Consider the following 57,096-nt stretch of genomic DNA (forward strand, 5'->3'; position numbering starts at 1 on the left):
CCCCCCCCCCCCCCCCCCCCCCCCCCCCCCCCCCCCCCCCCCCCCCCCCCCCCCCCCGCTCCTACGAAAGCCGGGCAACCGGCCACTGACAAAGCTCAACCGGCAAATCCGCCTTCGTCCAGAAAGCGTTGCTCCTCCGGCGTGGTCTCCCGCCCCAGCGCGGCATTGCGATGCGGGAAGCGCCCGAAGCGGGCGATGATGTCCTGGTGCAGCAGCGCCCATTGCGCGGGATTCTCGCCGGGCAGCGCGCGATGCAGTTCGACCGAGCGCGCTTGATCGGCCGGATCCTCGCTGTGCTCGAACGGCAGGTAGAAGAACATCCGCAACGATGCCGCGACGATGTGGTCGTAGCCGGCCTCGAGCGCACGGCGCGCGTAGTGCCGCGCCAGTCCGTCGGTGGCATAGGCATGCGCGTTGCCACGGAAACAGTTCCGCGGAAATTGATCGAGCAGGATCATCAGCGCCAGCGCACCGTTGGCACTGTCCATCCAGGATTCGTGTTCACGACGCGCGGCGGCGGCATGGAAGTCGAGAAAGTGCTGGCGGAGGTTGGCGTCGAACGATTCGTTCTTCGAGAACCACCGCTCCGGGCCGGCACGGGTCCAGAACTCCAGTACCGGGTCGAACGGCTTGCGCGGGATGGCAGGCGCCATGCAGGCGACCTCCTTTGGGCACGGCCGCACAGCATGCACCGACGCGGGCAGCACCGCCCGTTGCGCCGCGTCAGACCACGGCCATGACCTGCGGGGCTTGGCAAGCCCGTCCTCGCCCGTTAGCGTCGCCTGGTTGCCTGTCTTCACCGGGGAAAACCTGATGCGCCACCTTCTGCTTGCCGGCCTGGCCGGCGCTTTGCTGTGCGGGCCCGCGACCGCGGCCACGCGCTTCGTCGCCGATCCGTATCCCAGCACCTACAAGCCGATCGCCTCCGGCGCGGTGTTGATCGAGCACGCCACCGTGCTGACCGGCACCGGCCAGCGCCTGGACGATGCCGACATTCTGCTGGCCGACGGCAAGGTACAGGCGGTCGGTCACGCTCTGCCGGCGCCGGCCGGCGCGATCCGCGTCGATGGCACCGGCAAGTGGGTGACGCCGGGCATCATCGACGTGCATTCGCACCTGGGCGTGTACGCCAGCCCCGGCGTGAAGGCGCACAGCGACGGCAACGAGATGACCGCGCCGGTCACGCCCAATGTCTGGGCCGAGCACTCGATCTGGCCGCAGGATCCGGGCTTCCTCACCGCGCTGGCCGGCGGCATCACCTCGCTGCAGGTGCTGCCGGGTTCGGCCAATCTGATCGGCGGGCGCGGGGTGACGCTGAAGAACGTGCCGGCCACCACCTATCAGGCGATGAAATTTCCCGGTGCGCCGTGGGGCCTGAAGATGGCCTGCGGCGAGAACCCCAAGCGCGTCTATGGCGAAAAGGGCGGCCCGGCCACGCGCATGGGCAACGTCGCCGGCTACCGCGCCGCGTTCATCGATGCGGCCGAGTACCTGCGCAAGAACACGCCGAAGAAGCAGCCGGCCAAGCGCCATTGGTGGAGCCGCAGCGGCAGCAACGACAGCAGCGGTGACACCGGCGGCAAGCGCGATCTCAAGCTGGACACGCTGGCCGGCGCGATCGATGGCGACATCCGCGTGCACATCCACTGCTATCGCGCCGACGAGATGGCGACGATGATCGATCTGTCCAAGGAATTCGGCTTCCACATCGCCGCATTCCACCACGCGGTGGAGGCCTACAAGATCGCCGACAAGCTGGCGCAGGAGCAGATCTGCGGCGCGATGTGGGCCGACTGGTGGGGCTTCAAGATGGAGGCCTTCGACGGCATCCAGGAGAACATCGCGCTGGTCGATCGACCGGCCAACAGTTGCGCGATCGTGCATTCGGATTCGGAGGAAGGCATCCAGCGGCTCAACCAGGAAGCGGCCAAGGCGATCGCCAACGCGCGTCGCGCCGGCATCGCGATCGCGCCCGAGCACGCGATCGCGTGGATCACGCTCAATGCCGCCAAGTCGCTGGGCATCGAGAAGCAGACCGGCTCGCTGGAGGCCGGCAAGATGGGCGATGTCGTGGTCTGGAACGGCAGCCCGTTCAGTTCGTATGCGCTGGCCGAGAAGGTCTATGTCGATGGTGCGCAGGTCTACGACCGTCATGACCAGAGGTTGCAGCCGGTGTCGGACTTCATGCTGGGTCAGGGAGGTGTGCTGTGAGCTTCTTTGCCCTCACTCGTAGTGCTTTCGCACGGGTTGCCCTTGTTCGTCGTTCCCGCGAAGGCGAGAACCCAGCGACTCTGCTTTCCTCATCGATGCACGGCAGCGGCCTCCTGCTTGCGAGTAGTACACAAGAGCCACAGCAACGTCGCTGGGTTCCCGCCTTCGCGGGAACGACGATGGCGTTGTTGTCGTTGTTCTGGGCAGGCCACGCTTCCGCCCAGAACGTCCTGATCCGCGACGCCACCGTCCACACCGCCACCGCCCAGGGCACGCTGCAGCACACCGACGTGCTGGTGCAGGGCGGCGTGATCCGCGCGGTCGGCCATGGTTTGAACGCGCCAACCGGCACCACCGTGATCGAGGCCGCAGGCAGGCCGCTGACGCCGGCACTGTTCGGCGGCATCACCGAGATCGGCATCGAGGAAGTGTCCGGTGAAGACGTCACCGTCGACAGCGGCCTCAAGCTGACCGAGCAGCCGATGCGTCCCGAGTTCGACGTCACCCTCGCCTACAACCCGGACTCGGTGCTGGTGCCGGTCGCACGCGTGGAAGGCATCGGCTTCACCGCGCTCGGTGCGACCACCTCCGGCGCTTTCATCGCTGGCCAGGGCGGCGTGGTGCGGCTGGACGGCAGCGCCGATCCGATCGGTCCGCATGCGTTGTTCATCCGTCTCGGCGCGGATGCTTCCGAACTGACCGGCAACTCGCGCGCCGCGCAGTGGATGCTGCTCGACCAGCTGGTCGCCGAAGCACGCGGACGCATACCGGCGGATTCGCCGCACGCGCTGCTGACCCCGGCCGGGCGCGCGACGCTGGCGAAGTTCCTGGCCGGCCAGGGCCGCATCGTGGTCCAGGTCGAACGCGCCGCCGACATCCGCCAGCTGCTGCGCTGGTCGCAGCGCGAGAAGATCCGGATCGCCATCGTCGGCGGTACCGAGGCGTGGAAGCTGGCCCCGCAGCTGGCGCAGGCCAAGGTGCCGGTGCTGCTCAATTCACTGTCCGACCTGCCATCCAACTTCGACCAGATCGGCGCGACCCTGGAAAACGCCGCACGACTGCATGCAGCCGGCGTCGAGGTCAGCTTCAGCCAGGGCGGCGATGGTTCGCACAACGCACGCAAGGTGCGCCAGCTGGCCGGCAATGCCGTGGCCAACGGCCTGCCGTGGGAAGACGGCTTGGCCGGCCTGACCCGCGTGCCGGCAGAAATCTTCGGCGTGTCCGATCGCATCGGCAGCATCGCGGTCGGCAAGCAGGCCGATCTGGTGCTGTGGGAAGGCGACCCGCTGGACGTGGCCCACTACGCCGAGCAGCTCTGGCTGGGCGGCCGCGCGATCCCGATGCGTTCGCGCCAGACCGAGCTGCGTGATCGTTACCTGCAGCAGCAAGGCGCATTGCCTCGGGCGTATTCGCACTGACGACAGGCTCCATCCCATCGCACCGCAAGCTTGAGGAGGTTCCATGCAAATCGTGTACGCCATCCTCTGTCTGATCGGCACTGCCCTGCCGCTCGCACAGTTCATGCCATGGCTGACCGACCATGGCCTGGACGTTCCCCTGTTGGCGCAGCAGGCCATCGCGACGCCGGTTTCGGCGTTCGCCTGGGCGGATGTGCTGGTTTCCGCGATCGCGGTCGTGGTGCTGGTGCAGGCCGAAGGACGGCGCCTGGGCATGCGTCGCCCCTGGATCGCGCTGCTGGGGCTGGGCGTTGGCGTATCGCTGGCGCTGCCGCTGTTCCTGCTGTTGCGGGAACGGCATCTGGCCGCCAACACGCACCGTCGGTGACCGCGTCGGCTCCAGAACCATCGAAGGCGACGCCATGCGGCATCGCCTCCGACGATTCAGCGCCCGACGTCAGTTCGCGTTGACGGTCGCGTTGAAGTACGCCCAACCATTGCCGCGTACCACCTCGAAACCCGCCTCCACCGCGTGCAGGTACAGGTTGTTGCTGTAGTACCCGTCCTGCGAACGGTTGCTCTGCAACCAGTTGAGGAACGGCTTCACGTCCAGATTCAGGCTGCCACTGCTGGCCAGCGTGGACTGCCCGGCGGTGCCGTGCGGGATGAAGGTGTAGACGTAGTAACCCGCACCGCTGTTGTAGCCCTCCCACAGGTCGAAGGTGCGGCCGCCGGCGGTGATCACGTTGGTGCCGGTCTGGGTGCCGATCGGCCACGAGTTGTGGTCGCCCCAGATCATCACCTCCAACTGCGGGGTGCTCTTGTTGGTATCCCAGCGGAAGAAGATGTCGTAGGCGAAATCGCCGCCCAGGTTGCTGCCGCCGTCGCTGTAGCCGAACGTCACCGGAATGCTGCTGGTCGCCGACACCCGTTTCGGAAACAGCGTGTCGCTGGTCGGATTCCAGTCGTAGTGCCAGCCGCGCACGATGGCCGGATAGCCATACAGATTGTTGGTGGAGTAATTGAAGCTCACCGTCATCTCCGGCAGGCTGCCGGTTCCGAACGTGCCCTGCATGATGTTGTTGGGGTCGTTGAAGTTGTTGACCCAGGCGTAGTGGTTGCCGAACACCTTGTACGGCCCGGCCATGGCGCTCGGCGCGATCAGCGCAAGGCCCAGGGCCAACGCCCCGGCGCCCGCAAGGCGGCGCAAAGACGAGGGGGTGGATCGATCGCGAGATACATTGTTCGAAGAAACAGCTTGCATGTGGCCCTCTCCCTTACGGGACATCCTGTCCTGGTCCAGGCAGCTCCTGCCGCCGGCACGCGGCCATGGGACCGCAGCCGTCGGCGACGCTAGCAGCCTGTGCAATGCAGCATTCATCACGATTCGGGACCCGGCTATGCCGGTTCGGAGATAGCGTGGTGCAGTGCTCGTGGCGGACGTGCGCGGGTTGGTATTTGCAGGGTGCGCCGGGGGTGGATAATCCAGGCCTATTCGCGGAGGACGCCATGCAACTGCGTTGGTACTTCGACTTCGTATCGCCCTTCTCCTACCTGCACTGGCAGAAGCTGCAGCGCCTGCCGCAGCTGGCGCAGATCCAGCCGGTGCCGATCGTGTTCGGTGCGGTGCTCAGCGCGATCGGCATCCGTGGCCCGGCCGAGATCCCGGCCAAGCGGGTGTTCACCTATCGCCACGTGCAGTGGCAGGCGCAGCAGGAAGACGTGTTGCTGCGCTTTCCGCCGGCGCACCCGTTCAACCCGCTGGCGGCGCTGCGGCTGTGCATCGCCGCCGGCACCACGCCGCAGGCGATCGATGCGATCTTCGACTGGATCTGGCGCAACGGTCAGGCCGGTGACAGCGCGGCCGCACTGGCGCCAGTGGCCGAGGTGCTGGGCATCGCCGATCCGGAGATGGCCATTGCCGCGCCGGAGGTCAAGGCGGCGCTGCGCGCGAACACCGATGCCGCACTCGCCGCCGGCGTGTTCGGCATACCGACGCTGGCGATCGACGGCGAGCTGTTCTGGGGCAACGACGCGCACCCGCTGATCGAGGCAGTGCTGGCCGATCCGGAGTGCCTGCGACGCGAGCCGATGGCCCACCTGGCCACATTGCCGGAGGGGGTGCGTCGCGGCGGGTGACCTTTCGCAGGTGCGCTCGGTCACGTTTTTGCGATAGCTTTCACACTCTAATTGAGACGCAGCAGCCGGAGGGGGCAACGATGCGTATCGGAATCGTGGTGGATTCTGCTTGTGACCTGCCGCAGGACTTCATCCATCAGAACAACATCGTGGTGCTGCCGATCACCGTGCGGATCGGCGAAGCGGTACTGGCCGACCACCGCGACGAGGAAGCCACGCTGGAGTTCCTGCACGCCCACGTCGCCGAACGCGGCCACGAGGCCGAGACCACGCCGTTCTCGGTCAACCAGATCCGCGACCTGTTCCTGGAGCGGCTGGTCATCGACTACGACCACGTGTTCTGCCTGACCATCTCCAAACTGCGCAGCCAGATCTTCGACAACGCGACCCAGGCCAGTTTCGCGATCCTCAACGACTACAAACCGGTGCGGCAAGCAGCCGGGCACAACTCGCCGTTCGCGCTGCGGGTGATCGACACGCTCAACCTGTTCGCCGGCCAGGGCATCACGGCGGTGGAAGCGGTACGGATGCGCGCCGAAGGTGCCAACGTGGCGCAGATCCGCACGCGCATCGAGCAACTGGCCGAGAACACCTACGGCTACATGATCCCGCGCGACCTGTACTACCTGCGGGCGCGGGCCCGTGCCAAGGGCGATCGCAGCGTCGGGCTGATCAGCGCCGCGCTCGGCAGTGCGTTGGACATCAAACCGGTGTTGCGTGCCTATCGTGGCGTGACCGAGCCGGTGGCCAAGCTGAAGGGGTTCGAGCCGTCAGCACAGAAGATGTTCGAGTTCACTGCGCGCAAGGTGCGCGAGGGCTTGATGACGCCGACGGTGTGCGTCGGCTACGGCGGCGAGTTGGCCGAGCTGCGGGCGCTGCCGGGTTATGGCACGTTGCGGGATGCCTGTGCTGAGGCGGGGGTGGAGATGTTTGAGAGTGTGATGAGTCTTACCGGGATGGTGAATGTGGGGAAGGGGGCGGTGGCGGTGGGGTTTGCGGCTGCGCCGCATGCTTTTTCGGCCTGACGCGGATTCGACGACTCGCTCACGAACCGAACTGCTAGCCTTCCCATCGCCGATTCATTGATCCCAGGGATACCGAACATGCCCGTCAGCTACTCGATCAGCCTGCCCGATCCCGCGCTTGCCCGTGGCAGCGATGCGGTGGTGAGTTTCACCGCGCATGGCGCGGATGCTTTCGCCGAACAGTTGCAGGCGGCATTGGCCAACCCGGCGTGGTTCGAGCGCTGGCGTGCGCTGCAGCCTGACCCGGACGAGGTCGATCCGGGCATGGGCATCACCGATCCCGATGCGCGTGTCACAGGCGAGCAGGCAGACCTGCGCATCAATCTGGTCGCCACCACCATCATCCCGGGCGACATCCTCCGGCATCGCATGCATGTGCTGGCCGGTTCACACTGGGAATTGCGCAACGTGCGTTGAGCTGCATGAGGACTGTGGGAGGGACTTCAGTCCCGACGCTCTGTCGGCAAAACCTGTCGGGACTGAAGTCCCTCCCACAAACGTCCCAGCGACAGCCGCCACTTGAGGTTCACCCCCAGTGTGCCGAGCACGATCAGGCACAGGCCCAGCAGTTGCACGCCGTCGAGGCGGTGGCCGTACAGCGCGTAGTCCAGCAGCAGCGTCACCAGCGGGTAGACGAAGGCGACCACCGCGATCGTTGCCACCGGCAGGTGCCGGTACGAGGAATAGAACAACACATAGACGATGCCGCTGTGGATCACACCCAGGCCGACCAGCCAGAACCAATGGGGGCCGGGATGCAGCGCGGTGCCGCTGGCGAAGCCGACCAGCATCAGCGTGCCGACGCAGCACTGCACGGTGACCACCGCGAACGGTCGCTCGCGTCCGATCCGGCGCGACATCAGCAGCGAGGCGCCGCACAACACGGCCGCCAACAACGTCAGGCCGATGCCGGTCAGGTAACTGGCGTCGGCGTCGTGCAGCAGCCGCAGCGGATTGGCCGAACCGATCACCCCGACGAACGCCAGCGCGGTCCACGCCCAATCGGCCGGGCGCGTGCGTTCGCCCTGCACCAGCGCGGCCAGGATCAGCATCACGAACGGGAAGAAGTGGTAGACCATCGTCGCCACGCCGATCGATGAGCGCGCCATGCCGGCGAACAGCGCCACCCAGTTCAGCACCAGCAGCACGCCGGAGGCGATCGCGCCCAGCAACAACGTGCGATCGCGCCACAGTCCGCGCAGATGGCCGCGCGCCACGCCCCACACCAGCAGGAACAGCGCGCCGAACAGGCAGCGGTAGAACACGGCGGTGATCGGATCCTGACCACTCTCGTGCACGAACACACCGACCGAGCCGATCAACACTTCGCCAAGCAACAGCTGCAGCAGCGCGGTGCGCGAAGCGCCGCGTTCGGGGACATCCATCGGGAAAACTCCTATCGGGGGAGGAAACGCGCGCTCAGATTTCGATATGGCCTTGCAGGTACTGCACGGTGTCGCCGGCGATGTGGACGCGTTCGCCCTCCACCCGGCAACGCAACAGGCCCGAGCGCGTCGAGGCCTGCAACGCGACCAGTTCATTGCGGCCCAGACGCTCGGCCCAGTATGGCGCCAAGGCGGTGTGGATCGAACCGGTCACCGGATCTTCGGTGCCGCCGTTGGCCGGCCAGAAGTAGCGCGACACGAAATCGTGCTGCTCACCGGGTGCGGTCACCGCCACATCCAACGGAGCGAGCGTCTTCAACCGCTCCAGGTCCGGCACCACTTCGCGGACCTGACGTTCCTCGGCGTACACCGCGATCCACGCCTGCTCATTGCGCAGCACCTGCTGCGGCACGATCGACAGGCCGTCCAGCAGTGCCTGCGGCACCGACTCCACCGGCTGCGCACGGCGATTGGGGAAGTTCATCTCGAAGCCCCTCCCGTCCTCGTTGCGCGCCACGTACAGCTCGCCAACGGCAGCCGCGCGCACCACGATCGGGAACGGCGCCAATGCCTGCTGCGCGATGACGTGCGCGCTGGCCAGCGTGGCGTGCCCGCAGAAACTGATTTCGGTCAGCGGCGAGAACCAGCGGATCGCGAACGCGCCATCAGGCTCGCGCAGCAGGAACGCGGTCTCCGACAGGTTGTTCTCGGTGGCGATCGCCTGCATCCGCTCGCGCGGTAGCCATTCCGACAGCACCACCACGGCGGCGGGATTGCCGCCGAAACGTTCGCGGGTAAAGGCGTCAACGATGCTGATCGGGAGTTTCATGGGCGGACGTCACCGGGAAAGGAAGCCGACATGGTGCCGGTGACAGCAGCCTAAACGGTCATGACACGACCGGTACAGAATCAGTTATCGTGAAAATAGACCAATACAGATGCCACCCATATGCTGCTCTACGAAACCCTAGCCGCGCAGTTGCGCGGACAGATCGCCAGCGGCGTGCTGCGTGCCGGCGAACGCCTGCCCTCGATCCGCCGCCTGGCGCAGGCACATGGGGTCAGCGCCGCCACGGCGGTGCAGGCCTGCCTGCATCTGGAACGCGAGGGACTGGCGCTGGCGCGCCCGCGCTCGGGCTACTACGTGCGCACGCAGGCAGCGACACCGCACAGTCCGGCACCGCGTCGGCGCGCACCGCGCGCGGTCAGCAATCCGGCCCTGCACGACCTGCTCGACGTGATGGCGCGACGCGACCTGCTGCCGCTGCACACGGCCGTCCCGGCACCGACGCTGCTACCCGGCAACGCACTGGCCGCCGCGCTGGCCAAGACCTTGCGACGCAACCAGACCCAGGCACTGGACTACGCCCCGCCGCAGGGCCATCCGCCGTTGCGGCGGATGATCGCGCAGCGCTACGCACAGCTGGCGACCGAGGTGAGCCCGGACGAGGTCGTCATCACTGCCGGCACGATGGAGGCGATCTCCCTGGCACTGCGCACCGTTACCGAACCGGGCGACGTGGTGCTGGTGGAGACCCCGACCTACCACGGCATCCTGCAGGCGGTCGCGGCGCTGCGGCTGAAGGTGGTCGAACTACCGCATCGATCCGACGGCGGGCTCGACCTGACCCGGCTCGACGCCGTGCTGGACAGCACGCCGGTGCGTGCAGCGGTATTGGTGCCGAACTTCCACAACCCGCTCGGCAGCGTCGTCAGCGATGCCGACAAGCAGGCCTTGCTGGCCAGTTGCGCGCGCCACGGCACGGTGGTGATCGAGGACGACATCTACGGTGAGCTGGCCTGGTCGGGACAGCGACCACCGCCGCTGCGGCACTTCGACCGGCATGGATTGGTGATCATCTGCGGCTCGTTCTCCAAGACCCTGGCACCGGGCCTGCGCGTCGGCTGGCTGCTGGGCGCCAACTGGACCGACGCGCTGGTGCGCGCCAAGTACTACGCCACGGTCGGCAGCCCCGCCTTGCCGCAGCTGGCGTTGGCCGACTACCTGCAACGCCACGACCAGGAGCGACACCTGCGTCGGCTGCGACATGCCCTGGCCGACAACGCGCGGCGCCTGCGTGCCGCGGTCGAACGCTACTGGCCGGCCGGCACTCGCTGCAGCGACCCGGCCGGCGGCCTGTCGCTGTGGCTGCAACTGCCACCGGGTGGCGACGGCACTGCACTGTTCGAGGCTGCACTGGCCGAAGGCATCGGCATCTCGCCGGGCCATCTGTTCTCCAGCCGAGGCGATTATCGCGACCACCTGCGGCTGAGCTGCGGATTGCCGTGGGATACGACGCTGGACGATGCGCTGCAGCGGCTTGGGGTGTGGGCGGCGGCGCAGGTGCGTTGAGTTTTTCTGCGTGGCTCAGGTCGTGCTTGCGGCCGTGGACACCCCAGGTATTTCCGAGAGTAATTTCCCTTCATCCCGCGAGGGGTGAAAGCAGACATGTCTACGGCGATGCGATCGAAAGTCACTGGGTCCCCGCCTGCGCGGGGACGACGGTAGAGGGGTTATCGCTGCTGTTGTTTTTGCATTGCTTCGCCTTTGTTGTTGCCTTTGCCTTTGCCTTTGCTGTTGCTGTTGCTGTTGCTGTTGCTGTTGCTCGTGATTTTGCTTTTGCAGTTGCCTTGGACTTTGACCTTCCCGGGGCCCCCATCCGCAGCGACGGAGCCAGCGGGTAAAAACCCCGCAGGGGCGACGTGCATGGATGCACGTCGTTTTCTGCCGCGGCATGGATGCCGCGTCAGAAAATCCCGCTGGCGCAGTGCACCCGTAGCGCAGCGAAGGGCGCGAGGACTGGGGCGTGTTTCTTTGGGTTACGTTTCTTTGCACGAGCAAAGAAAGGTGACTCGCTCCGAAGGAGCGAAAGCCTTTGCTGTTGAAGTTGCTATTGCTGTTGCTGTCACCACAACGTCAAACCCAACAAGCAACGTCCATGGATCCCCGCTTGATCAGCCATTACCAGCCATTCGGCTGTTGTGAAGCGTTTCGGCTGCTGAAAAGCGCTTCGCGGGGATGACGGTAGAGAGATGGCAGAGGACGGTAGAGAGATGGAGCGGAAGTCGCTGGGTCCCCGCCTGCGCGGGGACGACGGTAGAAGGATCACGTGGAAGGCACATGACCCCTCCATTGCCTTCATGGGAGCAGCCGCCGCACGCCAGCGACGGTTGATCAATGCAGCGAAGACACAACCCACCCCGCACAACACCCCCCGTGCAACCACCCCCACAAACTCCTAGAATGCCGCCCCATTGGCGCACCACCCACCGGCCCGCCACGTAAGCGTTCACGTCAGTCAACGCGACCCCGTCCACCGGCGTGCCGCCGGTCGCGATACGGGTCGCGTCGGCATGCGCCCGTCTCGACCCTGTCCCGGCCCGGCCGTGGGTGGACCCACGCGAGTCGTCAGATGAATATCGAATCTCCCACGCTTCCCTCCCCCTCCACGCACACCGCCGTGCTGCTACGGCTGTGCATTGCGATCTTCCTCGGCTTCATGACGCTGTCGGTGCCGCTGCCGGTGGTGCCGGTGCATGTGCGCGAGGCGCTTGGTTACGGCGATCTGATCGTCGGCTGCATCGTCGCGGTGCAGTTCGTCGCCACGGTTTTCACCCGCGGCATGGCCGGCCGCCTGAGCGATACCGCCGGGCCGGCACGCGCCACGCGCCAGGGCATGGCGCTGCTGTTCGTTTCCGGCATCGGCTATCTGCTGGCGGCACTGATCCCGACACTGCCGCTGGTCTGGCTGGTGCTGGCGCGATTGACCGCCGGTGTCGGCGAGAGCCTGCTGGTCACCGGCACGCTGGCCTGGGGCATCGGCCATCTCGGCGCGACGCAATCGGGCCGGGTGATGACCTGGGTCGGCACCGCGATCTTCGCCGCACTGGCTGCCGGCTCGCCGATCGGCGTTGCACTGGATACGCAGGGCGGCTTCCTGGCGATCGCGCTGGCGACGCTGGTGTTGCCGGTGCTGGCGTTCGCCGTCGCGGCCGGCATCGGCGCGGTGGCACCGCTCGGCGGCACCCGTCCGCCGCTGCGCCAGGTGCTGGCGCGGATCTGGCCGCCAGCATTGGGATTGGCATTGCAGGGCGTGGGCTTCGCCACCATCGGCGCGTTCGCGGTGCTGTACTTCAACGATCGCCAGTGGCCGGGGGCGGCCTGGCTGCTGAGCGCGTTCGGCATCGGTTTCGTACTGGCGCGGTTGCTGGGCGGACGCTTGCCGGATCGCTTCGGCGGCGCACGCGTGGCCGTGGTATCGATGAGCGTGGAAAGCGTGGGCCTGCTCACGCTCGGCCTGGCCGCGTCGCCCTGGATCGGCATCGCCGGTGCGTTGCTGACCGGACTCGGCTGTTCGCTGGTGTTCCCGTCGCTGGGCGTGGAAGTGGTGCGGCGTGTACCGGCGCAGGTGCGCGCGACCGCGCTGGGCGGCTATGCGGCGTTCCAGGATGTGGCGTATGCAGTGACCGGGCCGTTGGCGGGGTTGGTCGCCACGCACATGGGCTATGCGGCGATCTTCGTGTGTGCATCCGCCACCGCGCTGCTGGGCGTGGGCGTGGCGGCGGTGCTGGCACTGCGGCGTGACACTGCCGCTTGACGCTACGCATCGTCCCGCTACCGCCGTCCCTGCTTCGGCAACGATCATTCTGACGCGAGCGCAGGGTTGCCTGCGCCTGCGTCAAAGCCCCTGCAGTCGCTGCACCGCCCATATCAGCGCGGCAGCCAGCGCCACAATGGCGATGGTCAGGCGTACCCATGGCTCCCAGCGGCTCTTGCGGATCGCCAGCAACGCCGGAAGCACCACGATGACCAACCCGAGCTGGACGCATTCGATGCCGAGATTGAAGCCCAGCGTGGCGGCCACGACCTGCCGGGTCGACAACGACATCTCGCGGATGACGGTGGCGAACGCCATGCCATGCACCAGCCCGAAGCCGCCGGCCACCCACGCTTCGCGGCGCGGATACAGCGGCACGATGGCATGCAGCGCCGAGACCGCCACCGAAAGCGCGATCAGTACTTCGATGCCCTGCCCGGCCGGTGGCAGCCAGTCCAATGAGGTGGCCAGCAGCGACAGGCTGTGGCCGATGGTGAAGGCGGTCACCCGCCACAAGGTGTTGCCCAGCACGGGGCGCACGCTGTCCAGGGGTTTCCAGCGGCGGCCGACGTTCACCAGCGTCACCGTCAGCAACAGCGTGGCGAGGAACGCCAGATGGTCCACACCTTCGAGAATGTGGTGAACGCCCAGCAGCACCAGGCTGAACCAGGATGTCCAGGCATTGCCGTCACCATGGTCGACGGTGATCTTGCTGTGTTCGCCCTGCAGGCTGCCCAGCAGCCGCGACGCGCCGGACACCACGCCGCCTTGCCAGTCCTGCGTCATGGTCACGACCGCGACGTGCGCGATGTCCTCATGAAGGATGACGCCATAGTCCAGGGTAAACGGCGCGCTCGCTTCGCCGGCCGGCGGCGTCAAGGCGACATCGATCTGCCACTCGTTGAACGTCGCTGTCGGTGGCGATGCAGGCCCGGCCTTCACTGCCCAGCGCGTGCCATCGGGTGATGTGGCCACGATGCGCGAATCCACGTAACGGCGCACGGCCTCCGGCTGCAAGGTCGGATATTGGGTGAAGCCGGGGCCGGGATCGGGTACCAGCCCGGCCTGGATGAAAGCGGCGGCAAGGCGGTCGTCCGGCACGGTCAGGTGCAGGTGCCAACCCGGCTGTGCCGCCCGGATATCCACCTGCGTCTGCGGCATGGCGTGTGCCATGGCGCGTTGGCCGAACAGGCCTGCAAACAGCAGCAACAGCACCACAAGCAACGGCCTTCCCGAAGGAAGGCCGTTGCCGTGCGTGCCGGGCTGCAACTCAGAACGTGAAGTTGCCGCCATAGTCATAGGTCTTGTCGCGCCAGACACTGTGGTAGTGGTTGGCGCTGAAGACCACGCCGCTCTGCACCGAGAACTCGATCCACACACGCGGGCCATCGATGCGGACGTAGGAACCCTTGGTCGAAAGATCGGAATACGACGCCCACGAGATGTAGGTGCTGTTCAACGCGGTATCGGTCGTGTAGGCATCGTACTGACCGGTGCCGTTGGCATCGCTGGCATAGGTGGCAATGGCCGCCTCCAGCAAGGTTTTCTGGGCGTCGGTCAGCGACGAACCGGCCAGGCCCGATGCCGTGGACGGGAAGTTGCCGTCATTCTGCGGGCCGACGACCAGATCGCTCACCGCGCTGGACAGCTTGGCCGTGGCCAATTGCGTCGAGTCCAGTCCGGTCAGCAGTGCTTCCAGCGCATCGCGTCGCGTGGCCATCGGCGTGTAGGTCGTGCTGTCGGTCGTGAAGCTCACCGGCTCGACGCCGACGAAGTTCGGGGTCAGGCTGAGCGGCGTGTTCGAAGCATCGATGCTGTAGAAATACGTGTAGTGGTGACCGGTCAGCACCAGGATCCACGCACTGCTGGTCGACGGCGTGCCGAGGAAGGACACGTAGTACAGGTTTTCGCCGTAGTCCGTGGTACCGCCACCATTCTCGGCCAGATACTCATCCGCCAGACGCAGTTGCGCCATCGTGGTCTGGCCCTGGCTGGACAGCGCGGCATTGATCAGCGTTTCGGCAGCCGCCTTCGCGGTAGTCGACATGCTGGCGAGCGACTTGCCATGGCGCGTGACGAAGGTGGTCGGCAGGTTCGACCAGTAATCGGTCGCGTTGGCCGATGTCATCGAATAGACGTAATCCGAAGACGTGACCGTGGCGAGGAAAGCCGTCGCCAGACAGGTGATGTAGACGGCTTGCGCGTCCGAGCTGCTGCAACTGGAGGTACTGGTGGAACTCGAGGAGCTGCTGGAGCTTGAGGAACTGCTGCTGGAACTCGAAGAACTGCTGCTTGAATCATCTGAAGACGAACTTCCGCCACACGCTGAAAGTGCAAAGAGCGCCGACAGGACGAGTGCAAACCGCCCGCATGTCGTCGCTCCGATTCTGGTTCGTATTGCCATGATCGCCTCCTAGGCATGCTGGGATGGATGCCCCCCGCAGTGATACTAGGTAACGCGCTTGGCCGGCATTTGCCGTCGCTTGGCTAACTTCGGTTAATTTGGTTAGCAGTTGGTGAGCTGCGTCCCACCTGCACATCCTGCTCACCCGACTCGACCCCATGGGCACGCGATCAGACTGAATGCAGATCGGGCATGCCCGCTGGATGGGGGCCAGCGGCTACGGATTCATCGCACGCAACGGCATGATCTCCAGAATCCTGCGCTCGCCACCGACACGCCCCAGTTGCACCACCACATCGACCACGCTGCGGATGTAGGCCAGGGTGTCGGCACGCGACAGGCCCAGGCCGGCCTGCATCACCATCAGTGCGAGTTGTTCCAGCGCGCCCTGCGGGGTGTTGGCGTGGACGGTGGTGAACGAGCCGGGGTGGCCGGTGTTGATCGCGCGCAGGAACGTCACCGCTTCGGCACCGCGTACTTCGCCCAGCAACAGCCGGTCCGGACGCAGTCGCAACGCAGCTTGCAGCAGGTCACCGGTGCCAACGCGGGTCTCGCCCTGCTCGCCTTTCACCGCGACCAGACCGAGGTGGTTGGGCTGGCCCAGATGCAGTTCGGGCGTGTCTTCCACCGCCAGGATCCGCTCGTGCGTGGGTACTTCCTTCAGCAGCGCGTTGAGGAAGGTGGTCTTGCCTGACGAGGTGCCGCCGGAGATCAGGATCGTGCGGCGTCGCGTCACCGCCTCGCGCAACGAGGCCAGGGTCGCTTGCGGCTGCCAGTGTTCGTCATCGCGCTGGGAAGGATCGGCGAAGCGGTAGCTGTCCAGCGGCAGGTCCAGATCGAGGTGGCGACGGATCGCCAGCGCCCAGTGCCGACGTGTTGCAGGCGGCCCGACCATCTGCACGCGCGCGCCGTCCGGCAGCGTTGCCGCCAGCAGCGGATGTTCGCGGCTGACCGCCTGATGGCTGATCCGCGCCACCTGCGTCGCCAGCCGCTCCATCATCGCGTCGTCGATCGCCGATACCGCCACGCGTTGCATGCCCGGCACGCCGAGTCGTTCGATCCACACCTCGCCCGGGCGGTTGACCAGGATCTCGGTGACGTCATCGGCCTGCAACCACAGCGCGAACGGCTGCAGGTAGCGCTGCAGGTAGACATCGCGGATCGACGTGGCATTTTCCACGCTCAATACCCCGTGAAATCCAGATCGCGCGCGGTGAACACCTGGATCGGCGTGCCCAGCGGGATGCGGATGGTCGGCGGGATCTTGCCGTCGGTGGACAGCGCCTGCGACGCGGCGCTGCTGGTCGAGTTGCTGATCACCACCGTACTGGTGCTGTCGTCGCTGCCGAGCGCGCTGACCGCACCGCCGACCACCGACAGCAGGATAGAAGCACCGTAGCGCTGCCAGAAGTGTCGATTGACCTCGCCGGGCAGGCCGGTGCTGCCGTCGGCGTCGAGCGCGGGCGAGCCGAGCTGCACCGACACGCCATCCGGGCGGATCACCCGCGACCAGATCACGTAGGCGCGGCTCTGCCCGGTCTCGATGCCGCTGCGGTACTGGCCGACCAGGCGGCTGCCACGCGGGATCAGCACCTGGCTGCCGTCGAAACCGCGCACATCGCGACTGACGATCGCACGCGCGTAACCAGGCAGGTCGGTATCCAGTGCGGTCTCCAACACCGCCGGAATGATCGTGCCCTGCACCACCGTCGAGGCGGGATTCGCCAGCGCCACCGCCTGCTGCAGCGGTGGTGCATCGTCACCGATGCGCACCGCAAACTGCTCGTCGGCGCTGAGCGTGTTGCCCTGCTTGCCCTTGCCGGCCTCCGGCGCGGCGGCGGCGTCGTGCGGTTTCGTGGGCGCCGCGGGTGCTTCGACGCCCGTGGTGTCGATGATCATCGGGCCGCCGCGCGATTGCTTTCCGGCATCTGCCTCCGGCTTCGCCTCGGACGGCGCTGGCGGGCGCGGCGCAGGGGCCGGCGGCTTCACCACCGGAGCCGGCGGCACGATCAGTGCTGGCGGCGCCGGCGCTGGCGCGACCGGGGCCGCCGCCTGCTGGCGCTGGTGCGACAACCACAGCCAGGTGACGACGCCCAGCGCGATCGCCGCGACGATCCCGAGTGCAAAGCCAAGACTGTCGCCCGCGCGTGGCATGCGCGCGACCTGCGGTGCAGCGCGCAGCGAAGCCCGCTGCAGTTCGTCGGCACTCATCTGCTGGCGTGGGTCGCGCCCATCCGATTCATTGCGCATCGTCGCAGCTCCTGCTGAACCAGCGGCGCTTGCAGGTTGCCGCACGCGGCTTCGGCGATTGCGTGTCCAGCTGCGGCGCCTTCCAGTCGTCGTTGAACAACGTCGCCAGGGCTTCGCCCCGGCGCAACAGGAACTTCGGCGCCACCTGATCGGCGACCAGATAGCCGTCCTGCGCGGTGAAGCCCACCAATGTCTCGGTGCCATCGCTGCCGACCGCGAACACCGCGGGCGTGCTCGCCCCGTCACCCCAACTGAACCAGGTGCGCTTGCCGTCGTCGAACACGCGCAGCGGCACGTTCTCGTGGGCACCGCTGAAGCTGTAGGCGCTGTTGCGCGCAGTGGTGGGCGGTACCGATGACGCTGGCGGCGGCGGTGTCTCCACCTTGGCCGTCACCGCCGCGACCCTGGCCGCCGCTTCTTCCTGCGGATAGCGGAAGCGCAGGTCGTAGACCACCCGGCCGTTGCGGCAGGCATCGTTGTCGCGCGCGACCAGTTCGAAGCTGTAGCGGCGCCGGTCGGTCGCCACGGTCATGTTGCTGTGCGCGACCTTGTAGGACGGTTTGACGAACAGCAGGTTGGCGCGCTTGTTGGGCACCACCAGCCATTGCGCGGCCTCGCCGAGGCCGACGTTCTCGATGCGCTCGTCGGCACCGAACTCGATCATGGTCTGGAAGCCGTAACAGGCGTCCAGCCGCACCACCGCGCCGTCGTCGTAGTCGATCCGGCGGATGCGTGCATCGGTGGCGTGGGCCGCCATGTGCAGCGACAGCCCGAGGCAGGCGATAACGAGGCGAAAGGCAGGGGAGGTGAGCATCGTGGCAGGCATGGTCAACGGAAGCGGGCCCCCAGGGCCGAAGCGGCCGGGCGCGCGCGAAAGCGCTGGCCGAGCCGGTCTTGACGGAACGTGGCGGCATCGCGCGATGCCGCCACCGTTGTCGTGGTCGCCGCTGCGGTCGCCGATGTCGGCAACAGCAACGTCGTCGATCGCGCCGACACGTCCGCCTGCGCCTGCAATGCCGACAGCATCGCGCCGGCCTGCATTGCGGCGGTCGTCGTGGAAGCCGTGCCCGATGCACCGGCGGCCGGCGTCGTCACCGAAGCAGTCGATGCCTGCGCACGCGCATCCGCCGTCGCCGCGCCGCCGAAGCGCCAGCCACGCACGATGCCGGAAGCTGTCCACGCCATCGCCAGCAGCAGGCCGATATGGATCACGCAGCCGATCAACAGCATCAACAACGGCGTCTGCTCCTTCGCCGCGACCAGCGGATCGCGTGCGATCGCACTGATCGCCGGCGCCAGCACGCGCAGCAGACCGGCACCGGACAGCGTCACCAGCATCGGCACCAGCGCGAACGCCAGCGCCATCCGCAGCCAGCCCTCGCACAAGCCACGCGTAGCGCGGAACATTCCCAGCACGATGAACACCGGCCCCAGCGCCAGCAGCGCCGCGAGCACCACCCGCGCCACCACCAGCAGGCCGACGGTCGAACACAGCAACAGCAGCGCACTCGACCACACCATCTTGCCGGCCAGTTTGACCTTGGCGTCGTCACCGGCCTGCGCATCGAAGCTGCGCCCGAGCTCGACCAGGCTGGAGAACAACCGATCCAACTGCGCGGCGAACGCATGCGTGGCACCGTGCTGCGCGCCGAGGAAGCCCGAAGCGATCTGGTCCGGCCCGCCCACCAGCAATCCGTAGACCACCGCCTGGTAGGCCGGCCACGCGGTGGCGAACGTCAACACCAGCACGAACGCGAACAGCTTCGGCCCCAGCGTGCGCATGCGCAGGTGGCCGCCCATCAGACCCAGCCCCAGCAGTGCCACCCAGATCACCAGCAGCGTGCGCAGTGCCAGCGCCAGCGCGCCGTCGTCACCGAAGATGCGGCCATAGCCGGCCTGCACCACCGCATCCAGTTGGCAATCGATCGCGGTCAGTGCCGCCGACAGACCGCCGCCGCCATCGATCGGGATCGCCGGGCACCGCATCATGCTGCCTCCGGTGCCGGCACGGGCCAGTCCACGCCGGTCAACGCCGACCACCAGTGTTCGGGTGCATTGCCCAGCTCGGCACGCAGTTGATCCAGGCGACGCACGCTGGCCTCGCGCCCGGACAACACCGTCAGCAGCTCAGGCATGCCGGACAGGTCCAGCCGCGCCACCACGCTTTCATGGCCGTGCTTGACCAGGAAACAATGCGCACCGGCCGGCAGCGTGCGCACCAGTTCCAGTTCCTGCATCGACAGGCCAAAGCCCTCGCAGTAATCGACCTCACGCGCACGCGGGTTGGGCATGAACAGCTGGGTCGCGGCCTGCTCGATGATCGCGCTGGCGACGCGGCTGTCGAGCGCGTCGCGCGCACTCTGGGTGCCGAAGCCGACAATCGCGTTGCGCTTGCGCAGCGTCTTCATCCAGTCGCGGATATGCGCGGCGAACACCTCGTCATCCAGCGCCTTCCAACCCTCGTCGATCACGATCATCGCCGGGCTGCCATCCAGGCGTTCTTCGACGCGATGGAACAGATACATCATCGTCGGCGTGCGCAGCACCGGCGCATCGAGCAGCTCGGTCATGTCGAAACCGAGCACCGGCACCGACACATCCAACCGATCCTGTGCATGGTCGAACAGCCACGCGTGCTCGCCTTCGCCATACCACGGTGCCAACCGCGCCGCCAGGTCACCCGGCTGCGGACGACGGCGCCCGGCCAGCAACTCGGCGAACCAGCGCAGCCGCCGGTACTCCGGGGCCTGATCGTAATTGGCATCGACCGCGGCGGCGATGATCGCCTCCTCGTCCGATTCCAGCCGCTGGCCCGGTGCGCACAGCAGACGCGCCACCCACTGCCGCAGGAACGCGCGATTGCCCGCCGTATCCGGCAACTGCAACGGATTGAAGCCGGTGGCACCGCCTGCACGCAGCGCCGCGTAACCGCCACCGATCGCGCGGATGAAGATTTCCGCGCCGCGGTCCTTGTCGAACAATGCCAGGCGCGGCCGCCATTTCTGCGCCTGCGCCGCCAGGAAATTCAGCACCACGGTCTTGCCCGAACCGGACGGGCCGATCACGGTGAAGTTGCCCAGATCGCCACGATGGAAATTGAAGAAATACGGCGTGGCCGCCGTGCTCTCCAGCACCGTCACCGCCTCGCCCCAATGGTTGCCCTCGGCCTGCCCGAGCGGAAACCCGTGCAGCGACGCCAAGCCCGCGAACGCGGCACTGGACACCAGCGCGCTGCGTGCGGCGTAGCTGTCATTGCCGGGGAACTGCGCCCAGAACGCCGGCTCCAGGTTGCTGTCCTCGCGCACCACCACCGCGCCGAGATCGGCCAATGCGGCCGCGCAATCGGCCACCGCCGCGTCGAGTGCATCCAGCGACGGCGCGCGCACCTGCAACTGCAGACGATGCTCGCCGAACACGCTGCGCCCGGCCGACAGATCATCCTTGGCCTGCACCAAGCCCTGCCGCAGCGACGCCGAATCCTCCTCGGCGGCACGCTGCCGGCGCAGCGCCAGCGCGATGCGCTCCTGCCCCAGCTGGCGCTCGACGAAGCCGAAACTCTCCGACAACACCAACTCGTGCGGCAGCCGCAGCAGCGCGTCGAACATGCCGGGCATCGCCTGCGGCGGATATTCCTTCAGCGACAGCATCGCGGCGAAATCGCGCGAAGGCCCGGGCCCGGCGCGTTCGATCGCCTCCAGCCCGAAACTGATCCGGCGATACGGCAGATGGTGGCCGAGGTCGCCGGAAGGCGGCACCAGCATCGGCCGCAGTTCGCCGTTGTACAGCGCCGAAAGCAGTTCCAACGATTCGGAACAGCGCCCGTGCGGCGTGTCGTACTCACCGAGCAAGCGCGCGCCATACGGCTGCAACGCCGCCAGCAATGCCTCGCGTGCCGCCTCAAGGTCGCGCAGCTCGCGTTGCGACTGCTGCTGCCGGCCATGTTCGCCGACGCCGTGCTTCAGCCCCCCCAGCAGGCGCTCGGCCCACCCGGTCTTGCCGCGCGTGGGACGACGACGCAGGGTCAAGAACAGTTCGTTGACGAACAACCGCCCGGCACCCGTGCGTTCGCGCCAGCGTCGATCGATCAGCGCGCAGACCGGATCATCGTGATCGGTCTGCAACGCCACCGACGCGCGTCGCCGCAACACGTGATGCTGCAGCACCAGACGCGAGTCGGCGATCGAGCGCAGCGCCGCCTCGCGCGCCTGCTGGCGCATGCCGAGTTCCTCGCCGTCGGCCGTCTCGAAGCTCAATCCAGCCAGATGCAGGCATTGCAGCAGCGAACCGTCGCGCAACTGCACGGTGTGCGCATCGAGCAGGCGTGCATACGGCAGATGCTCGCCGGCACGTTGTTCGCGGAGACCGGAGAACACGCTCATGGCGGATAACTGTTGCAGCGCCAGCGCCGCCACTGGCGCACACGCGGGCAGCGGCTGACGCGCACGAACCACAGGTCGAACACGCGCGGCTCACGCAGGCAGGCCAGATAACCCACCGCATGCACCAGCAGCGCCACGCCCAGCGCCCAGAACGAACGCGTGATCAGGAACGCCTCGGTGGTGACCACGCCATTGACGATGAAAAAGCTGAAGGTCACGCCCGCGAACATCTGCGGCCGCGCCAGCGCGGGGAAGATCGGGGCGATGCTCGACCGGCCCATCCGTGCGCCTCAGCCGGCCGCGCTGCGGATGCCGGCGACAATCGTGGTCGCGCCGAACAGCACGAAGCACCCCAGGATCACCGTCGCACCGAAGCGCCAGTGGATGCGCCCGGTCAGCATCATCAATCCCACCACCGCCACCGCGATCACCGCCACCGCGGTCGCCACGTTGCCGAGCAACGTGCCCTGGATCCAGTCCAGCGCCGACAGGATCGGCCCGGAACCGGCCGGATCGGTCGCCTGCGCGGCGAATGCGGTGGGCGAGAAGAGCGCAGCGGTGAAAGCGGATGCGCCACGGACGTTGCGGATGTTCATGGGGTTCCTCCGGAAATATCGATCGATGCAGGGGACGACGCCGCGCCAGCGAGACTGGCACCGGCAAGACGGTCTAGATTGGCCGCGACATAGGCCTGGGTTTCGCGGAACGGCGGCACGCCGCCATGGCGCTCCACCTGTGCGGGACCGGCGTTGTAGGCCGCCAGCGCGCGCTCGAGATCGCCATCGAAGCGATCCAGCTGCTGGCGCAGATACGCCGCACCGCCGCGGATGTTCTGTTCCGGATCGCGCGGATCGACCCCCAGCTCGCGCGCGGTCTGCGGCATCAGCTGCATCAACCCGATCGCCCCGGCCGGCGATACCGCCAACGGATTGAAACCGGATTCGGACCAGGCCAGCGTCTGCAGCAAATCCATACTGATGCCGTATTCGGCGGCCGCCGCTGCCAGCGCCTGCCGATAGCGTGCCGGCACCGCAGGCGCCTTCACCGGCGCCGCAACCGACCCGGATGCCCAGCCGCCGCCGATGTGCTGCACGTTGCCGGCAGCATCGATCTCCAGCACCTGTGCATGTGCCTGCGTCATCGTCATCAGTACCGCCGCGCCGATCGCCAACGTCCACAGCAGGCCGCGCCCCGGATGTCCGCCACGCGGCTTGCGCCGGTCCATGCCGGTACGCTCGCCCTGCACGAACACGCGCATCGGCCACCGGAGAGAACCGGCAACTACGACGGACAGTGGCATGTTCGTTCTCGTGCGCATCGGCGTGATCTAAGGCCGCAGCTCTTGGACAGAGCCCGGTAACAGGGAAGCAATGATCAGGATCCTCGCATCGGCGATCGGCGGTTATTTGCCGCCTGAAGCAACATTCAGACAAACCGGGGCGATCCCGGCACGCAAAAAGAGAAAGTCCGCAACCCCCGTTGCGGATTTTTTCACTGGCCACCCCGGGAGGCAGCCATTTATGAGTGAACACGGACAGGAAGAACACGACCTCGGTCTACAGCACGATCTGGAGGTCATGCGACAACGCATGCTCGAACGTCGCCGCGTGCTGGGCCTCTTCGCAGCCGGCGGCACGGTACTGGCGCTGAGTGCATGTGGTGGCGGGTCCAGTGATTCGGATTCCAGCTCCAGCTCAAGTACCAGTTCTTCGAGCAGCACGTCTTCCACCAGCTCCTCAAGCACCACTTCATCCACCAGCACCGACGGCACCACCTGCATCGTCGATCCGACCGAAACCTCCGGTCCCTATCCTGCGGATGGCTCCAATAGCGTCAACAGCAGCGTGGTCAACGTGCTGTCGCAAAGCGGCATCGTGCGCAGCGATATCCGCAGCAGTTTCGGTGACTACACCGGTACCGCCGAAGGCGTGAAAGTGACCTTGACCATCACCCTGGTCAACGTCAACAGCAGTTGCGCCGTGCTGAAGGGCTATGCCATCTACATGTGGCACTGCAACGAGGCCGGCGAGTATTCGCTGTATTCCAGCGATATCCAGGACGAGAACTACCTGCGTGGCGTGCAGGAGACCGACAGCAATGGCCAGTGCACTTTCGTGACCATCTTCCCGGCCTGCTATTCCGGACGCTGGCCGCACATCCATTTCGAGGTCTATGCCAGCGAGGACACCGCCACCAGCTACACCAATGCGGTGCTGATCTCGCAGATGGCCATGCCCAGCGACCTTGCCGACGAAATCTATGCAGCCGTCGACGGCTACAGCGCCAGCGTCGCCAACAAGGCCAAGGTCAGCCTTTCCACCGACGGCGTGTTCGGCGACAACACCTCCGCGCAGATCGCCTGGCAGACGCCGACGTTCACCGGCAACACCACCGACGGTTACACCGCGACCATCACCATCGGTCTGTCGGCGTGACCCAACGTGCGCGTCGCGGCCATTCGCCGCGACGCGCGCGCCTCACCTGTGCAACGCAGCAGCGTGATGCGCAAGGTGCTCGCCGATGAAGCTGGCGATGAAGTAATAGCTGTGGTCATAGCCGGGCTGCATCCGCAGCGTCAGCGGATAACCGGCAATGGCGGCGGCCTCGGCAAACAGCCATGGCCGGAGTTGGCCCTCAAGGAACTCGTCGGCCTCGCCCTGATCGATCAGCAACGGCAGTTTTTCCGTCGCCGTCTTCACCAGCACGCTGGCGTCCCAGACCTTCCACGCATCACGGTCCTCGCCCAGGTAGGCGGAAAACGCCTTCTCACCCCACGGCACCTGCGACGGCGCCACGATCGGCGAGAACGCCGACACGCTGCGATAGCGCCCCGGATTGCGCAGCGCGATGGTCAACGCGCCATGCCCGCCCATCGAATGCCCGCTGATCGCGCGTGCATCGGTCACCGGAAAGTTCGCCTCGATCAGCGCCGGCAGTTCGTTTGCCACGTAATCATGCATGCGGTAATGCACCGCCCACGGCTGCTGCGTGGCATCGACGTAGAAACCCGCGCCCTTGCCCAGGTCATAGCCCTCGGCATCGGCGACATCCTCACCCCGCGGACTGGTATCCGGCACCACGATCACCACCCCATGCTCGGCCGCATGACGCTGCGCCCCCGCCTTGGTGATGAAGTTCTGCTCGTTGCAGGTCAGCCCGCTCAACCAGTACAGCACCGGCAGCTTGCGGTTGGCCGCCTGCGGCGGCAGGTACACCGCGACATTCATCTCGCAGCCAAGCACTTCGGAGCGATGACGGTAGACGTCCTGCCAGCCGCCAAAGCAGGCGCGATGTTCGATGCGTTCCATGATTCCTCCCGGCGCCGCGTTCAACGCGCGCCCTTGTTGATGTCGTCATCCAGCCGCGCAAGCAACCGTAGCAGCGGCTCGGCCTCCGGCAGCCCATCGAGATTGCGCCAGGCCGCTACCGCGACATGACTGCTCGACGGCCAACGGCCATCGCGCCGCGCCTCATGCAGGCGCGGCAGGTACACCTGGGCCAACCAGCGTTCGAAGGGCATCTCGCCAGCACCGAACGCTGTGCTCACCTGCAATGGTGGCCCTACTTCGCCACGTACCCAGCCCAACGCACGCAGCGCCTGCTCGATCTCATCGACCAGCGCGTGGCGCGGCGAGGCCGCCGTTTTAGCGCGAAACCGGTCGAACAGGCTCACCGTCGGACTCAGTAATGGACCACCGAGCGGATCGACTTGCCTTCGTGCATCAGCTCGAAGGCGTCGTTGATCAGATCCAGTTCCATCGTGTGGGTCACGAACGGCGCCAGCTCGATATCGCCCTTCATCGCGTCTTCGACCATGCCCGGCAACTGCGAGCGGCCCTTCACACCACCGAACGCGGTGCCTTTCCAACTGCGGCCGGTCACCAGCTGGAACGGACGCGTGGAAATCTCCTGCCCCGCACCAGCCACACCGATGATTACCGATTGCCCCCAACCACGGTGTGCACATTCCAGCGCCGCGCGCATCACATTGACGTTGCCGATGCACTCGAACGAATGATCCACACCCCAGCCGGTCATCTCAACGATCACCTGCTGGATCGGCTTGTCGAAGTCCTTCGGGTTGACGCAGTCAGTCGCACCAAACTGCCTGGCCAGCTCGAACTTGGATGGATTGGTGTCGATCGCGATCACACGCCCGGCCTTGGCCTGGCGCGCGCCCTGGATCACCGCAAGACCGATACCCCCCAGCCCGAACACCGCCACCGAGTCGCCTTCCTGCACCTTGGCGGTGTTGTGCACCGCACCGATACCGGTGGTGACGCCGCAACCCAGCAGACAGACATGCTCAGGATTGGCTTCCGGATTGATCTTCGCCAGCGACACCTCGGCCACCACCGTGTACTCGCTGAAAGTCGAGCAGCCCATGTAGTGGTAGATCGGCTCGCCGTTGTAGGAGAAGCGGCTGGTGCCATCCGGCATCACGCCCTTGCCCTGGGTCGCGCGCACCGCCACGCACAGGTTGGTCTTGCCCGACGTACAGAACAGGCACTGCCCGCATTCGGCGGTATACAGCGGAATCACGTGATCGCCCGGCTTCACCGAGGTCACGCCCTCGCCCACTTCCACCACCACACCCGCGCCCTCGTGACCGAGCACGACCGGGAACAGACCTTCCGGATCATCACCCGACAACGTGAAGGCATCGGTGTGGCAGACACCGGTGTGGGTGATGCGGATCAGCACTTCGCCCGCCTTGGGCGGCGCGACGTCGATCTCGACGATTTCCAGCGGTTTTCCGGGAGCAAATGCGACGGCGGCACGGGACTTCATGGATGGCACTCCTGCGATGACGATTCATTGCCAAGCCGGCGTCATGCCGGCCCGGGATTCATTTGAGATAGGAGCGGACCAGCCCGAGCAGTTCCTGCACACGCTCGGCACGCTGCGCATCGGACGCGGCCGGCTGCGCGAAATCCTCACGGATGTGCGCCTCCAGCACCTCGGACATCAGCCCGTTGACCGCGCCCCGGATCGCCGCGATCTGCTGCAACACCGGCCCGCAATCGGCACCGCCTTCCAACGCACGCTCCAGCGCATCGCACTGGCCACGCACACGGCGCACACGAGTAAGGACGCGCTTCTTCTCTTCCGGCGAGTGCGGCATGGCCCCTCCTGATACTGGGGGGCAGTATAAGGAACTGGCGAAAAAAGGAAAGAAGAAGGACGAGTGATCGCATCGCCATAGCTCGTACACGTTGTACAAACTACGGTGACGCGGATGGATAGCAGGCCGCCGATCCGACTATTCATATTGACCGGCCACCGGCGACCAGACGCCAGCCTCCAACCCGAAGCGGATACTTCACGATCCACAACGATAGGTGCAAAGTTGTCTCCTCATGTCGACACCTCAGCATTCGCGCTTGATCAATGCAGCAGCCAAGGCAGCCCTTCGCCCTCTTGGCTGTGTGCAGAAGGGTCACTCCAGAACCTGGCTTGATGACCAGTCATGGTGGATCGGCATTGTCGAGTTCCAGCCTTCCGCCCGGGACAGAGGGAGTTTCCTCAACGTTGGGGCGTGCTGGCTCTGGACCGAGAAAAACTACCTGTCATTCGATGCCGGGCACAGGGTCGAGGAATTCCAGTCGTTCACAAGTGACGAGCAGTTCTCGGTGGTTGCGCAAATGCTGGCGGACCGGGCGAGTCAAGAGGTAACGGCCCTGCGCGAGCGGTTTCAATCGCCTTCGCACGTGCACGCCTGGCTCGCGACCAGATCACCCGCGTCAATCTGGGATCACTACCATCTAGCCGTGTCTGCCGGACTGGCCGGAGCAATAGATCAGAGCAAGCAGTCCTTCACTGATGTGATATCCGATCCTGAAGACAGGGATTGGGCCACTGAGATCAAGCGCCGCTCTACCGCGCTCATGCGCTGCCTGGAGCTTGGCAATGGATTTGAGGCCGAGGTGATGGACTCGGTAAAACGTGCGAGGGGCTTGCTGGGCCTTCCGGCTCTGCGCGATGAAATCGAAGCATCCTTCGACTAGAGCGTGTTATGCATTTTTTCATGAGTGCGAAACCGCTTGTGGCGCGTCGAGACAAGGCCTGCGCTGCCGTCCAGGCTGGCGGCCTGGGCAAAGCGCGCAACGCAGTATCGGCGCGCCACAAGCGACTTCCCGGAGGGTTGGCCGTCAGCGGCACGGAACCGGCGCCGCGCGGCTTGCCTTGGCCCACCGGCCAAGGCCGCACCACGCGACACCGGCTCCGCACCGCTGACGACCAACGCATCTCATGAAAAAATGCATAACACGCTCTAGGGATTCGGATGTTCCTGCAAGGTTTGCTCTCGACCCATTGTGGACAATCACCATTCGTGCCGATCCCGCTATGGCATGGCCATGCTCGCCTTAAACTCCTGAGTAGTTCAGTACATTGCACCCAGGGGGCTGGATACGAGATCACCCGGCCAGGGTCTTGAACATCACATCATCGGCGAGTTCGCCAAGGGAATTGCATGCTGTCCGGAAAGTACCGCGTCACCGCCGTCATTGCTGCGGTCCTGATGTCATTCCCTTGCCTTGCGGTCGCTGCCGATACGTTGCAGGAAGCCAACGGACTGACCAGGCAATTCGTGCAGCAGACCATGAAGCAGCAGCGGATACCTGGCCTGCAGGTTGCCGTCATCAAGGACGGCCAGGTTGTACTGTCCGAGAGCTATGGTTTCGCCAACGTCGAGAACCACGTGCCGGTCACGGGCAAGACGCTGTTCCCCATCAACTCCGCAACCAAGTCATTCACGGGCGTTGCCATGATGCAACTGGTCGAGGCAGGACTGGTGGATCTCGACGCCCCGGCCTCCCGCTACCTGGACGACCTGCCCGCTGCCTGGCGGGGGATCCACATCCGCCAACTTCTCGGGCACACGTCCGGTCTTCCCGACATCGTCGACCAGCACGGCCTGATCGGAGGAGGGACTGAGCTGGAAGCCTGGAAGGCAGTCAAGAAGCTTCCCATGGACGCGCCCGTCGGCGACAGATTTGCCTATAACCAGACCAACTACGGCTTATTGGCGCAGATCATCGTCAAGCAGACGAAGACGCCCTACGAACGGTATCTGGCGGACCATCAATTCGCCGTGGCGGACATGCCGTTGACCACGTTCGGCGACAGCTACGACCTTGTTCCCAACGCGGCGACGATCTACAGCTACTCACCACGCGGAACCTTGGCGGAGAACGACGGTAACCGTTTGTCCCACTGGGTCTACGACATGCCCTACAGCCTGTGGGCAGGGGGTGGCATCCAGACCACGGCGGACGAGTTGTCGCGTTGGCTCATCGCGCTGTCGAACGGGCGGCTGATCAGCAAGGATGATGTCCGGAGCATGTGGACGCCGGAAAAATTGAACAGTGGCGCCGATGGGGGAATGGGCCGCCGGCTGGCCGGTACTGCAGACGACCCCGAATCGGCAAGTGGCGGGGATTGGTGGTGCCCGCGCTGCATTCATCGTCTATCCGGATGACGGATTGGCCATCGTGATGTTGACCAATCTCGCCGGAGCGAATCCGCAGAGGTTCATTCCACAGATCTTCGAGTTCTACAGGCCATTGCAGCACGCGCCTTTGCGCTGAATCGGCCTTGCCTCCACGCAAGGCTGGCCGATAGCGCCCCTAGAGCGTGTTATGCACTCATGAAAAAATGCATAACACGCTCCAGCATCATCTTTTTTGGTAAAGCCGATTCACTGATCCAGCGCCGACGGATGATCCCACCGGATCACTGATCGCAACTCCATAGCGAATGCCGGGTCTCACTACCAGTTTATGCGCAGGTCCAGTGCCCCATTGATCGCCTCGCCCAACGTGTCCGTGTTCCAGTATTTCTGGTTGAACAGATTGTTGATGTTTCCGGTCACGGCGGCGGCGTGGCCGGCGAGCGTCATGCGGTACTGGAAGCCCATTCCCACGACCGTGTGACCGGGAATGAGCACGCGGTTCTGGTCCTCATAGTAGGCATTGCCGGAATAGCGGACATTGCCATGCAGGCTCAGACCACTCACGGCCGAGGGCCGGTATTCGAAGTTGGCCAGGGTCTGCCTGCGCGAGGCGCCGGCGGGGCGGTTGCCTTCAAGCGCCGAGTTCCCGGGTGATAGATCCTCCAGGCTCGCATCCAACCAAAGCCCACCCAGACCCACGTCGAGGTTGTCGGTGACGCCCAGGCTGCCGATGACTTCCAGCCCTCGATACAGCGTCAGGCCATCCTGGGTCAGGTAGCGCAGACCGTCGCGCATTTCATCGATCTGCGCGGCCCGCTCCACCCTGAAGGCGGCGGCGGTCAGACCGAATCTGCCGGCCTGGTACTTCGCGCCGATCTCGTATTGCTTGCTCACCGTCGGATCCATGACCTCACCGGCATTGGCATAGGCAGGACTGGCATCGGTGGCGACCCGAGTACCCGGCTCCAGCGACTCCACATAACTCCCGTAGATCGAAACATCGTCCACGGGCTTGTAGATCACCGCGACCGTAGGCGTGGTGACGGAGGTCGCGTAACGGCTGTTGACGTCCGGATCACCGTCCAGATCCCGCTGTTCGTAATCCACGTGACGCGCACCCAGAATGGCTTGCCATTGCTCGCCGAAATGCAGGGTGTCGCTTACGAAGAACGCCTTTTGCCTCAGATCGGCGCTCACTGCCGCCAGGCTGAAGTCCGGCGTATGCGTCGACAGGAAGGTCTGGCGCTGATAGAGGTTGCCATCGAAGTCCTGGCTCCAGTACGACTCGTTGCCCCACTGGTCCCACGTTCGCTGGAAGGACGTGCCGAACACCAGATCGTGCTCAACCGGCCCGGTCGTGGCGCTACCCGAAACCACGAGCTGAGCGACACTGCTGCGCATGACGCCAGCGAAGTTGTAGACATACCCCGCATAGTCACCCGCCTCGTTCAGCAGGTTGGCGAACATCTTGTTGGAGTAATGCTCCCTGCGACTCTCTCCCGCCGTCAGGTCCGCGCTCCACCCATCGCTGATGCGCCAGGTCAGGCCTGTAGTGGTGTGGAGTGTCTCGGACTTGTAGTACGAGTTACGCACCCTGACGTTTGCGTAATCGTAGGTGGGACGGGGAAGGCGGTCGCCTTCGTACGAGTCCCAGTAGAAGAACAGCGGTTCGTGCCTGAGCGTGCTGTTCTCGTGAATGATCTCGGCGCGCCAGATCAGGCGCTCTCCGATCGGCTGATCGACCGCCAGTGAAAGCACCTTCCGGTCGATGCCGGAGCCGTTGTAGGCGTCGCCCTTCTCGACCGCGGCGTTGAGCCGATAGCCGAGGGAATCCGGGCCGTTCAAGCGTCCGCCAGCATCCACCGCTGTCGAGAAGACGCTGTCATTGCGGTAACCGAACGTGGTCGTCAACAGCGATTCGTCGGTAGGCCGCTTGGTCTGATAGCTGATGATGCCGCCCGGCGATCCGAAGCCGTACATGAAGCCCCCCAGGCCTTTGAGAGCCTGGACGGACTCCACGGCCTCCAGCGGGAACTGGCCGCCCCATTCCATCAGCATCGGCACGCCGTCCACATAATGGTTCTGGACGAGAATTCCGCGAATCTGCGTCCCCCACCAGTTGGTGCTTGCCGCGGGCTCAGCCGCAAACACCGAGGGATCGTTGATGAATATCTGCCCCAAGGTCGTGGCCTGACGCTTGGCGATATCTTCGCTGGTGACCACCGTCACCGAGAACGGGGTGTTCAGCAGGCTCTTCGTCCCCAGCGCACCCACGGCAGCCTCCTGATCGAGGTTGAGGTTGGAGCGTTCGCCCTTCACCTGGACGGTATCCAATTGCTTGGCACCGGTGGTCGAGGATTGCGCTCCCACGTCAGCCGTCTCGGGCACTGTCGCCGGCGTGTCCACAACCTCCTGCGATTTCGCGCCGAACGAAGCAACCAGCAGTCCGAGGTAGAGCGCGGAGTAACGCGGCGCCGATGCGCGAATGGAATTCCGGAACAAGAAGACGCCCCTTTTTGGCCGACATACGGTGACGGACAGGGCCGGCGCCCTGCCCTGGAGGAAACAAACCGGGGGCCAGACTCTACATGAGATTGAGTCTCATCTACAGAATTTTCCACGTACCGCCGTGGATGGGACACGCTCGACGCGACGGACTGGGGCCCAGTCAAACGGGGCCCTGGCGGCGATGACCCGCCCTTCGGTTGCCGAAGATCACGCCAAAGGGCGGTCCGGACCTGCCCTTGAAGCATATGGAGACATCAGCGCCTCTCGAGGCTCGCCCATATACAGGCACAAACTCAGGGGCTGCTGCCGAGTCTGGCCGAACAGGCAAGATAGGCGGAGTACCTGCTTTCGGGAGAAAACAGACTCAGCTCCGGGATGGCAGAACCTTGATCGTGCGAAGCCATCTCTCGACCAAGCTTGGCCATTCCGTCACCGGATTCGAAGATGGCCTCAGCCCGAAGGCATGCCCGCCCTCGGCATACAGATGCAGCTCCACCGGAACCTTGGCGCGCTGAAGCGCCAGGTAGTAGGTAAGCGAATTGCGAACATCATCGGTCGGATCATTGCCGGCCTGGATGATCATGGTCGGCGGGCAATGTGCATCGATCGTCAGCGTGGGATTCAAGGTCAAGCCCGGTTTCTCCGCCTCCCATAGATGACCCGGGTAAAGCGCAACCGCAAAATCAGGCACGCCGCTCTGATGGTCCGCGGCATCGATCGCCTTGTATGAAAGTCCCGGCGTGTTGCTGACATCCGCCACCATGCGACCGCCTGCGGAAAAGCCGATGACCCCGATCCTGTGCGGATCGATCCCGAGAGCACTCGCCTGCGCACGCAGCAGACGAATGGCTCTTTGCGCGTCCTGAAGTGCCATCGGAACCTTCGGCACCCTGCGGCAGTTGCATTCATCTGCCCAGTACTCGCCGGAGCCAGGCACGCGGTACTTCAGAAGCACGCACGTTATGCCTTTGGCAACGAGCCAGTCGCAAACCTCGGTGCCTTCCAAGTCCATCGCCAGTATCCGGTAGCCACCACCGGGGAACACGACCATGGCTGCACCCGTATTGGCGGCACTCGGACGATAGATCGTCATCGTCGGCCGCGAGACGTGCTCGACGATCGCGACCGTCTTCCCCGCCACGTTGCCCCGTCCAATACCAAAACTCTCGGAACCGGGGGTCACCGGCGGCGCAATCTTCAGTTGCTCCGGCCACAACGGAATCTGCTTCGCCGGTGGTTCTGGCTGCCAAGGACGGTTTTGACGGTTGAGGAGGGGTTCGGAACCCGTCTCTCCCGCCATACAAAGCGTCGGCGGCAGCAGAAGCAGCACGGCAACCATCCCGTGCTTCATGCAGACCTTGAGGTTCGGCGTCGCGCAGCGCGGAGCCGGACCGACAGGGACGTATCGAGAAGCCCGACGCCCTGCAGCACGCGCTGCCATTACCGACGCCAGCGACGCAGCAACCGCTCGTAGCCCCTTGGAAAACTGATGACCGAGCGACATTTCGCACACTCCACTATCTGACTTTCGGCAGATTCTGGTGCGTGCTTGCAAGTCGAACAACGCACGATAATTTGACCCAGGCATGAAGAAAATCGGGGTCAGGTAGCCCCATTCTTTTCAGTGTGCTCTGAGATCTTGACTCGCCGCTTCACCCGGCTCCGAACGGAGCCAGGTATCTGCTCCCGGATAGCACCGGGAACTCAAAACCGCACGGGATGGCCTCAGCAGACCATCCCGTCACAGATCAGGGCGCGACCGGACGCCGGTCGTCGCGTCCGGGCCCGGGGCGCTTGAAGCCCTTGCTGCTCATGCAGGTGTCGAGCTTGTCGCGATCGAGTGCCTCGAACGGTGGCTTGGCGGAGTTGGCAGATGCGGTCGGCTTTTCGCCCGGCTCCGGCGACTGCACACCCTGCTCGGCCGCACAGGTCTTGAAGGCCGTGGCGAAGGCGGGATCACGCGGCGGCCGCAAACCCGGGCCTCCCGGACCATGATGCATGCCCGGCGGCGGCGGACCCATCGGGTGCTCGAAGCCATGCGCCTGCAGGCACATGTCCCAATCCCCGCGACCAGGACCCGGGCCATCACCCGGCGGACCACCCGCACCAGGCATTCCAGGCATATCGCCGCGCATCGGCGCGCAGGCCTGCATGGCTTCATGGAAAGAGGGACCAGGCCGGCCCCCCATCGGCGGCATCGGGCCCCCGCGCGGCGGCGGCGGCGGACCCGCTGCGACGCCCGGGCCCAGCCCGCAGGTTGTCGCACATCCGCCCAAGGCCATTCCCAGTACCAGCACGCCCGCCGAAGCAACGGGCCTGCATAGCTTTGCGATCTTCATCTTCAGATTCTCCGTAGACATCCTGTATATCCCGACCGCGGAACCGGTCGTCCCCAACACTCCGCGGAACCATGACCTCACCCCGCCATGATCCCGCCCCCCTTTGCCGTGGGTATGTCGCCAGCCCCCGCCACAACCCTCCCGATCGATAACGACGTCACAACCCGACGACCTCACGCCAGCTGCCGCCACATACCGGCATTGAGAACGCCAGACAGTCAAAACGGACCACGGCTGTGGCTGTGGCTGTGGCCGTTGCTGTGGCCGTTGCTGTTGCCGTTGCCGTTGCCGTTGCCGTTGCTCGCGATTTTGTCTTTGCAGTTGCCTTGGACTTGGACTTTCCCGGCCCCCCATCCGCAGCGACGGAGCCAGCGGGAAAAACCCGAAGGGCGACGTGCATGGATGCACGTCGTTTTCTGCCGCGGCATGGATGCCGCGTCAGAAAATCCCGTTGGCGGAGTGAACCCGTAGCGCAGCGTAGGGCGCGAGGACTGGGGCGTGTTTCTTTGGGTTACGTTTCTTTGCACGAGCAAAGAAAGGTAACTCGCTCCGAAGGAGCGAAAGCCTTTGCAGTTGCAGTTGCATTTACTGTCACTGCAACGTCAAACCCAACAAGCAACGTCCATGGATCTTCGATTCCCGGCCATCGGGCATAGCCCGACGGTGCTCAGCACCACGCGAGCCAGTGGCTCGCAAGCCGTGGCGGTTCGCCCCCGCCTTCGCGGGGATGACGGTAGAGAGATCGCGCGGAAGTCACTGCCCCCCCCCTGCGCGGGGACGACGATGGAGAGATGGCGCGGGAGGCACCGAGTCCCCGCCTGATCAGCCATTACCAGCCATTCGGCCGTTGTGAAGCAGCCCTGTTGCTGAAAAGCACTTCGCAGGGATAACGACAAACAAAACTCGCGAAAAGCAGCGAAGCAACGCCCCTAAAGGGATGCAGGCACAGCCGTATGCTCTACAAGGACCTCAAATCACCCGCGCTCAAAGACGCGAAACGTCAACACCGCCCAAACCCTCAACCACCCCAGCCGGCCGCACAGCCAACGCCTGCGCATCCTCCTCCGCCATATGCGGCATCACCGCCTGACAGAAGCGCGCCGAGAACGCCTGATCATTGAGCACGAAATACTCACGTGCCCGCGCCGAAAGCTCGGCCAGCTGCGTCTCCGGCAGCGCCAGCACCTGCTCCACCGCCGTCTCGATGGCGGCCACGTCCACGTAGTAATAGGACGCCAGCTGACGACGACGCGACGACACCGGCGGAATCAGCACGCCGCGCTCGGCGGTGACCAGCTCGTTCATCGGCTCGGCATCGGTGGTCAGCGTCACCGCGCCCACACTCATCGCCTCCATCAGGTAATGGCCGAAACCCTCGGTCTCGGAGGGACACAGATGGAACTGGTGCGCGTTCTGCAACTCGCGCAGCTGCGCGTCTTCCAGATATTCGAGCCGATGGTCGATGTTCGGCGCCTGCACCCGCTCGCGGGCCTTGCGTGGGTTCTGCACCACGGTCAGCAACGGCCATTCCGGATGACGTCGCCAGGCTTCCAGCACCACCTGCGTACCCTTGGCGGAGCTGCGCCCGGCCAGATGGAAGAACGCGCGCCGGCGCGTCACGCGGGCGTCGTGGCGGTCTTCGCTGGTGAAGCCGATGAAGCGCGTGCGGCACCCCAGCGCGCGGAAAATCCGCTCGGCATGATGGGTCTTGCACAGCACCGCCTCGAACCGCGGCAACAGCGGCAGCCACTTCGGCAGCAGCCATTCCGGATTGGGCACCAGCAGATTGCGGCTGGCCAACGGCAGGCATTGCGTATAAACGCGTTCGGAGAATATCTGCACCGGCACCTTGCCGTGCAGGAGGCGTGAAGCCCACAGGCCAGCGGTGCGAAAACGAGTCCGCATGCCGGTACTTCCGAAGCCTATTTGCTCGACGTTCATCCCCGCCGCACGCAGCACGTCGGCCATCAACGCCAAGTCGCGGGTCAATCCAACGCCGTTGTCGCGGCTGATCAGCCTGATTTCGGGGGAAGTCATTGTATTGCCGACGGTTATTGGGATGGAGTCTACAGAATCTCACAAACCGGTGGCGCCGGCTTGCCTGACACATTGCAACTACTGGCACGAATATGTCATTCGTTGACAAGGCCCGTTCGTATGATGCGGACTCCAGCCCTGTAGCCCAATCGGACAATCGTTGCCGGCCGGGAGGGCGCCAGAGACATCCTTGGACAGATTATGGACATGCAATCTCAATCTTCCGTGCTTGTAGTTGACGACGATCCCGATCTGCGCCGGCTCATCAGCGATTTCCTTGGCGAGCATGGCTACTACGTACAAGCCGCCGAGAGCGTGCCGGAAATGCGCCGACTGATGGCCCAGCGCCGCCCGGACCTGATCATCCTCGATGTGATGATGCCTGGCGAGGACGGCCTCAGCGCCGCCCGTGCACTGGCCAGCGAGCGTGGCTCGCCGGCGGTGATCATGCTCAGCGCCCTGGGCGACGACACCGACCGCATCATCGGCCTGGAAGTCGGTGCCGACGATTATCTCAGCAAGCCCTGCAACCCGCGTGAACTGCTGGCGCGCGTGCGTGCCCTGCTGCGGCGCAGCCATGCCAATGCCGAGATGTCCGAAACCCGCGGCAATGTCTATGAGTTCGCCGGCTGGCGGCTGGACCTGGTCCGTCGTGACCTGCGCGACCCGACCGGCGTGTTCATCAACCTGTCCGATGGCGAGTTCGCGCTGCTGCGCACCTTCGTGGAGCACCCGCAGCGCGTGCTCAGCCGCGACCAGTTGCTCGACTACTCGCGCGGCCGCGATACCGACGTCTACGATCGCGCCATCGACAGCCAGATCAGCCGTCTGCGCCGCAAGGTCAACGAGCGCGTGCACACTGAGCTGATCCGCACGGTCCGCAACGAAGGCTACATGCTGCTGCCGCCCGTCACCCGACTATGATCCTGCCGCAGCCGCGTCGTCGGCTGTCGATCTTCGCCCGCACCTTCGTGGTGCTGGCGGCTGCCCTGTTGCTGGCGCAAGGCGTCGGCTTGGGGCTGATTCTGATGCGCACGCCGATGTTCGACACTCCGGTGCACCCACCGGAGATCATCGCGTTGCTCAGCACGCAGATGCCGGCGGCCAATGCCGACCTGAAGGTCAGCACCGTCGCGACCGTACCGGCCGTGCCGGAAGGGCATCATCGCGATCGCTTCATCGAGCGGCTGATGGCGCGCTGGATGGATGTGGATGTCGACCGCGTGCGCTTTTATCGCGAGGGCAAGCAGGAAGCCTTCGGGCCACCGCAGAACTTGAACTTCCGCGAGAACAACCGGCCGCCAGACGTTCCCGCCCCGCCCGATCGCGAGGACAACGGCACCAGCCTGCGCGGCGACCTCCCACCGCCAGCACTGCCGGAGGGCTTGCCGCCCGACCTGCAACTACCGTTCGATGACGACGGCAGCCTCGGCGAGCCGCGACGCGGCGGTCGTGCGCCCGGCTTCGCGCCCGGTTCGCCACAGCTGAGCAGCTTCACCGCTGCGGTGCGACAGCCCGACGGCCATTGGCGCGTGGTCACCGCGCCCGGCCGGCAGCTGTCCGGCGCATTCAAGTTCCAGATGGCCGTGCTGTTCTGCTGCGGGCTGCTGTTGATGCTGCCGCTGGCCTGGTGGTTCTCGCGCGCACTGTCGGCGCCTATCCGGCGCTTCTCCGAGGCGGCCGACCAGCTCGGCCGCAATCCGGACGCCCCGCCGCTGGAACGCAGCGGCCCGGCCGAACTGGTCCAGGCCGCCGACTCGTTCAACGCGATGCAGGGCCGCCTGAACCGGATGGTCCACGAACGCACCCAGATGGTCGCGGCGATCGCCCATGACCTGCGTACCCCGCTGGCGCGGCTGGCGTTCCGCATGGAAGCCGCGCCGGACACGCTGCGCGAGAAGACCCTCGGCGACATCGACGAGATGAAGGCGATGATCTCGGCGGCGCTGGACTTCATCAAGAACGATGCGCGCCGCGGCCAACGCTCGCGCATCGATTTCCAGTTGCTGGCCGAGAGCGTGGTCGACAACCTCGCCGACACCGGCTCGGACACCCGGCTGCTGCCCGGCGACTCGGTGGATGTCGACGGCGATCCGCTGGCGCTGCGCCGGATGATCACCAATCTGGTGGAAAACGCACTGAAGTACGGCAAGCGCGCGCGCGTGCAGGTGCACCGCGACGGCACCCACTGCCTGCTGTGGGTGGACGACGACGGCCCCGGCATCGATCCGGAACAGCGCGAGCACCTGCTGCTGCCGTTCGTACGCGGCGAAAGCTCACGCAACCGTGATACCGGTGGCATCGGACTGGGCCTGGCCGTGGCCAACAGCATCGCGCTGGCCCACGGCGGCGAAATCAATCTGGACAACCGCCCCCGCGGTGGCCTGCGCGTGAGCGTGCGACTGCCGTGTCACGAAGCCTAGGGATGTCGGGATTGGGGATTGGGGATTCGTAAAAGCGCTGGGCCACTGCAGAAACCGGCTTTTACGAATCTCGAATCCCTAATCCCCAATCCCGGCTCTCAATAAGCAAACTCGCGGAACACCGGATCAACGCTGCCGTTCCAGCGGCCCTCGAACAGCGCCAGCTTGCGATCAGCCGGGGTGAGGCCGCTCTCGGCGATCTCCTGCAGCACGTCTAGGAACGCGGTCTCGTCCTGCCCGTCGGCATTGCGACGGGCGCGACGACGTAGTCCTTCGCGCGAGATCCTCACTGCTTCCAGCGCCAGTTCGCGCACCGTGGCGTTGCGGAACGGCAGCTTCAGCGCGTGCTTCGGCACGCCGTCGCGCAGGGCATGGCGCTCGACCAGCGAGAAGTCCTTGACCAGGTCCCAGGCCGCATCGAGCGCCTCGTCGTCGTACAACAGACCGACCCAGAACGCCGGCAGCGCGCACAACCGCGCCCACGGACCGGCGTCGGCGCCGCGCATCTCCAGATACTTCTTCAGACGCACTTCCGGGAACGCGGTGGTGGTGTGGTCAGACCAGTCGCGCAGCGTCGGCAACGCACCCGGCAGCGCCGGCAGCTTGCCGTCGAGGAAATCGCGGAAGCTCTGCCCGCTGGCATCCACGTAGGTGCCGTCGCGATAGGAGAAGTACATCGGCACGTCGAGCAGGTAATCGACGTAGCGCTCGTAGCCGAAGCCATCCTCGAACACGAAATCGAGCATGCCGGTGCGATCGGCATCGGTGTCGGTCCAGATATGCGAGCGGTAGCTCTGGTAACCGTTGGGCTTGCCCTCGGTGAACGGCGAATCGGCGAACAGCGCGGTCGCGATCGGCTGCAACGCCAGCGACACGCGGAACTTCTTCACCATGTCCGCTTCGGTGGCGTAATCCAGATTGACCTGCACCGTGCAGGTGCGGGTCATCATGTCCAGGCCGAGCGAGCCGACCTTGGGCATGTACTCGCGCATGATGCGGTAGCGGCCCTTGGGCATCCACGGCATCTCATCGCGCTTCCACTTGGGTTGGAAACCCATGCCGAGGAAACCCAGTTGCAGTTCGCCGGCCACTTCGCTGACTTCGCGCAGGTGCTCGCCGGTCTCCTCGCAGGTCTGATGGATGTCTTCCAGCGCCGCGCCAGACAGTTCCAGCTGGCCGGCCGGCTCCAGCGTCACCGAGGCACCGTCGCGAAGCAGCGCGATGGTGCGCCCCTGCTCCTGCACCGGCGTCCAGCCGAAGCGCGTCAATCCTTCGAGCAGGGCCTCGATGCCCCGCTCGCCGTCGAATGTCGGCGGGCGCAGGTCGTCCAGGCGGAAGCCGAACTTCTCGTGTTCGGTGCCGATGCGCCACTGCGACGCCGGCTTCTCGCCCGAAGCGAGTACCTCGACGAGCTGGCGACGGTCAGTGATCGGCGTATCGGCGACGTGGCTGGGGCTCGACAAGGGCGGACTCGCTGGGTTGAAGATGAAACGAGGTGGGGACAGGCCGCTGTCACCGCAAGGGCCGCACTATAGCCTGTGGCCGATTCGCGCTACGTTGCGGCAACAGGGTTACAGATTTCCGTCCATCCCCTCGTTCTGACGTACATCGCCGTGTCCGCACAAGGAGCCGTCATGGAATCCAGGCCTCGTCCCAACGCCAAGCGCCATCGCGAATCCCATCGCGGAGATCGCGCCGGCTGGTTGCGCGCGGCGGTGCTGGGCGCCAACGACGGCATCGTCTCGGTGGCAGGCGTGGTGGTCGGCGTGGCCGCCAGTGGCAGCGATGCCCATGCCGTGCTCGCGGCGGGCATCGCCGCCACCGTCGCCGGCGCAATGTCGATGGCGGCAGGCGAGTATGTTTCGGTGCAGTCGCAGGCCGACACCGAACAGGCGGATCTGGCGACCGAGCGACGCGAGCTGCACGAGGACCCGCATACCGAGCTGGAGGAACTGGCGGGCATCTACCGCCAGCGCGGACTCGACCCGGCACTGGCACGCCAGGTCGCCGAACAGCTCACCGCCCACGACGCCCTCGCCGCGCATGCACGCGACGAACTGGGCATGTCCGAGGCACTGCGGGCGCGGCCATTGCAGGCCGCATTGGCCTCGGCCACCGCATTCTGCTGCGGCGCCGCCCTGCCGATGGCCACCGCATTGCTGGCACCCCCGACCATCGTCTCCATCACGACCACGATCACCACGCTGGTCGGACTATCGATCACCGGCGCCTGGGCCGCGACCATGGGTGGTGCATCACCCTGGCGCGGCGCATTGCGCGTGACCTTCTGGGGTGCGGCTGCGATGATCGCCGCCAGCCAGATCGGCCGGCTGTTCAATACCACGGTGTGATCGCGCCACCGCGATGAATCTCGCCGTGCTCTCTTGGGCACCGATCGAGTCCGCCATTACCCACGACACCAACGTAGCCGCAACGCAATCTGCTGTTGCTGTTGCTGTTGCTGTTGCTGTTGCTCGTGATTTTGCTGTTGCCTTGGACTTTGACTTACCCGGGGCCCCTGCCGCAGCGGCGGAGACGGCGGGAAAAACCCCGCAGGGGCGACGCACATGGATGTGCGTCGTTTTCTGACGCGGCATGGATGCCGCGTCAGAAAATCCCGTCGGCTCCGCGAACCCGTAGCGAAGCGAAGGGCGCGTAGGCCGGGGTGTGCTTTCTTTTGGTTACTTTTCTTTGCACAAGCAAAGAACAAGTGACTCGCTCCGAAGGAGCGAAAGCCTTGGCCTTGGCCTTGGCCTTTGCCGTTGACGTTGCTGTCGCCGCAACGTCAAACCCAACAAGCAACGTCCATGGATCCCCGCGTTCGCGGGGATGACGGCAGATAGATAACGGGGAATGGTAGAGAGATGGCGTGGAAGGCACTGGGTCCCCACCTTCGCGGGGACGACGATGGAGAGCGCGCATGGAAGACGCTTACCCAACCACCCAAAACCTCAGGAACGCCCACCCTCAGACTCAACCGGCGGCGCATCCAACCCCAACCACCCCCCCACCACACTCCGCAGCTCATCCACACCCTGCCGCGACTCCCCCGAATACGCCTGCACACTGACGCTATCGGCAAAATGCGAAGACAGCTCCTTGCGCACCTTCTGCAACACCTGCGCCTGCTGGCCCCGCCCAAGCTTGTCGGCCTTGGTCAGCAACGCATGCGCCGGCAACCCGCGCGTGACCGCGTAGCCCAGCATCTGCAGGTCGTATTCCTTGAGCGGATGGCGGATATCCATCACCACCACCAGCCCGCGCAACGCATCGCGGGTACGGAAGTAGTTGTCGATGAAAGCCTGCCAGTGCGCCTGCAGATCGTGCGGCACCTTGGCGTAGCCGTAGCCGGGCAGATCCACCAGGCAGCGCCCGGGCTGGATCTCGAAGAACACCAACTGCTGGGTGCGGCCGGGGGTCTTGGACACCCGCGCCAGCGCGTTCTGGCGGGTCAGCGCATTGAGCGCGCTGGACTTGCCCGCATTGGAGCGACCGGCAAAAGCCACCTCGAAACCGCCATCGGGCGGCAACTGGCGGGCGTTATGGGCCGAAAGGAGGTAACGGGCACGTTCGATAAGTTGCGACATGCGCATAGGATCGCACGCCACGACCCGGGGGCGGCCAGGAACCGCCCTCCCCCTGCCCAGGAACGACCGATGAAAGGTCTTTGCTGCACCGTTCGTTGACCGCCACGCAAGGGCATGCCGATAATCCGGAGGCCTGCGGAGGCCAGCGCCCCCACGCCCGCAGTCCAGGCCCCTACGGAGCTCTAGCTGATGCGCCACGCTCGCGTTCTTGCCTTCACTGCACTCACCGTCTCGGTCATTGCAGCGGTTGCTGTCGCACAGACGGCGGTTACTCCGATCCCGGACAACACCCCGGTACGGGTGATGCCGCTGGAGATCGATCTGTCCAAAACCACCTGGGGCGACCCCAAGGCCGGCCAGACCAAGGCCGCGGCCTGCGCGGCCTGCCATGGCCCTGATGGCAATCCCGCGGTCGAGATCTATCCGCGCATCGCCGGACAGAGCGAGCGCTACATCGCCCATCAGATGGCGTTGATCGCCAACGGCCAGCGCACCAGCGGCGCGGTCGCGGCGATGGTGCCGTTCGTGCAGGACCTCACCCCGCAGGACATGCGCGACATCGGCGCGTACTTCGCCACGCAGAAACCCGGCGCGGGCCTGGCCGACGACAGCGTCGTCGCCGAGGGCCCCTACAAGGACATGAAGTTCTACGAGATCGGCCAGAAGCTCTATCGCGGCGGCGATCCGACACGCGGCATCCCCGCCTGCATGGCCTGCCATGGCCCGACCGGTGCCGGCAATCCCGGCCCTGCCTATCCGCACATCGGCGGCCAGCATGCGGCCTACGTGGCGCGCCGGCTGCAGGAGTACCAGGCCGGCCAGACCACCGAGACCGACCGCCATCTGTTCGACATCATGGCGCTGGTCACCCATTCGCTGACCGAGCAGGAGATCCAGGCTCTTTCCAGTTACCTGCAAGGCCTGCATGATCGGGCCGACGACGAGGCCGCAGCGAACCTGCCCGCCGCGACACCCGGACGATCGTGAACCATGGGCCGCTTCGGCGGTCCAAGTCTAGCTAGTTAGGCCTCACCCCCGAGCGCCGGTCAACGACCGGCGTTTGCTTTTACCCCCACGGAGCCCGCATGAAATCGGTAACCCGACTGTTGTTGATCCTGCTGACGCTTGCCCCCCTGCTCGCGAGCGCCGCGCCGCCCACGCCGGTCGCCGGCGAAGACTACGTCGAGATCGCCGACGGCCAGCCCTACCTGCCGTTGAACGGCAAGGTCGAGGTCGCCGAGGTATTCGGCTATCCCTGCCCGCATTGCGCGCACTTCGAGCCGAAGCTGGAACAGTGGACCGCCCGGCAACCGAACTATGTGCGCGTCACGCCGGTGCCGGCGGCCTTCGGTGGCCCCTGGGACGCATTCGCACGCGCCTATCTGACCGCCGATACGCTGGGCGTGGCCAAGAAGAGCCATCTGGCGATGTTCCAGGCGATCCACGACAAGCACAGCATGCCGGTACAGAACGTGGCGCCCGAGGAGCTGGCTGCGTTCTACGCCGACTACGGCGTGCCGCAGCAGAAATTCATCGAGACGCTCAGCAGCCCGCAGATCGAGGCACGCCTGCAGGCCGCGCGTGAGTTCGCGCTGCGCAGCAAGGTCCCCGGTACGCCGTCGGTGATCGTCAACGGCCGCTATCTGGTCCGTGGCAAGGATTTCGACGACCTGTTGCGGGTAACCGACTATCTGGTCGCACGCGAGCACGCAGCCGCCGCGCAGCAGGCAAAATAATCCATTGCTGATGGCATGGCGGCCATACACGGCCGCCATGCCATCATGCGTCCCCTGGCCGGCCGCTGGCCGCCGCCCCGTCTTCCCGCTGGAGATCCATTCGATGAAGAGCCGTTTTTTTGCCCTGACCCTGATGGCGATCCTGCCCATCCTGGTGGCCTGCAAGGCCCAGGACGGCAGCGCCGACACCGTCGCGGCCACCCCGAGCACGCCCGCCGAACAGCCCGCTGCCACCGCAGAACCCGCAACCGCAACCACCCCCGACGCCAGCCAGGCCGCCACCGCGCCGGCCCAGGACGACGGCCACACCCAGCAGGCCAACGCGCCCAAGGCGCCGAACGGTCCGGAGCCGGTCGCCGGCACCGATTACGTCGACATCGAGGGCGGCCAGCCGTTCCAGCCGGCCGCCGGCAAGATCGAGGTCGCCGAGGTGTTCGGTTACGTCTGCCCGGCCTGCTTCCGCTTCCAGCCGCTGATCGGGCCGTGGAAGGCCGGTCTGCCGTCGGACGTCAACTTCGTCTACGTGCCGGCGATGTTCGGCGGCACCTGGGACGACTACGCCCGCGCCTTCTATGCGGCGCAGACCCTGGGCGTGGAAGACAAGACCCATGAGGCGCTGTATCAGGCCATCCACGTCGACGGCAAGCTCAAGGGCGAGCGCGGCCGCGACTCGGTGCAGGACATCGCCAACTTCTACGTCGCCTACGGCGTGGACCCGAAGAAGTTCGCCGACACCATGGCCAGCTTCGGCGTCGCCGCGCAGACCAACCGCGCCAAGCAGTTCGCCATGCGCAGCAAGATCAGCGGCACGCCTTCGCTGATCATCAACGGCAAGTACCTGGTCAAGGGCACCAGCTACCAGGACATGCTGCGCATCGCCGACCACCTGATCGCGCGCGAGCGTGCCGCCGGGGCGAAGTAAGCCCGGTCCGGAAATGTCGTGAGCGATTCTGAAACACGCACCCTGCGGGTGCTGACCGCCAACATCCAGGCCGGCTCCAGCACCCGCCGCTACAGCGATTACGTGACCCGCAGCTGGTCACACGCGTTGCCGATGGGCCGCAAGCGCAACAGCCTGGACGCCATCGCCAAACTGGCCGGCGAGCGCGACATCGTCGGCCTCAACGAGGCCGACCCTGGCAGCCTGCGCTCGGGCTTCACCAACCAGACCCACTATCTGGCCGAGCGCGCAGGCTTCCATTACTGGAGCCACCAGCCGAACCGGCGCATGGGCGGCGTCGCGTCCAGCGCCAACGGGCTGCTCAGCAAGCTGGAACCGGTCGAAGTGCAGGACCACGCCCTGCCCGGCCGCATCGGCGGGCGCGGCATCCTGCTGGCCAGGTTCGGTGAAGGCCGCGAAGGCCTGGTGGTCGCGGTGGCGCATCTGTCGCTGGGCGCCAACTCGCGGACGGCACAGCTGGCCTTCATCGCCGAACTGCTGTCCGAGCATCCCAACGCGATCCTGATGGGCGATTTCAACTGCGTCGCCGATCGTCCGGAGATGCAGGCGCTTTATCGCCAGACCTCGCTGCAACCGCCGGGCAATGTGTTGCCGAGCTTCCCGAGCTGGCGCCCGCAGCGCGCGATCGACCACATCCTGGTCAGCCACGGCATGCAGATCGGCAAGACCGAGGCGATCCCGGCGGCGTTCTCCGATCATCTGGCGATCGGCATGGAGATCGTGGTGCCACGGAAACTGCTGAAGTAGCCGCTCCCCTATCTCGTAGGAGCGGCGTCAGCCGCGATGGAGCTGTCACGCAGATCCTTCTGCAAGAGCCCGCACATCCATGTGCGGGGATTCAAATGGGAACGCCCCATCGCGGCTGAAGTCGCTCCTACGGGAGGGATCCGGTCAGAACCTCAGGTCCGCACGCACATACCAGTAACGTCCCTGCGGGATGTCGTAGGTGGATGCGTCGTAGCCGTTGAGCGAGCATGACAGGCAGATCGGCGGATCCTTGTCGAACAGGTTGTTGACGCCGGCAGTCAGCTGCAGACCGTTGAGCCAGGCGAAGCGGTAGCCGAGCTGCACGTCGTGGTAGGTGATCGCGTCGAGCGTGTTGGTGCCCGCGGCCTGATCGCTGCAGACCGCGAACGCCACCGCGTCACCGCATTCCTCGGTCAGCTTGGAAATGTGGCGCACCGTCCAGGCCGCGTTCCAGTTGCCCAGCGACCAGTCCACCGAAGCATTGCTGGTCCACTCCGGAATCGAGCTGTCGTTGACCTCGACACCCGGCTTCTGCGGCTGCTTCTGCCCGGCCGCGCCAGTGGCTTCGTAACGGCCGACGAAGGTGTTCTGCCACTTCAGCTTGAAGCGGCCGAGCGCGTTCTCCGGCAGCGTCCAGAACAGATCCACGTCCCAGCCATCGGTATTGATCGAACCGAGGTTGGTCAGGCGGTTGTTGAAACCGTTGATGCCGCCGGTGGAAGCGCGGGTGATGCCGCCGCAGTAGGTCGGATCGAGCGTGTCCACGCACAGGTCGAGCTGGGTCTGCGCGTTGATCGCCTGGATCGCGCCATCGATCTGGTGGCGATAGAACGTCACCTCGATATCGAAGCGGTCCGACCACGATGCATTGCTGCCGAACCACGGGCTCCACACGAAGCCGGTGCTGAAGCTGCGCGAGCGTTCCGGATCCAGCGCGCGATTGCCGCCGGTGGTCACCGAGATCTGCGAGTTGGCTTGCTGATAGCCGGCCGGCACGCCAAGCGCGGCGCAGTTGGCGGCGCTGCCGCGCGGCGGGGTGCCGCCCAGACCGATCGAGCAGGGATCGGACAGCGTCAGGTCGGCACGCGCGGCCGAGCCGTACAGCTCGCCGATGGTCGGCGCACGGAAGCCTTCCGCATAACTGGTGCGCAACACGAACTCGTCGGTCACCTGCCAGCGCAGACCGTACTTGGGCGTGAATTCGCCACCGAAGGTCGAGTAATCCGAATAGCGCCCGGCCAGGCTCAGGTCGAGTTTGTCGCCGAACACCGAGTCGGCGAAGATCGGCACGCTCAGTTCGAGGTAGGCCTCGCTGACGTTGTAACTGCCGGAGGTCGGCAGCGACGGCACGCCGTTGTAGTGGCCGGCCACGGTCAGCGGATCGGGCTGGTACCAGCCCTCATACCGCCGATGTTCCAGACCGGTGGCGAACGAGACCGGACCGGCCGGCAGCTTGAACAGCTCGCTGCTGAGGTTGGCGCTGAACACGCTCAGTTCGTTCTGGCTGCGGTCGCGCACGACCGGCTGGATCCAGCGCAGCATCTCCGGGGTGATGCTGCCGGCACCGCTGAAGATGTCCAGCGGCACGCAGCCGGCTACCGCCGCGCATGCGGCCGGATCGCCCAGCGCCATCGCGATGTTGTAGATGTTGTAGCTGCCGCGATTGGTCTGCTCGGCCTTGTTCTTGCTGTACATCGCGTTGACGTCCCAGAACCAGGTCCGCTCGGCCGACTCGAAGCTGCCGATGAAGCCGGTGCCGACGTACGAGGTATCCACGCGCTGTTCGAACACGCGCGGCCCGCCTTCGACCGGGCGTCGTCCGATCAGGATCAGGTTGTTCGGACCCAGATCGAAGCCGAACGGGTTGTACGGGTTCAACGCCGAGATGGTGATGTTGTCGGCCAGCGGATTGCCGGTGCCGGCATCCGGACCGAGGAAGATCGGCTCCGGCGCCGCCTGGTTCACCGACTCGCGGCGGTTGCCCAGTGCCTTCAGGTACCACTGCACGTCGTCGTTGAAGAAGAACCGGAACTGGCCGAACACGCCCTTCCGCTCCGACGGCGTCAGCACCATGTTCTGCGCGGCGAAGTTGTAGCGGTCGGCGGTGCTGAAGCAGTGGTAGTCGTCGGTGCGCGTACAGCCGGCTGTGCCGTCGTAGACCGGCGCGCCCGAGAGTCCGCTGTTGGGCGTGAGGTCCTGGGGGGGGCCGCTGCCGCCTGCGTAGATGATGTTGGGATCGACAAAGACAAAGCGCCCATCCGGCGTGGCCGAACTGCCGAAGGTCAGCCCGGTACCCGGCGTCGGGTAGTACGACTGGCGGCGGTCGCGCGCGTAGACCGGATCCTGCTTCACATAACTGGCGCCGAGGAACAGGCTGGTGCGGTCGGTGCGGGTGCCCCAGGCCAGGTCGAAGCCACGGCTCTCGCCGTCGCCCTTGCCGTACTGGCCGTAGTTGAGCGTGACCTGCGCGCCGTCGAATTCGCGCCGGGTGATGATGTTGACCACGCCGGCGATCGCATCCGAGCCGTACAGCGAGGAGGCGCCGTCCTCCAGCACCTCGATGCGCTCCACCAGCGCCAGCGGAATCGTGTTGAGGTCGGTCGAGGCGCCCACGCCGGAGGCGGAGGATTCGTTGATCCAGCGGATGCCGTCGACCAGCACCAGCACGCGCTTGGAGCCGAGATGGCGCAGGTCCACCTGCGAGGAACCGGCACCGACGCCGCTGCCATCGGGCGGGAAGCCGAAATTGCCGGACGAGTTGAACTTGGCATTGAGGGCCGAGCCCGAGCCGGTGAGCTGCTGCAGCACCTCGCCGATCGAGTTCAGGCCAGTGCGCTCGATATCATCCCGGCTCAAGGTCTGGATCGGCACCTGGCCCTGGATCTCGGCGCTCTTGATACGGGTGCCGGTCACCTGGACGCTGTCCAGCGTCTTGGTGTCGGTCGTCGTGGCGGCGTCCTGGGCCTGTGCCAGCAACGGCAGGCAGAACGCCGCGCTCAGCACGGCATGGGTCAAACGATGGCGGCGCAGGTACTTCATCCGGCTCTCTCTCCAAAGTGGATGGGAACACCGCCACGTTCCCCCTGCGCCGCAGCGGCTCGACAGGGTTTGTAAACAAATCGTAAATAGATGGCAAGTGCCGACACATGGCGACACGAAACTGACACAACCCTGCTTGGGCACCTTCGCATGCCTGTTCAGCGCCCAGCGGCGATACTGCCGCGATGAAGCGCACCCTCACTCTGCTGACCCTTTCCCTCGCCTGGCTGCCCGGGCTCGCCTGTGCCCAAAACCTGGACGCGCAACGTCCCGCACTGCACAACGCCTTCGACGCGGCCGATGCCGGGCGCCTGGACGCCTCCCAGGCCGCCGCCTTCGCCAGCCATCCGCTGTATGGCTGGCTGCAGTACGCCGGTTTGCGCCGCAGCATCGACAGCGTTTCCAACGCCCAGGCCCAGGATTTCCTCAAGCGCTACGCCGGCCAGCCGGTCGCCGAGGCGTTCCGCAGCACCTGGCTGCCGGCGCTGGCACGCCGCCAGGACTGGCCCACCCTGCTCGCCAACTGGAAGCCGACCGAGAACCCCAGCCTGCGCTGCGCCGAACTCAACGCGCGCCAGGCCACCGGCAAGGCCGACGCGCAATGGACCGCCGACGCGCAGGCGTTGTGGAGCACCAGTGGCAAGTCGCTGCCGGATGCCTGCGACGCGGTGTTCACGGCATTGGCGGCACGCGGCGGCCTGAGCGACACGCTGCGCTGGCAACGCATTGAAGCGGCCGCCGACGAGCAGCAGCCGGCGGTGATGCGCAACGCAGCGCGCGGCCTGCCCGCCACCGAGCTGGCACAGGCCAACGACTACGCTCAGTTCCTCACCCAACCCGACACGCGTGCGCTGCAGTGGCCGAAGACCGATCGCAGCCGCCGCATCGCCGTTGACGGGTTGAGCAAGCTCGCCAAATCCGATCCGGACGCAGCCGAGCGCCTGCTGCCGCAATTCACCACCACGCTCGGTTTCAGCGAGGCCCAGCGCGGCCAGGTGCTCTACCAGATCGCGTTGTGGACGGTCGCCTCCTACCTGCCCGACTCCGCGCGCCGGCTCAACGCGGTGCCGGAAAGCGCCTACGACGAGCGCCTGCACGAGTGGCGCGCGCGCGAAGCCATGGCACGCGGCGACTGGCCGGCCGCACTGGCGGCGATCCGCAAGATGCCGGCTTCGCAGCGCAACGATTCGCGCTGGCAGTATTTCGAGGCACGGCTGGCCGAGAAGACCGGCGAAACCGCCGCGGCACAGACGCTGTACCGCAGCGCCGCACGCCAACCCACCTTCCACGGCTTCCTCGCCGCCGATCGCCTGCAGCAGCCTTATGCGCTGTGTCCGTGGCAGCCGAACGACAGCGCGCAGGCCAAGGCCGTGGTGGCGCGCGATCCCGCATTGATCCGCTCGCTGGAGCTGTACAAGCTCGATCGCGCCGGCTGGGCGACGCAGGAATGGAACGACGCGCTGAGTCGTTTCGACGATACCCAGCGCCGGCTCGCGGTGGAAGTGGCCGGCGACAACGGCTGGTTCGACCGCGCGGTGTTCGCGCTCGGCAAGCAACCTGACGAACAGCGGTTGTATACGCTGCGCTTCCCGCTGCACCACGACGACACGATCCGTCGCGAGGCCGCGCGCAACGCGCTCGATCCGGCCTGGGTCGCCGCCGAAATCCGCGCCGAGAGCGTGTTCAACCCGAACGCGCGCTCGGGCGCCAACGCGATGGGATTGATGCAGGTACTCCCCGCCACCGGCGCCGGCGTGGCCAAGAGCATCGGCCTGGCCGGCTACGGCGGTGCTGCCAGCCTGTACGACCCGGATACCAACATCGCCATCGGCAGCGCCTACCTGCGCCAGTTGCTGGACAAGTATTCCGGCCAGCCCTACATCACCATCGCCGCCTACAACGCCGGCCCGACCCCGGCCGCACGCTGGCTCGGTCAGCGTCCCAGCCACGATCCGGATATCTGGATCGAGACGATCAGCTACAAGGAGACCCGCGAGTACGTCGCGCGCGTGCTCGCCTTCAGCGTGATCTACGACTGGCGCCTCAATGGCGATGCCTTGCCGGTGAGCGACCGCATGGTCGGCAAGCTGGTGGACACGCGCAGGAAGTTCGTCTGCCCGACCACGACCGCGAGCGGCGCGGGAAGCCGCTGATGAGTGTTGCGCTGTGGTGCCTGCTGTTCGCAGCAGGCAGTGGCGCGGCCTGGTGGGTGCTACGCAGCGACGGCGCGGATTGGATGGAAGGTTGGAAGGCCGGGTTGTTTCTCGACGGGCCCTTCGTCGGTTTCTGGAACGCCGAACAGATCCGTCTGTACGCCCTGTTGATGTGGTTGCTCGGGCTGGTGTGGTTCGTGATCGGCCTGTTCGTGCCGGGTGCGCGCGGGCTGAGCTGAGCGGGGAACGGCACGCGCGCGCACGGCCTTCGGGCATCATGTTCGGCATGAAGATCTACCTCGTAGGCGGAGCCATCCGCGATGAACTGCTCGGCCACTCCGCCGGCGACCGCGACTGGGTCGTGGTCGGCGCCGATCAGGCGCATATGGAATCGCTCGGCTACAAGCCGGTCGGCCGCGACTTCCCCGTGTTCCTGCATCCGCAGACCGGTGAGGAATATGCGTTGGCGCGTACCGAGCGCAAGAGCGGGCGCGGTTATCGCGGTTTCGTGGTCGATGCCGATCCGTCGGTGACGCTGGAAGAAGACCTGCTGCGTCGCGATTTCACCATCAATGCGATCGCCCGCGACGAGGCTAGCGGCGAATTGGTCGATCCCTACGGCGGCGCGCGCGACATCCAGGCACGCGTGCTGCGTCACGTCGGCCCGGCGTTCGTCGAAGATCCGCTGCGGGTGCTGCGCGCGGCGCGCTTCATGGCGCGACTTGCGCCGCTGGGTTTCACGATCGCGCCGGAAACCATGGAACTGCAGCAGCAGATCGCCGCCAGCGGCGAACTGGACGCATTGGTGCCCGAACGGGTCTGGCAGGAACTGCGAAAAGCACTCGTCGCGCCACGTCCATCGGCGTTCCTGCACACGTTGCACGAGGCCGGCGCGCTCAAAGCAGTGCTTCCGGAAATCGAAGCCCTGTATGGCGTGCCGCAGCGCGCCGAATTCCATCCGGAAGTAGACACCGGCCGGCACCAGGAACTGGTCAGCGACATGGCCGCGAGGATCGCGCCGGGTGATGCATTGATCGGCTTCGCCGCGCTCACGCACGACCTCGGCAAAGCGTTGACGCCGCGCGAGGAATGGCCGCGTCACATCATGCACGAGCAGCGCGGGGTCGCACCGGCACAGGCATTGAGCGATCGACTCAAGGTGCCGGCCGAGTACCGCGACCTGGCGGTGATCGCCTGCCGCGAGCATCTCAACGTGCACCGCCTGGACGAACTACGCGACAAGACCGTGCACGAGCTGCTGCAACGCTGCGACGCGTTCCGTCGCCCGGAGCGCGTAGCGCAGTTGGCCAAGGTCTGCGAAGCCGACAAACGCGGCCGGCTCGGCAGCGAGGAAGACGCCTATCCGCAGGGCGCCGAGCTGCAGCGTCTGCACGCCGCCGCGATGGCGATCAATGCGCGTGATCTTGCCGAGCAGGGCTTGCAGGGGCCGCGGATCGGCGAGGCCTTGGTGAAGGCGCGTATTGCGGCGATCGGGCGGGCGCGGACTGCTCAGGTTTGACGCCGACGCGGTGCATCGATGCGATCTTGCAAAGGCGTTTCTGCTTGCATTCCCTCTTCACAGACTCCGCGATATTCACGGGATCCCTTCCGCTAATCCTGGAGAAGTTGCAGGGAGCGCGCGCGTCCACCACGAACACCGCCTCGGCGACGAGCCTGCAACGCCCCGGCTGTTGAATTCGACCTCGCTGAGCGCGTGCTGGTGCGTTGCGCCGATGAATCCCCGAGTTCGCCGGCGCCCCCCTTTATTCCGACCAGATGAAGCGCGCGCCGTCGCTGTTGTCCGGCATGGGGCCTGGACTGTCGGCCCGAATATCTGCGGTCCGCGGATCAATGCGCAGGAAGCGGTTGGTGGCCAATGACATCAGCACCAGTTCGCCCGTCGGCGTTTCGATCCATTGGAAGTTTTGCGCCGTGCCCGGCTGTCCAGCCACAAGCGTCACCCCGCCATCCTCACCGACCGTGACATAGCGTCGGCCCGATCGCAGAGCGACGCGGCCCAACCGGCGGTCGACGATCTGGAACTGCGTCGGGACGCCCGAAGCCAGGCTCCCATCGCCGGCAGCCAGTCCGGTCGTCGCGTGGAACGATGTCAGCCGGATCGACCGGCCATAGGGAATGGACCGCATCAGGCCGTGGGTATGCGGCTGATGGACGTCGATACGGTCGAAATCGGCGAAACCGCCCTCGGCACCGGCGGTGTTGTAGTTGAACAATCCGTAGCGGACGCCCTGGAAGGTGAAGGTCTGGTAGAACAGTTCGACCTCGTCGCCGATCGGGGTGAAGGTGACGCCGTCGAACGAATAGCTGAAGCGCGCCCGTTCGGCGAGAAAGTCGCAGTCGGCCCGCAGCCAGACGCGCGTCCCGGTCATCTTCACCCGCACCGTCTTGTCGCGGTGCTGGTCGTAAAGAACGACGTCGAGCCCGTCGGTGCGCTTTTCGATGCCCAAGGTCGCATAGGGCAGGTTGAGCAGCCCCAGGCCGGCGGCGTCGCCAGGCTTCAGGTTCGACGCGTCGAGCAGGACGGTCGGCGTGGACATCGGCCCGATCGCCCGCTGCGTCAGGGTGTTGCGCGCGTCATAGAAAGTGCTCGCCGGCAGAGCATGAAGCCGCAGGAAGCCCGGCCTTTCCGACAACGACCACTTGCCGTCGACCGGGACGTGGTTCCACTGCCATAGAGGCTGGAGCTGCGGCGCCGAAAAATCATCGCTGCGCCGGAAGGGCACACCCACCGGCTGCGGCGTGGCGGTCTTTGGCTTCACCCAGGTCCGCGGCGTGCGCGTCAGGTTGCCCGGCAGGCCGAAATAGGGCCAGCCGTCCTTCCAGGTGACGGGAGACAGACTGAGCAGGCGACCGACGGAATTGAAATCCATCATCGAGAAGCCCCACCATTCGCCCGCAGGCGTCTGGATGACGCCTCCCTGGTGCATCGCCAGGCCATGTTTGGCGGCGGGGTCAGGCCCCCAGAACTTGAACGGCGGCTCGGGCGTACCCGTGCGTCTGCTTGACGCCATGCCGAAGTCTTCATGCAGGCTGATCGCTTGATTGACCTCGTAGGGGCCCAGCACATGATCCGCCCGCGCCGCCGGCATGCGAAAGCCGCCGGCATATTCGGCACTGATGATGTAGTACTTGCCGTCGATCTTGTAGAAATGCGCGCCCTCGCCCATCCCGGCGTCGTCGGCGAACAGGACGCGTTCGGTGTCCGGAACGATGTCGGTCAGATCGTCCGTCAGTTGGGCCAGGTGCATCGCCTGGTGACCCCAGACGACATAGGCCTTGCCGTCGTCGTCGAACAGGACGGACAGGTCGTGAAAGCTGCGCTTCATCGGCGTGCGCGTCCACGGCCCCTTCGGATCGGTGGCCGTGAACATCTGGGTCATCTGGCCGTTGACGTTCGAGAAGATGTAGAACTTGCCATCGTGGTAGCGGAAGGACGGCGCCCAGATGCCCCGGCCGTAGATATTCCGACCGTCCTCCAGCCGATAGGCCGGGCCAAGGTCGAGCTTGTCCAGGGCGTAGGCGACGAATTCCCAGTTGACCAAATCCTTCGAGCGCAGGATCGGCAAGCCCGGCATGGCGTGCATGGTGGTGCCGGTCAGGTAGAACCAGTCACCGACGCGGATCAGGTCCGGATCTGAAAATTCATCGTAGAACAACGGATTGGTGAAGGTGCCATCGCCGTTATCCGGCGTCCAGGTCGCGGTCGCCATGCCCTGGGACACCCTCGGCTCGGATGCCTGCGCCGCACACAGAATCAGCGTCAAGACCACGCATGACACCAGCCCGGATATGACAATGCCGGGTGATTTTGACCCATGCCGCATGACGCCCCCCTTTCTACGCTCTCTACTGCACCTGAGGCAGCTCTCGTGCGCCTGATTCTCATCAGACAATGGATGTTGCGGCCGTGGCCGACACTCTCTGCTATTGCCTAGCGCATCCAGAGTCCGGAAATGATCCGCAGCACCTTCGGAACGTCAGCTGTTTCCAGGCTCAATCCCCCAGGCACTCTACCCGACACCGGTCCGTTCTTCCCGGTGAACCCTCCAGGTTCTTCTGCTGGCTAACCGCCCCGCTCACTCTCGCGCCCTTCCAGCGTCAGCCCCACGTACAACAGCAGCAGGTCGTCGATGTCGTCCAGGTTGAGGCCAGTGATTTCGTGGATGCGCTGCAGGCGGTAGTTGAGGGTGTTGCGGTGGATGCGCAGGGTGTCGGCGGTGCGAGCCATGTTCTGGTTGTGGGACAGCCAGGTTTTCAGGGTCTTGAGCAGCACGCCGGATTTCTGGTCGCCGGCCATCAGCAGGTCGATGGGCTGGCGTAGTTGCTGGTGTTTCCAGCCGGTGTCCAGGTCTGCGAGCAGCACCGGCAGGCTCAGGTCGTAATAGGTGATCAGGTGCGGCTTGAGCTTGCGGGCCCTGGCGATCGCCAGGGCTTCGCGGGCGGTGCGGTAGGAGGCGGCCACGCCGTCCAGGCCTGGAAGGCCGGCGCCTGCACTCAGTGAAAAACCGGGTGTCAGCAGCAGTGCCACGACCTTTTCCAGTGCGGTCAATCTGGCCAACGCGCGTGCGGCGGATTGGGTGCGGGTGCCGGTGACGTCGAACGGTTCGATCAGCGCCAGTTCCTGCGGCGAGGTGACCGCCACCAGCAGGCCGGGCCAGCGCGCGATCAAGGCGGCCTGCACCGCTTGCAGACTGGCTAGTTGCGCATCGGGAGCGGCGGTTCTGTCCTGCGTCGCCAGCAGGGTGACCGCGTGCGGGGCGGCCAGGTCGACTTTCAACCGGGTCGCCCAGGCCTGCATGTTCTCGGCGGAAACATCGCTGCGCCGCAGTAGCTGGAAGACGAATTCCTCGCGGTAACGCAGTTGCTTCTGCAGCTCGCCGGTCAACAGCGCCTGCTCGATGATCATCTCGGCGGTGACTCGCACCAACTCGGCGAAATGACGGATGTCGTCGGGCTTGCCGGTGATGCCGACCACGCCGCAGACCTCACCGCGACCGTGCATCAGCAGGTTGATGCCCGGCTTGATGCCGCGCGCGTCGGCACCGAGGTCGTCACCGATCTCGACCGCTTCGCCGCGCGCCAGCGCCGCCTGGGCGCCGGAATGCAGGGTGCCTACGCGCTCGGGCGTGCCGCTGGCGATGATGATGCCGCGCGCGTCCATCACGTTGATGTTGTAGGGAATGATCTTCATGGTCCGCGCGACCACTTCCTGCGCGACCTGGGCATCGATCATCATGTGACGCTCCGGCATACAATATGCACAATCCAGACTCGATCATTGCATGATTTTTTGTGCAAATGAACGATGGAGGCGCGCCACTTCCTCCCTATGATGGCGCCGAGTCGGCACCACAAAACCACGTATATCTCTGGGAGGAGAGCAACATGAGCATCCGTGAGGAGGGCATCGGCACGTTCCGGCCGGCCGATCCGGCGACACTCGACGCGGCCTACAGGAAAATCACCCTGCGGCTGATCCCCTTCATCTTTGTCTGCTACCTGTTCAATTACCTGGACCGGGTCAACGTGGGCTTCGCCAAGTTGCAGATGCTCGACGCGCTGCAATGGAGCGAAACGGTATACGGGCTGGGCGCGGGCATCTTCTTCATCGGTTACGTGCTCAGCGGCGTGCCGGCCAACCTGCTGCTGCACCGGCTCGGGGCGCGGCGGGTGATCGGTACCTTGATGGTGGCCTGGGGCGCGTCGTCGGCGGCGTTGATGTTCGTCACCACGCCGCTGGAGTTCTACGTGCTGCGCTTCATCACCGGCGTGTTCGAGGCCGGCTTCTTCCCGGGCATCGTGCTGTATTTCACCCATTGGTTTCCGTCCTCGCGACGGGGCCGGGTGATGGGCTTGTTCATGTCGGCGATTCCGATCTCGGGCGTGCTCGGCAGTCCGCTGTCGGGCTGGATGATGGAAACCTTCGCCGACCACCATGGGCTGGATGGATGGCAATGGATGTTCCTGTTGCAGGGCCTGCCCACGATCGCGCTGGGCCTGCTGGTCTATGCGTTGTTGAACGATGGCATCGAGAAGGCGCGTTGGCTGGACGATGGCGAAAAACGCCTGCTGCTGGCCGAACTGGCCGAAGACGATCGCCAACGCCGGCAGACCTCGCAATCCAGCGACTCCTTCGCCAGCGTGCTGCGCAATGGCAGCGTGTGGATGCTGGGGCTGGTGTACTTCTGCATCCAGATGGGCGTGTATGCGATCAATTTCTGGTTGCCGACCATCGTCAAATCGCTGGGTTTCCAGAGCCCGCTGGCCGTGGGCTGGGTGAGTGCGATCCCGTACTTCTGCG

General features: G+C 65.6%; 51 protein-coding genes (1 of these 51 only partly in view). 23 read left to right on the forward strand and 28 right to left on the reverse strand.

Translation table 11 applies throughout. The features are described from left to right. Positions 1-95 precede the first annotated feature (95 nt). Entirely contained in the window at positions 96-653 is a 558-nt protein-coding gene (locus AC3WJE_RS14210; protein WP_493731465.1) for a DUF924 family protein, read from the reverse strand. 160 nt (positions 654-813) lie between these two features. On the opposite strand from AC3WJE_RS14210, the gene AC3WJE_RS14215 reads away from it, so the two are divergent. From AC3WJE_RS14215 to AC3WJE_RS14225, 3 genes are all read left to right on the forward strand, one after another. Next, on the forward strand, positions 814-2,211 hold the full coding sequence (locus AC3WJE_RS14215) for an amidohydrolase (RefSeq protein WP_493731466.1): 1,398 nt from the start codon (positions 814-816) through the stop codon (positions 2,209-2,211). Between the two features lie 179 nt (positions 2,212-2,390). After that, complete coding sequence (locus tag AC3WJE_RS14220; protein WP_493731467.1) at positions 2,391-3,629, forward strand: amidohydrolase family protein; 1,239 nt, start codon at positions 2,391-2,393, stop codon at positions 3,627-3,629. 43 nt (positions 3,630-3,672) lie between these two features. After that, positions 3,673-3,996: a DUF2834 domain-containing protein gene (locus tag AC3WJE_RS14225; protein ID WP_493731468.1), complete on the forward strand. Its 324-nt coding sequence runs from the start codon at positions 3,673-3,675 to the stop codon at positions 3,994-3,996. Between the two features lie 69 nt (positions 3,997-4,065). Here the strand turns inward: AC3WJE_RS14225 and AC3WJE_RS14230 are convergent, their stop codons facing one another. After that, positions 4,066-4,791 (reverse strand): GH12 family glycosyl hydrolase domain-containing protein, encoded by a 726-nt coding sequence (locus tag AC3WJE_RS14230; protein WP_493731469.1) that lies wholly within the window; start codon positions 4,789-4,791, stop codon positions 4,066-4,068. 326 nt (positions 4,792-5,117) lie between these two features. On the opposite strand from AC3WJE_RS14230, the gene AC3WJE_RS14235 reads away from it, so the two are divergent. From AC3WJE_RS14235 to AC3WJE_RS14245, 3 genes are all read left to right on the forward strand, one after another. Then, a complete protein-coding gene (locus AC3WJE_RS14235; protein ID WP_493731470.1) occupies positions 5,118-5,747 on the forward strand; it encodes a 2-hydroxychromene-2-carboxylate isomerase in 630 nt (209 codons plus the stop codon). Between the two features lie 80 nt (positions 5,748-5,827). Beyond that, a complete protein-coding gene (locus AC3WJE_RS14240) occupies positions 5,828-6,772 on the forward strand; it encodes a DegV family protein (protein ID WP_493731471.1) in 945 nt (314 codons plus the stop codon). A 78-nt stretch (positions 6,773-6,850) separates the two neighbouring features. After that, entirely contained in the window at positions 6,851-7,189 is a 339-nt protein-coding gene (locus AC3WJE_RS14245; RefSeq protein ID WP_493731472.1) for a hypothetical protein, read from the forward strand. A gap of 26 nt (positions 7,190-7,215) precedes the next feature. Here the strand turns inward: AC3WJE_RS14245 and AC3WJE_RS14250 are convergent, their stop codons facing one another. Next, the gene (locus tag AC3WJE_RS14250; protein WP_493731473.1) at positions 7,216-8,157 is read right to left on the reverse strand and encodes a DMT family transporter; all 942 of its coding nucleotides are present in this window, start codon (positions 8,155-8,157) and stop codon (positions 7,216-7,218) included. 34 nt (positions 8,158-8,191) lie between these two features. Then, complete coding sequence (locus AC3WJE_RS14255; RefSeq protein WP_493731474.1) at positions 8,192-8,986, reverse strand: PhzF family phenazine biosynthesis protein; 795 nt, start codon at positions 8,984-8,986, stop codon at positions 8,192-8,194. Between the two features lie 120 nt (positions 8,987-9,106). Between AC3WJE_RS14255 and AC3WJE_RS14260 the strand changes: the two genes are divergently transcribed. After that, positions 9,107-10,510: an aminotransferase-like domain-containing protein gene (locus AC3WJE_RS14260; protein ID WP_493731475.1), complete on the forward strand. Its 1,404-nt coding sequence runs from the start codon at positions 9,107-9,109 to the stop codon at positions 10,508-10,510. Between the two features lie 161 nt (positions 10,511-10,671). Here AC3WJE_RS14260 and AC3WJE_RS14265 read toward each other — a convergent pair whose 3' ends face one another. After that, on the reverse strand, positions 10,672-10,866 hold the full coding sequence (locus AC3WJE_RS14265) for a hypothetical protein (protein ID WP_493731476.1): 195 nt from the start codon (positions 10,864-10,866) through the stop codon (positions 10,672-10,674). Between the two features lie 704 nt (positions 10,867-11,570). Here AC3WJE_RS14265 and AC3WJE_RS14270 point away from each other — a divergent pair. Continuing rightward, positions 11,571-12,755 (forward strand): arabinose transporter, encoded by a 1,185-nt coding sequence (locus AC3WJE_RS14270; RefSeq protein WP_493731477.1) that lies wholly within the window; start codon positions 11,571-11,573, stop codon positions 12,753-12,755. Positions 12,756-12,836: 81 nt separating this feature from the next. On the opposite strand, the gene AC3WJE_RS14275 is transcribed toward AC3WJE_RS14270, so the two are convergent. Both AC3WJE_RS14275 and AC3WJE_RS14280 read right to left on the reverse strand, forming a co-directional pair. Continuing rightward, complete coding sequence (locus AC3WJE_RS14275) at positions 12,837-13,973, reverse strand: HupE/UreJ family protein (protein WP_493731520.1); 1,137 nt, start codon at positions 13,971-13,973, stop codon at positions 12,837-12,839. A 52-nt stretch (positions 13,974-14,025) separates the two neighbouring features. Further along, the gene (locus AC3WJE_RS14280) at positions 14,026-14,943 is read right to left on the reverse strand and encodes a DUF3500 domain-containing protein (RefSeq protein WP_493731521.1); all 918 of its coding nucleotides are present in this window, start codon (positions 14,941-14,943) and stop codon (positions 14,026-14,028) included. Positions 14,944-14,986: 43 nt separating this feature from the next. Between AC3WJE_RS14280 and AC3WJE_RS14285 the strand changes: the two genes are divergently transcribed. Further along, the gene (locus AC3WJE_RS14285; RefSeq protein WP_493731524.1) at positions 14,987-15,172 is read left to right on the forward strand and encodes a hypothetical protein; all 186 of its coding nucleotides are present in this window, start codon (positions 14,987-14,989) and stop codon (positions 15,170-15,172) included. A gap of 204 nt (positions 15,173-15,376) precedes the next feature. Here AC3WJE_RS14285 and virB11 read toward each other — a convergent pair whose 3' ends face one another. The 8 genes from virB11 to AC3WJE_RS14325 are packed head-to-tail and all read right to left on the reverse strand — an operon-like array spanning position 15,377 to position 23,088. Then, entirely contained in the window at positions 15,377-16,339 is a 963-nt protein-coding gene (virB11, locus tag AC3WJE_RS14290; RefSeq protein WP_493731522.1) for a P-type DNA transfer ATPase VirB11, read from the reverse strand. Between the two features lie 2 nt (positions 16,340-16,341). Then, positions 16,342-17,409 carry a TrbI/VirB10 family protein gene (locus tag AC3WJE_RS14295; RefSeq protein ID WP_493731478.1) on the reverse strand — a complete coding sequence of 356 codons (1,068 nt, stop codon included), beginning with the start codon at positions 17,407-17,409 and terminating at the stop codon, positions 16,342-16,344. After that, positions 17,399-18,223 carry a TrbG/VirB9 family P-type conjugative transfer protein gene (locus AC3WJE_RS14300; protein WP_493731479.1) on the reverse strand — a complete coding sequence of 275 codons (825 nt, stop codon included), beginning with the start codon at positions 18,221-18,223 and terminating at the stop codon, positions 17,399-17,401. The genes AC3WJE_RS14295 and AC3WJE_RS14300 overlap by 11 nt, the downstream gene beginning before the upstream one ends. Positions 18,224-18,237: 14 nt before the next feature. Then, on the reverse strand, positions 18,238-19,398 hold the full coding sequence (locus tag AC3WJE_RS14305) for a TrbL/VirB6 family protein (RefSeq protein WP_493731480.1): 1,161 nt from the start codon (positions 19,396-19,398) through the stop codon (positions 18,238-18,240). Next, a complete protein-coding gene (locus tag AC3WJE_RS14310) occupies positions 19,395-21,788 on the reverse strand; it encodes a VirB4 family type IV secretion/conjugal transfer ATPase (RefSeq protein WP_493731481.1) in 2,394 nt (797 codons plus the stop codon). Before AC3WJE_RS14310 ends, AC3WJE_RS14305 begins: the two co-directional genes overlap by 4 nt. Continuing rightward, positions 21,785-22,069 (reverse strand): VirB3 family type IV secretion system protein, encoded by a 285-nt coding sequence (locus AC3WJE_RS14315; protein ID WP_493731482.1) that lies wholly within the window; start codon positions 22,067-22,069, stop codon positions 21,785-21,787. Before AC3WJE_RS14315 ends, AC3WJE_RS14310 begins: the two co-directional genes overlap by 4 nt. Before the next feature lie 9 nt (positions 22,070-22,078). After that, positions 22,079-22,384, reverse strand: a complete 306-nt coding sequence (locus AC3WJE_RS14320; RefSeq protein ID WP_493731483.1) for a TrbC/VirB2 family protein — start codon at positions 22,382-22,384, stop codon at positions 22,079-22,081. Beyond that, positions 22,381-23,088, reverse strand: a complete 708-nt coding sequence (locus tag AC3WJE_RS14325; protein ID WP_493731484.1) for a lytic transglycosylase domain-containing protein — start codon at positions 23,086-23,088, stop codon at positions 22,381-22,383. Before AC3WJE_RS14325 ends, AC3WJE_RS14320 begins: the two co-directional genes overlap by 4 nt. A gap of 220 nt (positions 23,089-23,308) precedes the next feature. On the opposite strand from AC3WJE_RS14325, the gene AC3WJE_RS14330 reads away from it, so the two are divergent. Next, positions 23,309-24,223: an intradiol ring-cleavage dioxygenase gene (locus AC3WJE_RS14330; protein ID WP_493731485.1), complete on the forward strand. Its 915-nt coding sequence runs from the start codon at positions 23,309-23,311 to the stop codon at positions 24,221-24,223. Positions 24,224-24,265: 42 nt separating this feature from the next. Here AC3WJE_RS14330 and fghA read toward each other — a convergent pair whose 3' ends face one another. The 4 genes from fghA to frmR are packed head-to-tail and all read right to left on the reverse strand — an operon-like array spanning position 24,266 to position 26,913. Continuing rightward, complete coding sequence (gene fghA / locus AC3WJE_RS14335) at positions 24,266-25,096, reverse strand: S-formylglutathione hydrolase (RefSeq protein ID WP_493731486.1); 831 nt, start codon at positions 25,094-25,096, stop codon at positions 24,266-24,268. A 20-nt stretch (positions 25,097-25,116) separates the two neighbouring features. Then, a complete protein-coding gene (locus tag AC3WJE_RS14340; protein ID WP_493731487.1) occupies positions 25,117-25,461 on the reverse strand; it encodes a YqcC family protein in 345 nt (114 codons plus the stop codon). An 8-nt stretch (positions 25,462-25,469) separates the two neighbouring features. Beyond that, positions 25,470-26,579: an S-(hydroxymethyl)glutathione dehydrogenase/class III alcohol dehydrogenase gene (locus AC3WJE_RS14345; protein WP_493731488.1), complete on the reverse strand. Its 1,110-nt coding sequence runs from the start codon at positions 26,577-26,579 to the stop codon at positions 25,470-25,472. A gap of 58 nt (positions 26,580-26,637) precedes the next feature. After that, entirely contained in the window at positions 26,638-26,913 is a 276-nt protein-coding gene (frmR, locus tag AC3WJE_RS14350) for a formaldehyde-responsive transcriptional repressor FrmR (protein WP_493731489.1), read from the reverse strand. 259 nt (positions 26,914-27,172) lie between these two features. Between frmR and AC3WJE_RS14355 the strand changes: the two genes are divergently transcribed. Continuing rightward, the gene (locus tag AC3WJE_RS14355) at positions 27,173-27,796 is read left to right on the forward strand and encodes a hypothetical protein (protein WP_493731490.1); all 624 of its coding nucleotides are present in this window, start codon (positions 27,173-27,175) and stop codon (positions 27,794-27,796) included. 467 nt (positions 27,797-28,263) lie between these two features. Beyond that, on the forward strand, positions 28,264-29,271 hold the full coding sequence (locus AC3WJE_RS14360; RefSeq protein ID WP_493731491.1) for a serine hydrolase domain-containing protein: 1,008 nt from the start codon (positions 28,264-28,266) through the stop codon (positions 29,269-29,271). A 291-nt stretch (positions 29,272-29,562) separates the two neighbouring features. On the opposite strand, the gene AC3WJE_RS14365 is transcribed toward AC3WJE_RS14360, so the two are convergent. From AC3WJE_RS14365 to AC3WJE_RS14380, 4 genes are all read right to left on the reverse strand, one after another. Further along, positions 29,563-31,746, reverse strand: coding sequence for a TonB-dependent siderophore receptor (locus tag AC3WJE_RS14365; RefSeq protein WP_493731492.1), 2,184 nt, complete (start codon positions 31,744-31,746; stop codon positions 29,563-29,565). Positions 31,747-32,116: 370 nt separating this feature from the next. Next, complete coding sequence (locus tag AC3WJE_RS14370; protein ID WP_493731493.1) at positions 32,117-33,256, reverse strand: alpha/beta hydrolase; 1,140 nt, start codon at positions 33,254-33,256, stop codon at positions 32,117-32,119. Between the two features lie 244 nt (positions 33,257-33,500). Then, positions 33,501-33,806 (reverse strand): hypothetical protein, encoded by a 306-nt coding sequence (locus AC3WJE_RS14375; RefSeq protein ID WP_493731494.1) that lies wholly within the window; start codon positions 33,804-33,806, stop codon positions 33,501-33,503. 1,269 nt (positions 33,807-35,075) lie between these two features. Continuing rightward, positions 35,076-36,128, reverse strand: a complete 1,053-nt coding sequence (locus AC3WJE_RS14380; RefSeq protein ID WP_493731495.1) for a glycosyltransferase — start codon at positions 36,126-36,128, stop codon at positions 35,076-35,078. Between the two features lie 201 nt (positions 36,129-36,329). Between AC3WJE_RS14380 and AC3WJE_RS14385 the strand changes: the two genes are divergently transcribed. After that, positions 36,330-37,052, forward strand: a complete 723-nt coding sequence (locus tag AC3WJE_RS14385; RefSeq protein WP_493731496.1) for a response regulator — start codon at positions 36,330-36,332, stop codon at positions 37,050-37,052. After that, a complete protein-coding gene (locus AC3WJE_RS14390; RefSeq protein ID WP_493731497.1) occupies positions 37,049-38,551 on the forward strand; it encodes an ATP-binding protein in 1,503 nt (500 codons plus the stop codon). The genes AC3WJE_RS14385 and AC3WJE_RS14390 overlap by 4 nt, the downstream gene beginning before the upstream one ends. A gap of 98 nt (positions 38,552-38,649) precedes the next feature. On the opposite strand, the gene AC3WJE_RS14395 is transcribed toward AC3WJE_RS14390, so the two are convergent. Further along, a complete protein-coding gene (locus AC3WJE_RS14395; RefSeq protein ID WP_493731498.1) occupies positions 38,650-40,014 on the reverse strand; it encodes a glutamate--cysteine ligase in 1,365 nt (454 codons plus the stop codon). Between the two features lie 171 nt (positions 40,015-40,185). Here AC3WJE_RS14395 and AC3WJE_RS14400 point away from each other — a divergent pair, with 171 nt between their 5' ends. Next, positions 40,186-40,902 (forward strand): VIT1/CCC1 transporter family protein, encoded by a 717-nt coding sequence (locus AC3WJE_RS14400; protein WP_493731499.1) that lies wholly within the window; start codon positions 40,186-40,188, stop codon positions 40,900-40,902. A 600-nt stretch (positions 40,903-41,502) separates the two neighbouring features. On the opposite strand, the gene yihA is transcribed toward AC3WJE_RS14400, so the two are convergent. Further along, positions 41,503-42,138 carry a ribosome biogenesis GTP-binding protein YihA/YsxC gene (yihA, locus tag AC3WJE_RS14405; RefSeq protein WP_493731500.1) on the reverse strand — a complete coding sequence of 212 codons (636 nt, stop codon included), beginning with the start codon at positions 42,136-42,138 and terminating at the stop codon, positions 41,503-41,505. A gap of 189 nt (positions 42,139-42,327) precedes the next feature. Between yihA and AC3WJE_RS14410 the strand changes: the two genes are divergently transcribed. From AC3WJE_RS14410 to AC3WJE_RS14425, 4 genes are all read left to right on the forward strand, one after another. Then, positions 42,328-43,125 carry a c-type cytochrome gene (locus AC3WJE_RS14410; protein WP_493731501.1) on the forward strand — a complete coding sequence of 266 codons (798 nt, stop codon included), beginning with the start codon at positions 42,328-42,330 and terminating at the stop codon, positions 43,123-43,125. Between the two features lie 98 nt (positions 43,126-43,223). After that, positions 43,224-43,874, forward strand: a complete 651-nt coding sequence (locus AC3WJE_RS14415) for a thiol:disulfide interchange protein DsbA/DsbL (protein WP_493731502.1) — start codon at positions 43,224-43,226, stop codon at positions 43,872-43,874. A gap of 103 nt (positions 43,875-43,977) precedes the next feature. Then, positions 43,978-44,796, forward strand: coding sequence for a thiol:disulfide interchange protein DsbA/DsbL (locus tag AC3WJE_RS14420; RefSeq protein WP_493731503.1), 819 nt, complete (start codon positions 43,978-43,980; stop codon positions 44,794-44,796). Positions 44,797-44,814: 18 nt separating this feature from the next. Further along, the gene (locus AC3WJE_RS14425; protein ID WP_493731504.1) at positions 44,815-45,582 is read left to right on the forward strand and encodes an endonuclease/exonuclease/phosphatase family protein; all 768 of its coding nucleotides are present in this window, start codon (positions 44,815-44,817) and stop codon (positions 45,580-45,582) included. A 144-nt stretch (positions 45,583-45,726) separates the two neighbouring features. On the opposite strand, the gene AC3WJE_RS14430 is transcribed toward AC3WJE_RS14425, so the two are convergent. Next, on the reverse strand, positions 45,727-48,621 hold the full coding sequence (locus AC3WJE_RS14430; protein ID WP_493731505.1) for a TonB-dependent receptor plug domain-containing protein: 2,895 nt from the start codon (positions 48,619-48,621) through the stop codon (positions 45,727-45,729). A 185-nt stretch (positions 48,622-48,806) separates the two neighbouring features. Here AC3WJE_RS14430 and AC3WJE_RS14435 point away from each other — a divergent pair, with 185 nt between their 5' ends. Genes AC3WJE_RS14435 through AC3WJE_RS14445 form a run of 3 tightly spaced genes read left to right on the forward strand, consistent with a single transcriptional unit; the run spans position 48,807 to position 52,293 of the window. Next, on the forward strand, positions 48,807-50,774 hold the full coding sequence (locus tag AC3WJE_RS14435; protein WP_493731506.1) for a transglycosylase SLT domain-containing protein: 1,968 nt from the start codon (positions 48,807-48,809) through the stop codon (positions 50,772-50,774). Further along, positions 50,774-51,013, forward strand: coding sequence for a hypothetical protein (locus tag AC3WJE_RS14440; protein WP_493731507.1), 240 nt, complete (start codon positions 50,774-50,776; stop codon positions 51,011-51,013). The genes AC3WJE_RS14435 and AC3WJE_RS14440 overlap by 1 nt, the downstream gene beginning before the upstream one ends. Before the next feature lie 47 nt (positions 51,014-51,060). Then, positions 51,061-52,293, forward strand: a complete 1,233-nt coding sequence (locus AC3WJE_RS14445) for a multifunctional CCA addition/repair protein (RefSeq protein WP_493731508.1) — start codon at positions 51,061-51,063, stop codon at positions 52,291-52,293. A 244-nt stretch (positions 52,294-52,537) separates the two neighbouring features. On the opposite strand, the gene AC3WJE_RS14450 is transcribed toward AC3WJE_RS14445, so the two are convergent. Together AC3WJE_RS14450 and AC3WJE_RS14455 are read right to left on the reverse strand one after the other, a co-directional pair. After that, a complete protein-coding gene (locus tag AC3WJE_RS14450) occupies positions 52,538-54,505 on the reverse strand; it encodes a family 43 glycosylhydrolase (protein ID WP_493731509.1) in 1,968 nt (655 codons plus the stop codon). Between the two features lie 353 nt (positions 54,506-54,858). Then, the gene (locus AC3WJE_RS14455; RefSeq protein ID WP_493731510.1) at positions 54,859-56,031 is read right to left on the reverse strand and encodes a sugar diacid recognition domain-containing protein; all 1,173 of its coding nucleotides are present in this window, start codon (positions 56,029-56,031) and stop codon (positions 54,859-54,861) included. A 149-nt stretch (positions 56,032-56,180) separates the two neighbouring features. Between AC3WJE_RS14455 and AC3WJE_RS14460 the strand changes: the two genes are divergently transcribed. Next, positions 56,181-57,096: the 5' portion of an MFS transporter gene (locus AC3WJE_RS14460; protein WP_493731511.1), read on the forward strand. 413 nt of this gene lie beyond the right edge of the window; only the first 916 of its 1,329 coding nucleotides appear in the window; it begins with the start codon at positions 56,181-56,183; its stop codon lies beyond the right edge, outside the window.

The organism is Pseudomonas sp. GW821-FHT07E12 (assembly GCF_058986605.1).

Excerpts from the sequence above, each read along its gene's own strand:
- AC3WJE_RS14210 (WP_493731465.1), bottom strand. The coding sequence starts at position 653 with ATGGCGCCTGCCATCCCGCGCAAGCCGTTCGACCCGGTACTGGAGTTC.
- AC3WJE_RS14215 (WP_493731466.1), top strand. The coding sequence starts at position 814 with ATGCGCCACCTTCTGCTTGCCGGCCTGGCCGGCGCTTTGCTGTGCGGG.
- AC3WJE_RS14220 (WP_493731467.1), top strand. The coding sequence starts at position 2,391 with ATGGCGTTGTTGTCGTTGTTCTGGGCAGGCCACGCTTCCGCCCAGAAC.
- AC3WJE_RS14225 (WP_493731468.1), top strand. The coding sequence starts at position 3,673 with ATGCAAATCGTGTACGCCATCCTCTGTCTGATCGGCACTGCCCTGCCG.
- AC3WJE_RS14235 (WP_493731470.1), top strand. The coding sequence starts at position 5,118 with ATGCAACTGCGTTGGTACTTCGACTTCGTATCGCCCTTCTCCTACCTG.
- AC3WJE_RS14240 (WP_493731471.1), top strand. The coding sequence starts at position 5,828 with ATGCGTATCGGAATCGTGGTGGATTCTGCTTGTGACCTGCCGCAGGAC.
- AC3WJE_RS14245 (WP_493731472.1), top strand. The coding sequence starts at position 6,851 with ATGCCCGTCAGCTACTCGATCAGCCTGCCCGATCCCGCGCTTGCCCGT.
- AC3WJE_RS14250 (WP_493731473.1), bottom strand. The coding sequence starts at position 8,157 with ATGGATGTCCCCGAACGCGGCGCTTCGCGCACCGCGCTGCTGCAGCTG.
- AC3WJE_RS14255 (WP_493731474.1), bottom strand. The coding sequence starts at position 8,986 with ATGAAACTCCCGATCAGCATCGTTGACGCCTTTACCCGCGAACGTTTC.
- AC3WJE_RS14260 (WP_493731475.1), top strand. The coding sequence starts at position 9,107 with ATGCTGCTCTACGAAACCCTAGCCGCGCAGTTGCGCGGACAGATCGCC.
- AC3WJE_RS14265 (WP_493731476.1), bottom strand. The coding sequence starts at position 10,866 with ATGCACGTCGCCCCTGCGGGGTTTTTACCCGCTGGCTCCGTCGCTGCG.
- AC3WJE_RS14270 (WP_493731477.1), top strand. The coding sequence starts at position 11,571 with ATGAATATCGAATCTCCCACGCTTCCCTCCCCCTCCACGCACACCGCC.
- AC3WJE_RS14295 (WP_493731478.1), bottom strand. The coding sequence starts at position 17,409 with ATGCGCAATGAATCGGATGGGCGCGACCCACGCCAGCAGATGAGTGCC.
- AC3WJE_RS14300 (WP_493731479.1), bottom strand. The coding sequence starts at position 18,223 with ATGCTCACCTCCCCTGCCTTTCGCCTCGTTATCGCCTGCCTCGGGCTG.
- AC3WJE_RS14305 (WP_493731480.1), bottom strand. The coding sequence starts at position 19,398 with ATGATGCGGTGCCCGGCGATCCCGATCGATGGCGGCGGCGGTCTGTCG.
- AC3WJE_RS14310 (WP_493731481.1), bottom strand. The coding sequence starts at position 21,788 with ATGAGCGTGTTCTCCGGTCTCCGCGAACAACGTGCCGGCGAGCATCTG.
- AC3WJE_RS14315 (WP_493731482.1), bottom strand. The coding sequence starts at position 22,069 with ATGGGCCGGTCGAGCATCGCCCCGATCTTCCCCGCGCTGGCGCGGCCG.
- AC3WJE_RS14320 (WP_493731483.1), bottom strand. The coding sequence starts at position 22,384 with ATGAACATCCGCAACGTCCGTGGCGCATCCGCTTTCACCGCTGCGCTC.
- AC3WJE_RS14325 (WP_493731484.1), bottom strand. The coding sequence starts at position 23,088 with ATGCCACTGTCCGTCGTAGTTGCCGGTTCTCTCCGGTGGCCGATGCGC.
- AC3WJE_RS14330 (WP_493731485.1), top strand. The coding sequence starts at position 23,309 with ATGAGTGAACACGGACAGGAAGAACACGACCTCGGTCTACAGCACGAT.
- fghA (WP_493731486.1), bottom strand. The coding sequence starts at position 25,096 with ATGGAACGCATCGAACATCGCGCCTGCTTTGGCGGCTGGCAGGACGTC.
- AC3WJE_RS14345 (WP_493731488.1), bottom strand. The coding sequence starts at position 26,579 with ATGAAGTCCCGTGCCGCCGTCGCATTTGCTCCCGGAAAACCGCTGGAA.
- frmR (WP_493731489.1), bottom strand. The coding sequence starts at position 26,913 with ATGCCGCACTCGCCGGAAGAGAAGAAGCGCGTCCTTACTCGTGTGCGC.
- AC3WJE_RS14360 (WP_493731491.1), top strand. The coding sequence starts at position 28,264 with ATGCTGTCCGGAAAGTACCGCGTCACCGCCGTCATTGCTGCGGTCCTG.
- AC3WJE_RS14370 (WP_493731493.1), bottom strand. The coding sequence starts at position 33,256 with ATGTCGCTCGGTCATCAGTTTTCCAAGGGGCTACGAGCGGTTGCTGCG.
- AC3WJE_RS14375 (WP_493731494.1), bottom strand. The coding sequence starts at position 33,806 with ATGTGCCTGCAGGCGCATGGCTTCGAGCACCCGATGGGTCCGCCGCCG.
- AC3WJE_RS14380 (WP_493731495.1), bottom strand. The coding sequence starts at position 36,128 with ATGACTTCCCCCGAAATCAGGCTGATCAGCCGCGACAACGGCGTTGGA.
- AC3WJE_RS14385 (WP_493731496.1), top strand. The coding sequence starts at position 36,330 with ATGGACATGCAATCTCAATCTTCCGTGCTTGTAGTTGACGACGATCCC.
- AC3WJE_RS14390 (WP_493731497.1), top strand. The coding sequence starts at position 37,049 with ATGATCCTGCCGCAGCCGCGTCGTCGGCTGTCGATCTTCGCCCGCACC.
- AC3WJE_RS14400 (WP_493731499.1), top strand. The coding sequence starts at position 40,186 with ATGGAATCCAGGCCTCGTCCCAACGCCAAGCGCCATCGCGAATCCCAT.
- yihA (WP_493731500.1), bottom strand. The coding sequence starts at position 42,138 with ATGTCGCAACTTATCGAACGTGCCCGTTACCTCCTTTCGGCCCATAAC.
- AC3WJE_RS14410 (WP_493731501.1), top strand. The coding sequence starts at position 42,328 with ATGCGCCACGCTCGCGTTCTTGCCTTCACTGCACTCACCGTCTCGGTC.
- AC3WJE_RS14415 (WP_493731502.1), top strand. The coding sequence starts at position 43,224 with ATGAAATCGGTAACCCGACTGTTGTTGATCCTGCTGACGCTTGCCCCC.
- AC3WJE_RS14420 (WP_493731503.1), top strand. The coding sequence starts at position 43,978 with ATGAAGAGCCGTTTTTTTGCCCTGACCCTGATGGCGATCCTGCCCATC.
- AC3WJE_RS14430 (WP_493731505.1), bottom strand. The coding sequence starts at position 48,621 with ATGAAGTACCTGCGCCGCCATCGTTTGACCCATGCCGTGCTGAGCGCG.
- AC3WJE_RS14435 (WP_493731506.1), top strand. The coding sequence starts at position 48,807 with ATGAAGCGCACCCTCACTCTGCTGACCCTTTCCCTCGCCTGGCTGCCC.
- AC3WJE_RS14440 (WP_493731507.1), top strand. The coding sequence starts at position 50,774 with ATGAGTGTTGCGCTGTGGTGCCTGCTGTTCGCAGCAGGCAGTGGCGCG.
- AC3WJE_RS14445 (WP_493731508.1), top strand. The coding sequence starts at position 51,061 with ATGAAGATCTACCTCGTAGGCGGAGCCATCCGCGATGAACTGCTCGGC.
- AC3WJE_RS14450 (WP_493731509.1), bottom strand. The coding sequence starts at position 54,505 with ATGGCGACCGCGACCTGGACGCCGGATAACGGCGATGGCACCTTCACC.
- AC3WJE_RS14455 (WP_493731510.1), bottom strand. The coding sequence starts at position 56,031 with ATGATGATCGATGCCCAGGTCGCGCAGGAAGTGGTCGCGCGGACCATG.